General features: G+C 60.5%; 48 protein-coding genes and 1 pseudogene. 15 read left to right on the forward strand and 34 right to left on the reverse strand.

Annotation, left to right across the window (positions count from 1 at the left end; all coding sequences use genetic code 11):
- On the reverse strand, window positions 1-777 hold a 777-nt coding region (gene dapE, locus ACM62R_RS11675), incomplete at its 3' end, for a succinyl-diaminopimelate desuccinylase (RefSeq protein ID WP_415184231.1).
- A 247-nt stretch (window positions 778-1,024) separates the two neighbouring features.
- Between dapE and ACM62R_RS11680 the strand changes: the two genes are divergently transcribed.
- Window positions 1,025-2,698 (forward strand): acyl-CoA dehydrogenase family protein, encoded by a 1,674-nt coding sequence (locus ACM62R_RS11680; RefSeq protein ID WP_415184232.1) that lies wholly within the window; start codon window positions 1,025-1,027, stop codon window positions 2,696-2,698.
- A gap of 17 nt (window positions 2,699-2,715) precedes the next feature.
- Here ACM62R_RS11680 and recO read toward each other — a convergent pair whose 3' ends face one another.
- The 12 genes from recO to folK form a co-directional block, all read right to left on the reverse strand.
- On the reverse strand, window positions 2,716-3,441 hold the full coding sequence (gene recO / locus ACM62R_RS11685; RefSeq protein WP_415184233.1) for a DNA repair protein RecO: 726 nt from the start codon (window positions 3,439-3,441) through the stop codon (window positions 2,716-2,718).
- Window positions 3,442-3,531: 90 nt separating this feature from the next.
- The gene (locus ACM62R_RS11690) at window positions 3,532-4,308 is read right to left on the reverse strand and encodes a DUF1684 domain-containing protein (RefSeq protein WP_415184234.1); all 777 of its coding nucleotides are present in this window, start codon (window positions 4,306-4,308) and stop codon (window positions 3,532-3,534) included.
- A gap of 22 nt (window positions 4,309-4,330) precedes the next feature.
- Entirely contained in the window at window positions 4,331-4,666 is a 336-nt protein-coding gene (locus ACM62R_RS11695) for a DUF1491 family protein (protein ID WP_415184235.1), read from the reverse strand.
- 9 nt (window positions 4,667-4,675) lie between these two features.
- Window positions 4,676-5,587, reverse strand: coding sequence for a GTPase Era (gene era / locus ACM62R_RS11700; protein ID WP_415184236.1), 912 nt, complete (start codon window positions 5,585-5,587; stop codon window positions 4,676-4,678).
- Window positions 5,580-6,269: a ribonuclease III gene (rnc, locus tag ACM62R_RS11705; protein ID WP_415184237.1), complete on the reverse strand. Its 690-nt coding sequence runs from the start codon at window positions 6,267-6,269 to the stop codon at window positions 5,580-5,582. The genes era and rnc overlap by 8 nt, the downstream gene beginning before the upstream one ends.
- On the reverse strand, window positions 6,266-7,045 hold the full coding sequence (lepB, locus tag ACM62R_RS11710) for a signal peptidase I (RefSeq protein ID WP_415184238.1): 780 nt from the start codon (window positions 7,043-7,045) through the stop codon (window positions 6,266-6,268). Before lepB ends, rnc begins: the two co-directional genes overlap by 4 nt.
- A 56-nt stretch (window positions 7,046-7,101) precedes the next feature.
- Entirely contained in the window at window positions 7,102-7,503 is a 402-nt protein-coding gene (gene acpS, locus ACM62R_RS11715) for a holo-ACP synthase (RefSeq protein WP_415184239.1), read from the reverse strand.
- A gap of 73 nt (window positions 7,504-7,576) precedes the next feature.
- Entirely contained in the window at window positions 7,577-8,326 is a 750-nt protein-coding gene (locus ACM62R_RS11720; protein WP_415184240.1) for a pyridoxine 5'-phosphate synthase, read from the reverse strand.
- A gap of 147 nt (window positions 8,327-8,473) precedes the next feature.
- Window positions 8,474-9,115 carry a DUF2062 domain-containing protein gene (locus tag ACM62R_RS11725; protein WP_415184241.1) on the reverse strand — a complete coding sequence of 214 codons (642 nt, stop codon included), beginning with the start codon at window positions 9,113-9,115 and terminating at the stop codon, window positions 8,474-8,476.
- Window positions 9,116-9,197: 82 nt separating this feature from the next.
- Window positions 9,198-11,315 carry a RelA/SpoT family protein gene (locus ACM62R_RS11730; protein ID WP_415184242.1) on the reverse strand — a complete coding sequence of 706 codons (2,118 nt, stop codon included), beginning with the start codon at window positions 11,313-11,315 and terminating at the stop codon, window positions 9,198-9,200.
- A gap of 29 nt (window positions 11,316-11,344) precedes the next feature.
- Window positions 11,345-11,698: a DNA-directed RNA polymerase subunit omega gene (rpoZ, locus tag ACM62R_RS11735; RefSeq protein WP_415184275.1), complete on the reverse strand. Its 354-nt coding sequence runs from the start codon at window positions 11,696-11,698 to the stop codon at window positions 11,345-11,347.
- Between the two features lie 91 nt (window positions 11,699-11,789).
- Window positions 11,790-12,380, reverse strand: a complete 591-nt coding sequence (folK, locus tag ACM62R_RS11740) for a 2-amino-4-hydroxy-6-hydroxymethyldihydropteridine diphosphokinase (protein ID WP_415184243.1) — start codon at window positions 12,378-12,380, stop codon at window positions 11,790-11,792.
- A gap of 115 nt (window positions 12,381-12,495) precedes the next feature.
- Between folK and ACM62R_RS11745 the strand changes: the two genes are divergently transcribed.
- From ACM62R_RS11745 to ACM62R_RS11760, 4 genes are all read left to right on the forward strand, one after another.
- Window positions 12,496-13,068 carry an NYN domain-containing protein gene (locus ACM62R_RS11745; RefSeq protein WP_415184244.1) on the forward strand — a complete coding sequence of 191 codons (573 nt, stop codon included), beginning with the start codon at window positions 12,496-12,498 and terminating at the stop codon, window positions 13,066-13,068.
- A 148-nt stretch (window positions 13,069-13,216) separates the two neighbouring features.
- Entirely contained in the window at window positions 13,217-14,179 is a 963-nt protein-coding gene (gene ispH / locus ACM62R_RS11750) for a 4-hydroxy-3-methylbut-2-enyl diphosphate reductase (RefSeq protein ID WP_415184245.1), read from the forward strand.
- 213 nt (window positions 14,180-14,392) lie between these two features.
- The gene (gene rnhA / locus ACM62R_RS11755) at window positions 14,393-14,887 is read left to right on the forward strand and encodes a ribonuclease HI (RefSeq protein WP_415184246.1); all 495 of its coding nucleotides are present in this window, start codon (window positions 14,393-14,395) and stop codon (window positions 14,885-14,887) included.
- A 26-nt stretch (window positions 14,888-14,913) separates the two neighbouring features.
- Window positions 14,914-15,537: a trimeric intracellular cation channel family protein gene (locus ACM62R_RS11760; RefSeq protein WP_415184276.1), complete on the forward strand. Its 624-nt coding sequence runs from the start codon at window positions 14,914-14,916 to the stop codon at window positions 15,535-15,537.
- A gap of 64 nt (window positions 15,538-15,601) precedes the next feature.
- Here ACM62R_RS11760 and ACM62R_RS11765 read toward each other — a convergent pair whose 3' ends face one another.
- From ACM62R_RS11765 to def (ACM62R_RS11785), 5 genes are all read right to left on the reverse strand, one after another.
- Complete coding sequence (locus tag ACM62R_RS11765; RefSeq protein WP_415184247.1) at window positions 15,602-15,745, reverse strand: hypothetical protein; 144 nt, start codon at window positions 15,743-15,745, stop codon at window positions 15,602-15,604.
- Entirely contained in the window at window positions 15,745-15,984 is a 240-nt protein-coding gene (locus tag ACM62R_RS11770) for a GlsB/YeaQ/YmgE family stress response membrane protein (protein WP_415184248.1), read from the reverse strand. Before ACM62R_RS11770 ends, ACM62R_RS11765 begins: the two co-directional genes overlap by 1 nt.
- A 95-nt stretch (window positions 15,985-16,079) precedes the next feature.
- Window positions 16,080-16,976 (reverse strand): methionyl-tRNA formyltransferase, encoded by an 897-nt coding sequence (gene fmt, locus ACM62R_RS11775; protein ID WP_415184249.1) that lies wholly within the window; start codon window positions 16,974-16,976, stop codon window positions 16,080-16,082.
- A complete protein-coding gene (def, locus tag ACM62R_RS11780; protein ID WP_415184250.1) occupies window positions 16,973-17,473 on the reverse strand; it encodes a peptide deformylase in 501 nt (166 codons plus the stop codon). The genes fmt and def (ACM62R_RS11780) overlap by 4 nt, the downstream gene beginning before the upstream one ends.
- Window positions 17,470-18,027: a peptide deformylase gene (gene def / locus ACM62R_RS11785; RefSeq protein ID WP_415184251.1), complete on the reverse strand. Its 558-nt coding sequence runs from the start codon at window positions 18,025-18,027 to the stop codon at window positions 17,470-17,472. The genes def (ACM62R_RS11780) and def (ACM62R_RS11785) overlap by 4 nt, the downstream gene beginning before the upstream one ends.
- 186 nt (window positions 18,028-18,213) lie before the next feature.
- Between def (ACM62R_RS11785) and ACM62R_RS11790 the strand changes: the two genes are divergently transcribed.
- The gene (locus tag ACM62R_RS11790; RefSeq protein ID WP_415184252.1) at window positions 18,214-19,395 is read left to right on the forward strand and encodes a MalY/PatB family protein; all 1,182 of its coding nucleotides are present in this window, start codon (window positions 18,214-18,216) and stop codon (window positions 19,393-19,395) included.
- A 353-nt stretch (window positions 19,396-19,748) separates the two neighbouring features.
- Entirely contained in the window at window positions 19,749-20,909 is a 1,161-nt protein-coding gene (locus tag ACM62R_RS11795) for a lytic murein transglycosylase (RefSeq protein ID WP_415184253.1), read from the forward strand.
- Window positions 20,910-21,007: 98 nt separating this feature from the next.
- On the opposite strand, the gene ACM62R_RS11800 is transcribed toward ACM62R_RS11795, so the two are convergent.
- Both ACM62R_RS11800 and ACM62R_RS11805 read right to left on the reverse strand, forming a co-directional pair.
- The gene (locus tag ACM62R_RS11800; RefSeq protein ID WP_415184254.1) at window positions 21,008-22,303 is read right to left on the reverse strand and encodes an HlyD family type I secretion periplasmic adaptor subunit; all 1,296 of its coding nucleotides are present in this window, start codon (window positions 22,301-22,303) and stop codon (window positions 21,008-21,010) included.
- Window positions 22,300-24,036, reverse strand: a complete 1,737-nt coding sequence (locus tag ACM62R_RS11805; RefSeq protein ID WP_415184255.1) for a type I secretion system permease/ATPase — start codon at window positions 24,034-24,036, stop codon at window positions 22,300-22,302. The genes ACM62R_RS11800 and ACM62R_RS11805 overlap by 4 nt, the downstream gene beginning before the upstream one ends.
- 175 nt (window positions 24,037-24,211) lie before the next feature.
- On the opposite strand from ACM62R_RS11805, the gene ACM62R_RS11810 reads away from it, so the two are divergent.
- Window positions 24,212-24,991: a VacJ family lipoprotein gene (locus ACM62R_RS11810; protein ID WP_415184256.1), complete on the forward strand. Its 780-nt coding sequence runs from the start codon at window positions 24,212-24,214 to the stop codon at window positions 24,989-24,991.
- A complete protein-coding gene (locus tag ACM62R_RS11815) occupies window positions 24,969-25,586 on the forward strand; it encodes an MlaC/ttg2D family ABC transporter substrate-binding protein (protein ID WP_415184277.1) in 618 nt (205 codons plus the stop codon). Before ACM62R_RS11810 ends, ACM62R_RS11815 begins: the two co-directional genes overlap by 23 nt.
- 100 nt (window positions 25,587-25,686) lie before the next feature.
- Here the strand turns inward: ACM62R_RS11815 and ACM62R_RS11820 are convergent, their stop codons facing one another.
- Window positions 25,687-27,888, reverse strand: a complete 2,202-nt coding sequence (locus ACM62R_RS11820; protein WP_415184257.1) for a transglycosylase domain-containing protein — start codon at window positions 27,886-27,888, stop codon at window positions 25,687-25,689.
- Between the two features lie 272 nt (window positions 27,889-28,160).
- On the opposite strand from ACM62R_RS11820, the gene ACM62R_RS11825 reads away from it, so the two are divergent.
- On the forward strand, window positions 28,161-28,499 hold the full coding sequence (locus tag ACM62R_RS11825; protein ID WP_415184258.1) for a P-II family nitrogen regulator: 339 nt from the start codon (window positions 28,161-28,163) through the stop codon (window positions 28,497-28,499).
- A 26-nt stretch (window positions 28,500-28,525) separates the two neighbouring features.
- Window positions 28,526-29,863 (forward strand): ammonium transporter, encoded by a 1,338-nt coding sequence (locus ACM62R_RS11830; RefSeq protein ID WP_415184259.1) that lies wholly within the window; start codon window positions 28,526-28,528, stop codon window positions 29,861-29,863.
- A 49-nt stretch (window positions 29,864-29,912) separates the two neighbouring features.
- Here the strand turns inward: ACM62R_RS11830 and ACM62R_RS11835 are convergent, their stop codons facing one another.
- The 8 genes from ACM62R_RS11835 to ACM62R_RS11870 form a co-directional block, all read right to left on the reverse strand.
- The gene (locus tag ACM62R_RS11835) at window positions 29,913-31,442 is read right to left on the reverse strand and encodes a DHA2 family efflux MFS transporter permease subunit (protein WP_415184260.1); all 1,530 of its coding nucleotides are present in this window, start codon (window positions 31,440-31,442) and stop codon (window positions 29,913-29,915) included.
- The gene (locus ACM62R_RS11840) at window positions 31,442-32,509 is read right to left on the reverse strand and encodes an HlyD family efflux transporter periplasmic adaptor subunit (protein ID WP_415184261.1); all 1,068 of its coding nucleotides are present in this window, start codon (window positions 32,507-32,509) and stop codon (window positions 31,442-31,444) included. Before ACM62R_RS11840 ends, ACM62R_RS11835 begins: the two co-directional genes overlap by 1 nt.
- Complete coding sequence (locus ACM62R_RS11845; RefSeq protein ID WP_415184262.1) at window positions 32,499-32,975, reverse strand: MarR family winged helix-turn-helix transcriptional regulator; 477 nt, start codon at window positions 32,973-32,975, stop codon at window positions 32,499-32,501. The genes ACM62R_RS11840 and ACM62R_RS11845 overlap by 11 nt, the downstream gene beginning before the upstream one ends.
- Before the next feature lie 57 nt (window positions 32,976-33,032).
- Window positions 33,033-34,214, reverse strand: a complete 1,182-nt coding sequence (locus tag ACM62R_RS11850; RefSeq protein WP_415184263.1) for an aromatic amino acid transaminase — start codon at window positions 34,212-34,214, stop codon at window positions 33,033-33,035.
- Entirely contained in the window at window positions 34,214-35,065 is an 852-nt protein-coding gene (sseA, locus tag ACM62R_RS11855) for a 3-mercaptopyruvate sulfurtransferase (protein WP_415184264.1), read from the reverse strand. The genes ACM62R_RS11850 and sseA overlap by 1 nt, the downstream gene beginning before the upstream one ends.
- Before the next feature lie 247 nt (window positions 35,066-35,312).
- Window positions 35,313-36,053, reverse strand: a complete 741-nt coding sequence (locus tag ACM62R_RS11860) for a glycosyltransferase family 2 protein (RefSeq protein ID WP_415184265.1) — start codon at window positions 36,051-36,053, stop codon at window positions 35,313-35,315.
- Window positions 36,050-36,727, reverse strand: a complete 678-nt coding sequence (locus ACM62R_RS11865) for an ABC transporter ATP-binding protein (protein ID WP_415184266.1) — start codon at window positions 36,725-36,727, stop codon at window positions 36,050-36,052. Before ACM62R_RS11865 ends, ACM62R_RS11860 begins: the two co-directional genes overlap by 4 nt.
- Before the next feature lie 4 nt (window positions 36,728-36,731).
- On the reverse strand, window positions 36,732-37,889 hold the full coding sequence (locus ACM62R_RS11870) for a sugar transporter (RefSeq protein WP_415184267.1): 1,158 nt from the start codon (window positions 37,887-37,889) through the stop codon (window positions 36,732-36,734).
- 242 nt (window positions 37,890-38,131) lie between these two features.
- On the opposite strand from ACM62R_RS11870, the gene ACM62R_RS11875 reads away from it, so the two are divergent.
- Complete coding sequence (locus tag ACM62R_RS11875; protein ID WP_415184278.1) at window positions 38,132-38,860, forward strand: ABC transporter permease; 729 nt, start codon at window positions 38,132-38,134, stop codon at window positions 38,858-38,860.
- Window positions 38,861-39,002: 142 nt separating this feature from the next.
- Window positions 39,003-41,945, forward strand: coding sequence for an FG-GAP-like repeat-containing protein (locus ACM62R_RS11880; RefSeq protein ID WP_415184268.1), 2,943 nt, complete (start codon window positions 39,003-39,005; stop codon window positions 41,943-41,945).
- A 6-nt stretch (window positions 41,946-41,951) separates the two neighbouring features.
- Here the strand turns inward: ACM62R_RS11880 and rfbC are convergent, their stop codons facing one another.
- The 4 genes from rfbC to dapD form a co-directional block, all read right to left on the reverse strand.
- On the reverse strand, window positions 41,952-42,512 hold the full coding sequence (gene rfbC, locus ACM62R_RS11885; protein WP_415184269.1) for a dTDP-4-dehydrorhamnose 3,5-epimerase: 561 nt from the start codon (window positions 42,510-42,512) through the stop codon (window positions 41,952-41,954).
- Window positions 42,513-42,519: 7 nt separating this feature from the next.
- On the reverse strand, window positions 42,520-43,779 hold the full coding sequence (locus ACM62R_RS11890) for a lytic murein transglycosylase (RefSeq protein WP_415184270.1): 1,260 nt from the start codon (window positions 43,777-43,779) through the stop codon (window positions 42,520-42,522).
- 85 nt (window positions 43,780-43,864) lie between these two features.
- The gene (locus ACM62R_RS11895; RefSeq protein ID WP_415184271.1) at window positions 43,865-44,248 is read right to left on the reverse strand and encodes a hypothetical protein; all 384 of its coding nucleotides are present in this window, start codon (window positions 44,246-44,248) and stop codon (window positions 43,865-43,867) included.
- Window positions 44,241-45,068, reverse strand: a complete 828-nt coding sequence (gene dapD / locus ACM62R_RS11900; RefSeq protein ID WP_415184272.1) for a 2,3,4,5-tetrahydropyridine-2,6-dicarboxylate N-succinyltransferase — start codon at window positions 45,066-45,068, stop codon at window positions 44,241-44,243. The genes ACM62R_RS11895 and dapD overlap by 8 nt, the downstream gene beginning before the upstream one ends.
- Window positions 45,069-45,180: 112 nt before the next feature.
- Here dapD and ACM62R_RS11905 point away from each other — a divergent pair, with 112 nt between their 5' ends.
- Window positions 45,181-46,005: an LOG family protein gene (locus tag ACM62R_RS11905; RefSeq protein ID WP_415184273.1), complete on the forward strand. Its 825-nt coding sequence runs from the start codon at window positions 45,181-45,183 to the stop codon at window positions 46,003-46,005.
- Between the two features lie 143 nt (window positions 46,006-46,148).
- On the opposite strand, the gene rlmN is transcribed toward ACM62R_RS11905, so the two are convergent.
- On the reverse strand, window positions 46,149-47,351 hold the full coding sequence (rlmN, locus tag ACM62R_RS11910; protein ID WP_415184274.1) for a 23S rRNA (adenine(2503)-C(2))-methyltransferase RlmN: 1,203 nt from the start codon (window positions 47,349-47,351) through the stop codon (window positions 46,149-46,151).
- Between the two features lie 252 nt (window positions 47,352-47,603).
- On the opposite strand from rlmN, the pseudogene ACM62R_RS11915 reads away from it, so the two are divergent.
- Window positions 47,604-47,749 (forward strand): annotated as a pseudogene (locus ACM62R_RS11915) (IS3 family transposase); the annotation flags it as partial.

Below are 47,749 nucleotides of genomic sequence, written 5' to 3' on the forward strand. Positions count from 1 at the left end.
GACGGTGGCGGTGGCCCGCGCGGGGATCACGTTGTTGGCCGGGTTGCCGCAATCGGCCGTGGTGATTTGCAGCGTCGAGGCGTCGAAATGTTCGGTCCCGCCATCCAGCGGCATCGCGGTCAACACGGCCAACAGATCAACCAGCGCATGCAGCGGGTTTTTGGCACGGTGCGGGTAGGCCGAATGGCCCTGCACCCCGGTCGCGGTAATATAAGCCGTCATCGAGCCGCGCCGCCCGATCTTGATCATATCACCCAAGGTTTCAGGGCAGGTGGGTTCGCCCACAAGGCAAACTGACATGCGTTCGCCGCGCGCCGCCATATCATCCAATAGCGCAAGCGTGCCGTCCCGCCCCACACCCTCCTCATCGCCGGTAATGGCCACGATCAGCGCGCCATCGGGCGGCGTCTGGCGCACAAAATCCACCGCTGCGGCCACAAAGGCGGCAACCCCGGACTTCATGTCCGTGGCACCGCGCCCCCACAACACACCGTCAAGGATGTCACCGCCGAACGGGTCATGCGCCCAGGCGGCGGCATCGCCCACGGGCACGACGTCAGTATGACCGTTGAAACCAAAGCTGCGCGTGGCACCGCGCACACCCCAGCGGGCAAAGAGGTTGGGCACCCCGCCCCTATCAACGCGGTGGCAGGCAAAACCCGCGTCGGATAGAACCTGCTCTAACAGCACCAGCGCGCCCCCCTCGGTCGGGGTGACAGAGGGGCAACGGATCAGGTCAGCGGTAAGGGTAACGGGGTCAAGCGGGGCGAATGTCATGGCGGGCCTCTTGCGGTTCAGGCCACTCCTAACGGGCCACAAAAGCATCGGCAACCGCTGCGCAACCACCAACGCGGCAATCTGCCCCGGACACCGGCCGTGGAACACCGCTACCCCCCTTAAACCCAATGCGCGGGCGCATTGGCAGCGACAGATTCCATCGCCATCACCGGCCATGACGTATTTTAATTGCGCTGCAACTGCGAAATACCTAAACACGAAGAAGACAGTCAAGAAGGACCGACTCATGCCGCATGATGGGGGCGATATGCCAAAAACCGCTTTGATCGCAGATCTTTTGAACCTGACTGCGGCTGCATTGCCTGATGTCACTGCCTTAACGGACGCTGCCAGTGCAGCATTGGCCAAAGCCGTGACGGTCGAGGGAAAAATTTCCGCGCGGGCGCTTGAGGCCGATCAGTTCGCCGCTCATGCGCTTTCTTGGTTGGCGACCTATGCCCAAGCCCTAACGCAGCTTCGCGCCTGGGCCGGGCGGCTGGACGACGACGGCAAGCTGGGCGAAATGGAAAGCCTGATCCTACAGATCGGCTTTGGCGAATATCTGGCGCAGATTCAGGGCGGCATCCCGATGAGCCAGAATGAAACCGCCCGCCTTGCCGATCTGGGGCAGGTCTGGGCCCCCGGCCCCGCCGCCGCCACGCTGATCGCCCAAGGCAACACCCCCACCGCACGCGCCCGTCTGGTGGCGCTGATGCGCGACAACCATGGCCGCGCAACCTTTGGCGCCTCGGGGTTGGATGAAGATCTGGAAATGATCCGCGACCAGTTCCGCCGCTTTGCGGATGAGCAGGTCGTGCCCTTTGCGCATGACTGGCACCTGAAGGACGAATTGATCCCGATGGAGATTATTACCCAATTGGCCGAGCTTGGGGTCTTTGGTCTGACCATCCCGGAAGAATTTGGCGGGCTAGGGCTTAGCAAAGCCTCGATGGTGGTGGTGTCAGAGGAACTCTCGCGCGGCTATATCGGCGTCGGCTCGCTTGCCACAAGGTCCGAGATCGCGGCGGAGTTGATCCTTTGTGGCGGCACCGACGTGCAAAAGGCGACATGGCTGCCCGGCCTCGCCTCGGGTGAGATCTTGCCCACGGCGGTGTTCACCGAACCGAACACCGGATCGGATCTTGGGTCGCTGCGAACCCGTGCGGTGAAAACGGGCGACGAATGGGAAGTGACCGGCAACAAGACCTGGATCACCCACGCCGCGCGCACCCATATGATGACGCTGCTGGCCCGCACCGACCCGGCAACAACCGATTACCGGGGCCTGAGCATGTTTTTGGCCGCAAAAGCCCCCGGCACCGATGCGGCCCCCTTCCCCACGCCGGGCATGACCGGCGGCGAGATTGAAGTGCTGGGCTACCGCGGCATGAAGGAATACGAACTGGCCTTTGACGGCTTCAAGGTGAAGGGCGTAAACCTGTTGGGCGGGGTCGAAGGGCAGGGTTTCAAACAGCTCATGCAGACCTTCGAATCCGCGCGTATCCAGACCGCCGCGCGTGCGATCGGGGTGGCCCAGTCCGCAGTCGAAGTCGGCATGAAATACGCCGAAGACCGCAAGCAATTTGGCAAATCGCTGATCGAGTTTCCGCGCGTTGCAGGCAAATTGGCGATGATGGCCGTAGAAATCATGATCGCGCGGCAGCTGACCTATTTCAGCGCTTGGGAGAAAGACCACGGCCAGCGCTGCGACCTTGAAGCGGGCATGGCCAAGCTGCTGGGCGCGCGCGTTGCCTGGGCCTGTGCCGATAACGCGCTGCAAATTCATGGCGGTAACGGGTTCGCGCTGGAATATCAGATCAGCCGGATCCTGTGCGATGCCCGCATCCTGAACATCTTTGAAGGTGCGGCAGAAATTCAGGCGCAGGTGATTGCGCGCAGGCTGCTGGACGGGCGCGGCTGAAACCGGGGTTGGCGGGCCTACCCGGCCCGCGCCAAAGCCGCCACCAACCTTGCCCGCGCGGCGGGCAAGGGCCGCCGCCCCAAATCAGCAGCCAAGCGGTTTTCCAGAAAATGCCCGGTGGTTTCAAACCCCTGCATCAGTTCGCCCGTGCTGGCACCGCCTTGCCCCAACAGGCAAACGGGTAACGGCAGCAGCCGTGCGGCCCAGTCACCCGCACCCTCGCGGCTGACCGCGCGGCCAGATTTTGGGCTGACATAGATCAGATCATCGCGGCTTCCGTTCACCGCGCAAGAGGTCAGATCCAGCCCGTAGCCCAGTTCTTCCAGCAGCCCAAGTTCCCAGCGCAGATAGGCCAGCGGCCAACCCGGTTGCACCAGCGCCAAGCTGTCAAACAACGGTTCCGTATTACGGTAAAGCCGCGGATGCGCCTCGCGTTCGGGCAGGGCAAAGGCCAATAGCGCACAGACCGCGTTCAGCCCCAAAAGCGCCAACCGATCCCCCAGCACCCCGGCGCGCGACCGAAGCGGCTCGACGGTGAATGTGCCGATATGATCCTCCAGCCGGGCGTGCCAGCTTATGTCAACGAACGACCCCGGCTGAAGCACCGCCGCCACCTTGCGCGACGCCCCCCCCCGAACAACGCCCGCATGACGGCCATGGGCTGCGGCAAACACCTCGACGATGGCCGATGTTTCACCATGCGCGCGCACCGACAGAATCGTGCCCTCATCGCGCCACTCCATAGAGCCTCCGCTTTGCTCCGGTCGAAGTATTCCCGCCAACGGCCGCCGCATCCAGCCCCGAACGTGCAGCGAAGGGAATTTTCGCGCGCATCAGGGCTTCAATTCGCCTGCCTCCACGCGGAACGGCAGGATGTTTTCGCGCGGCGGCAGTGGGCAGATTGCCAGATCAGAAAAGGCGCAAGGCGGGTTGAAGGCGGTATTGAAGTCAAGCGTGATACCGCCGTCGGCAATATCGGTGCCGTATAGAAACCGCGACGCGCCATAGGTTTCATGCCCAGCGGTCTGATCGCGAAAAACAAACATCGGCTGACCTGCTTTGACATGCAGCGGCACCAGATCCACCGAAACCCCGGCATGGCTAAAACGCGCGAAATGGGTCTGCACCGTCGCATCATATGCGCCATTGACCATCTCAGCCTTACGCGTAACCGGTGCATCAAGCGCGCGCCATTCGGCCCGAAGGCACCATGCCGGGGCGGTCGGGAAATAGCGTAAATTGGGCACCGCACGATCTGGCGACAGGTCGCGGACGCGCAATGCGGGCCGGCCATCAACGCTGTGAATCTCTAGCAGCATTCCGGCGACGCGCAGACGCGGCGGGCGCTCCCCTTCGGGCAGAAGGGCCAGCGTTTCGCCCGCCTCTGTCAACAGGCTGGCGGCGTCGCCCGTAAGGGTCAGCTGACCCAGATGCGAGGGGCCGATGCTTAGGGCAATCTCATTATCGGCGGCACGCCCGACGGCCATTTGGCCCTGCCGCAGTTCGATCCGGTCGGTCAGGTTCAGCCAGCCGTCATCAGCCGCAAGTTCGGCCAAACGGGCCGCGCGATGATTGGCAAGGCGGGTTTCATAGGCAGGATCAAGGGGCATGTTGCACGGCCTTTGCTGTTGGTTAATCGGACAGGCCCGGCTCATCCAGAAGGGTGCGCCCATCGCGAGATTCAATTTCGATCACCCATAGGTCCGGATCATTGCGGCACTGGCGGGCGATGGTCGCGTCCACCTCGGGCTCGGGGCCGGACGTCAGTTGAACCCATACCCGGTCGCCTGTCATCAGATCAAAGCTGCGTTGCCATGCAACGGCATTGCCATCAAGCAAGGCGCATTTGACCAGCACCGCCCCTGCGCTCGCGTCCCCCCGCCGGGTGATATAGGCCGGAATATCAGCCAAACCCAACCGAGCAAGGTAGGCACGAACCCAGAAATCGGCGGTCAGCCTCGCGTCCACGCCGCGGCCTCAGTTGCCGTCTTTGAAATCAAGACCCATTTCAGAATAGCGCTCGGCCTCATTTTCCCAGTTCGGGCGGACCTTGACCTGCAAGAACAGATGCACCGGACGGCCCAGAAACTCGGCCAGTTCCTTGCGGGCGTCGATGCTGACCGATTTGATCGTCTCGCCACCGTGGCCCAGCACGATCCCCTTGTGGCCATCGCGGCCCACATAGATCAGTTGGTCGATCCGGGTCGAGCCATCGGGGCGATCTTCCCATTTCTCGGTTTCGACGGTCAGCTGATAGGGCAGTTCTTCGTGCAGGCGAAGGGTCAGCTTTTCTCGCGTGACCTCGGCTGCGATCACGCGCATCGGCAGATCTGCAATCTGATCTTCGGGGTAAAACCACGGGCCTTCGGGCAGCTCACCCGCCAGCCATTCACGCAGGTCATCCACGCCGTAACCCCGTTCAGCCGAAATCATGAAGGTGCGCACAAAGGGGTAAAGCGCGTTCATCTGTTCGGCCAGTGCCAGCAGGGTTTCAGCCTTGACCCGGTCAATCTTATTGATCGCCAGCGCAACTGGGTGGGCGCCCACACGTTCGTTCAGCGCCTCCAGAATGGCCTTCACACCTTCGGTTATGCCGCGATGCGCCTCGATCAGCAACACGACGACATCGGCATCCGACGCCCCCCCCCAGGCCGCGGCAACCATTGCGCGGTCCAACCGGCGGCGCGGTCGAAACAGGCCCGGCGTATCGACAAAGACGATCTGCGCCTGCCCTTCCATGCAGACGCCGCGAATCCGGGTCCGCGTGGTTTGCACCTTATGCGTGACGATCGAGACCTTGGCCCCCACCATCCTGTTGAGAAGCGTCGATTTTCCGGCATTCGGCTCACCGATGAGTGCGACGAATCCAGCGCGGGTCTGTTCAGTCATCGGAACTCTCCATCCGGGTCAATAGGGCCTTGGCAGCGGCCTGTTCGGCCTGCCGTTTCGCACCAGCCGAGGCCCGTTCTACCTGCCCCGTGGTCAGCCGCGCTTCAATCACGAATACCGGCGCATGGTCGGGTCCGTCGCGCGAAATTTCAACATAGGCAGGCGGCGGCAGACCGCGCGCCTGTGCCCATTCTTGTAAACTGGTCTTGGCATCGCGCGCGTCAACGGCAACGCCACCTACGCGGTCGCCCCAAAGGCGCACGATCAGATCGCGTGCCACATCAAAACCGGCATCAAGGTAAACGGCGGCAATCATTGCCTCCATCGCGTCACCCAGCAGGGCCTCTTTACGCCGCCCGCCTGTCATCATCTCTGACCGGCCCAGTTTCAGCACCTCACCCAGGCCGATCTGGCGGGCGACATCGGCACAGGTTTCCTTACGGACCAGCGCATTGAAGCGCGGGGCAAGTTGGCCTTCGCTTGCGCCCCGGTCTGCGGCCAAAAGTGCCTCAGCCATCACCAACCCCAACACCCGGTCGCCCAAAAACTCAAGGCGCTGGTTATCAGGCCGGGTCGCGGTTGAGATTGAGGCGTGGGTCAACGCGCGCGCCAGCAGCTCGGGCCTGGTAAAGCGATGCCCCAGACGGGTCATAAACCCCTGTATTTCAGCCGAGATTTTCACTCGATTGCCTTGAAAAAGCGGTCGGGCCGCCAAGTCCAAAAGAAAAACAACGACCGCCCCGCCGATGAAAACATTACCCTGTCGGCCCGGCCAATCAAGAACTGCGACGGCACAAAGCCCAGCCCCGACGGGGCCGCAAAACGGCTATCTTCGGAATTGTCGCGGTTGTCACCCATGAAGAAGTAATTGTCGGCAGGCACAGTGAAGACCGGCGTGTTATCCGCCACCCAAGTATCGGAAATATTGAGGATCGAGTGGGATTTGCCGTTGGGCAGCGTCTCGATCATGCGCTCTTTTTCGCAGATTCCGCCCTGACCAACCGGATCGTTTTCACAACGCGGCATCAGGCGCTGTGGCCCTTGCAGATCTTTCGGCTCTTTGAAGATGCCGCCATCAGTCAGCTGCACTGGCGCGCCGTTGATATTCAGAACGCCGTTTTTCATCTGCACTGTGTCGCCAGGCAAACCTATGACGCGCTTGATAAAGTCGACACCGCGGGTGGGGTGACGAAAGACCACAACGTCACCACGCTCGGGTTCGGATGCAAAAATGCGACCCGATATCGGGCAGGCCGAGAACGGGCAGGAATATGCCGAATAGCCATAGGCCATCTTGTTGACGAACAGGAAATCTCCGATCAGCAGCGTGTCTTTCATGCTGCCTGAGGGAATCCAGAAGGGCTGAAAGAACAGGGTGCGAAAAATACCCGCGATCACAAGGGCATAGACAATCGTCTTGACCGTTTCAATCGCGCCGTCTTTTGCCTTGCTGGCCATGGTTCGCCCATTCCTGTTGAAAATCTTGCCTTCCTTGCGACGCGCGGCGCCGCGTGTCAAGGAAGCGCGCGCGCCTCGATGACGACAAAGGCCTGCGCCCAAGGGTGATCGTCGGTTAGCGAAACATGCACGACGGCCTTGTAACCCTCTGGTGTCATTTCCTTTAATCTATCAGCAGCCCAACCCGTCAGATGCATCACCGGTTGCCCTGACGACAAATTCGTGACCGCCATATCGCGCCACGAAATCCCCATGCGAAGACCCGTTCCAAGCGCCTTTGAACAGGCTTCTTTTGCCGCCCAGCGTTTGGCGTAGGTGCCGGCAACATCAGTGCGCGATTCAGCCTTGGACTGCTCTATCGGGGTAAACACGCGGTTGCGAAACCTGTCCCCATGTCTTGCCAAAACGCCGCTGATCCGCTCGATATTCGTCAGATCCGAGCCAATCCCAAGGATCATTTCGTCCCCCCGGAAAAGAGGCTCTGGCCGGGTAGAACCGGGGGGCCGCTGGTGCAGTCGCGTGACACCATGGTCAGGCTCCGGCCCTTGCCTGCTCCATCAGGTGGCGCATCTGGGCAATGGCGGGCCCAAGCCCCATAAATACCGCTTCGCAAATCAGGAAATGGCCGATGTTCAGTTCCTGTATCTCTGGAATCGCTGCAATCGGCTTTACGGTATCAAACGTCAGCCCATGGCCGGCATGCACTTCCAACCCAAGACTTTTGGCCAGTTTCGCCCCGGCAACCAGCAACGCGAGTTCGGCGTCGCGCTCGGCCAGGTGCCCATCGGCATGCAAATCGCAATAATGCCCGGTGTGTAACTCCACCACCGCCGCGCCTATCCGGGCCGATGCGCGGATCTGTTCCGCGTCGTGGCCAATAAACATTGAAACCCGGCATCCAGCCTCGCGCAATGGCGCGATATAAGCGGCCAAACGGTCCTCATCCCCCGCAACATCCAGCCCACCCTCAGTGGTACGCTCGGCCCGCTTTTCAGGAACAAGGCAGACCGCGTGCGGCTTGTGGCGTAGCGCGATTGCCTGCATTTCAGACGTTGCGGCCATCTCAAAGTTCAACGGGCAGGTCAAACCCGCAATAAGTGTGTCAATATCCGCGTCAACGATATGCCGCCGATCCTCGCGCAGATGCGCGGTAATGCCGTCGGCCCCGGCCTGTTGCGCCAGGATAGCCGCACGCAACGGATCGGGGTATGCAGACCCACGCGCATTGCGCAAGGTTGCAACATGATCGACATTGACACCCAGTCTAAGAAGGTTGGCCATGATCAGCTCCTTGTCATTTGACCCGATTATGCGCGGCGGGTCCGCCGGATGGAAGAGTGACACAGGATGGTTTGCGGCATTTCAGCCAAAAAGAAAACGCGGCGCCTTCCTGATGAAAATGCGCTTAACCACAGGGATTGCGGGCCCTCAATCCTGCGGGTCCTGATTCTTGCGTTCGGCGCGTTCTTCCAGCTTGGCGTGCAGCTTGGCCTTTAGCTGACCCAGGCGTTCCGTGATCCGGCGGCGGCGACGCTTTTGATAGGCCACAATTATTGGCGCAGAAAGATAGTAGCTGATCAACCCGGCAATGACGCCGGGAATGAAGCCGCCCACAAGGTAGGGTAGAAATACCTCGTAAAAGAAGCGCGCCAGCCCCCCCCAATGCGCGGTAGCATCTGTAAACATCGCAAAGAAGTTATGTTGCAGGTCACCGCTGGCCGCGATGAATTTACGCATCAACCCTTCCTGATGCGCCGGGTCAAAGCGGGTGCCCAACATCCAGTGGCCCAGCTTCATCGAGCTATAGGCAATGATCGGGAATGTGATCGGGTTACCAAAGAACGTCGCCAGCAGCGCAGCAAGGACATTTCCCCGCACCAACAGCGCCGTGCCAGCCGCGGTCAAGAAATGGAACCCGAACAATGGCGTGAACGATACGAACACCCCCGCCCCGACGCCACGCGCAATCCTGTGCGGATCATCGGGCAGCCGCCGGACACGGTGTTTGACGTAGTGAAAGGCGCGCGTCCAGCCGCCGCGCGGCCAGACCGATTCGGTCAGCACTCGCATGATGGGGCGGCGGTCACGCCGTTTGAATACCACTTCAGCTACCTCATATACCTCGCACCGGATTTCCGGAGGCGAATTTGCCCTAGGGCTTGCGCGTCAGATCGCGGTACCGCTCCACTTGTGCTACACTGGTTTCAGCATCAAGCGCGGTCAGGATCGTATGCAGGTGTTCGGCGTCGCGCAATTCAACCTCAACAATCAACGAGTAAAAATCCGGTTTTCGATCGACGAACTGTAGATCCGAGATATTGGCCTTCTGCTGACCAATCAAGGTGCAGATATGGCCCAGAACGCCCGCATCGTTAGAGATAGTCACCTTCAGCGTGGCGCTATAAGCGGCAGCATGGCGGCCCGAGTGCCAGTGCAGATCGACCCAACGATTGGGCTGATCTTCAAATTCCGCCAGGATGGGGCAATCGGCGGCGTGGATGACCACACCTTGCCCACGATAAGTGATGCCGATGATCCGTTCGCCCGGCAAAGGCTGACAGCAACCCGCGCGACGGAAGGTCTGATCTGCGGCAAGGCCCAGCACGGCGCGGTGCGGCTCAACCAATTCCGCGGGGGCGGTGGCCAGTTCAGGATATAGGGCCTCAACTACATCGCGGGCTGACAGTTCGGCACTGCCCAGGCGCGCCAGTAGTTCAGTATAATCAGTCAATCCCAGCGTCTTGGCGGCGGTGCGCAGCGCCTTATCGGACACCTTGCGCCCGACATGTTCAAACGCGACGCGGGCCAGTTCCCCCCCCAGCTTCACAAAACGTGAACGGTCCTCTTCGCGCAGCGATTTGCGGATCGCCCCTTTGGCGCGCCCGGTCACCACAATATCCAGCCATGTGGCCTGCGGACGCTGGCCCGCTGCGGTAATCACTTCGACTGATTGGCCATTCTTCAGCCGCGTCCACAGCGGCACGCGGATACCGTCAACCTTGGCACCGACGCAGGAATTGCCGATCCGGGTGTGAATCGCATAGGCATAGTCGATCGGCGTGGCGCCTTTGGGCAGCTTTACGACATCGCCCTTGGGCGAGAAGCAAAACACCTGATCGGAATACATCTCCAGTTTGACGTTTTCCAGAAATTCGTCGTGATCGCCTTCCTCGAACCGTTCGGTCAGCGCGGTGATCCATTCCGCCGGATCAACGGCAAAGGGGTTTTCGGCGCGCACGCCCTCGCGGTAGGACCAGTGCGCGGCAACACCCGCTTCAGCGACCTCATGCATCTGGCGGGTGCGGATCTGCACCTCGACGCGTTTGCCGTCACGCCCCGACACCGTGGTATGAATCGAGCGGTAGCCGTTGGTTTTCGGCTGCGAGATGTAGTCTTTGAACCGCCCGGGAACCGCCCGCCAGCGATGATGGATAACACCCAGCACACGGTAACAATCAGCCTCGGTGCGGGTAATGATGCGAAACCCGTAAATGTCCGACAGGCGCGAAAAGGAAAGCTGCTTTTCCTCCATCTTGCGCCAGATCGAATAGGGGCGTTTGGCGCGGCCAAAAACGTCGGCCTCGATTCCGGCCTTTTCCAGCTCGGATCGGATATCGGCGGTGATCTTGGGGATGACGTCGCCGGTTTCCTTTTGCAAGATCACAAAGCGGCGGATGATCGAAGTTCGCGCCTCGGGGTTGAGAACCTTGAACGACAGATCCTCCAGTTCTTCGCGCATCCACTGCATCCCCATGCGACCAGCAAGGGGGGCGAAAATCTCCATCGTTTCGCGGGCCTTTTGCGCCTGTTTGTCGACCCGCATCGAACGGATGGTGCGCATATTGTGCAAACGGTCGGCCAGCTTGACCAGAATCACCCGCAGGTCCTTGGACATGGCCATGAACAGCTTGCGAAAATTTTCGGCCTGCTTGCTGGCCGAAGACCCCAGTTGAAGGTTGGTAAGTTTGGTCACGCCGTCGACCAATTCCGCCACATCATCGCCAAAAAGATCCGCAATCTCCGAATAGGTAGAGCGGGTATCTTCGATCGTATCGTGCAAAAGCGCGGTGACGATGGTTGCATCATCCAGCCGCTGTTCGGTCAGGATCGCGGCAACAGCGACGGGATGTGAAAAATACGGATCACCCGAGTGGCGAAGCTGCCCGTCATGCATCCGCATCCCATAATCATAGGCGCGACGGATCAGATCTGCATTGGTGCGCGGGTTGTAGTTGCGGACGAGCGCGATCAGGTCTTCGACGTCGATCATTCTCGCCCGCTTACCCTATCTTGGTGTCGTCAATCGCGGCCCTGAGCGTCCATCAGGGCGCGCAGCATGCGCTCTTCGGACATTTCGTCTTCGTTCGGGCGGTCAACCTCGCCGCCCATCAGGGCCGCCATGCTGTCTTCTTCCGGCTCGTCAACCTCGATCTGGGTCTGGTTGCTTTCGATCATGCGTTCGCGCAGATCGTCCGCCAATTGGGTTTCTTCTGCAATCTCGCGCAGCGACACAACAGGATTCTTGTCATTGTCGCGATCAACGGTGATCGGCGAACCTGCCTGAATCTCGCGCGCCCGATGGGCCGCAAGCATGACAAGTTCAAACCGGTTAGGAACCTTGTCAACGCAATCTTCAACCGTCACGCGGGCCATCGGCAACTCCAATCCGAATTGGGAGGTGTGGAGCGTCTTTTTAGGCGCTGCCATGACGCTTGACAAGCGCCCAATCCCCCCGATTACCCGGCTATATCGGCCTAATCGCCGCTTTTTCGGCATCCGGCAGGGCTGCAAGCATCTCGATCACGGTTTCGTCAGTGACCGGATGGCGCCAAGCGGGTAAAATATCCGCAAGGGGAATCAGCACGAAACCACGTTCCGCCATACGCGGATGCGGTAAAATCAGCCCGGCGGGCGCGCGGCGCAGTTGATCGGCGGGGGGCAGACTTTTCCAATAGGCGTATGTGTGCGCATCAGGCAAAACAGCCCCCCCCATCGCAATCAGATCAAGATCCAACCCGCGGGCTGCCCAGCGATCCTTTCGAATCCGGCCAAATTCCGCCTCAACCGCATGAAGCGCTGCCAGAACCCTATCGGGATAAAGCGCCATGCCCGCCGGTGGCGCGACTATCGCGCAGGCGTTCACATAAACAGGCCCCGCCCCCGCCGGAAAGGAAGGCGTGCGAAAGTAACGGCTAACCGCCTGCAGCCGAAAACCATGCGACACCAGAACACCCAAAGCCGCCGTCAGCGTTCTTGATGGATTTCCCGCGTGGCTGGGAATGTTTCCGCCTAATGCGAGCACAACTGTGTTACTGTCCTTTTGGATAGATACCATTTGACGCACCGTGTGATTATTTACCAAATATGCATGCAATGCAGTGCTTCCAATTTTCAAGTATCCACTTTGTACGGTGAAGAAAAGACAGCACGCATTCCAGAAAGGATCGTTAATGTTTTATAAAGACGAGCGGCTCGCATTGTTCATTGACGGGTCAAATCTTTACGCCGCAGCCAAGACGTTGGGTTTTGACATCGACTATAAACTGCTGCGCAAGGAATTTGAGCGCCGAGGCAAACTGATGCGCGCCTTCTATTACACCGCATTGCTGGAAAATGAGGAGTATTCGCCAATACGACCGCTGGTTGATTGGTTGAACTATAACGGCTTTGCAATGGTTACCAAACCGGCCAAGGAATATACCGATTCCATGGGGCGCCGGAAGGTGAAGGGCAATATGGATATCGAATTGGCCGTGAATGCGATGGAACTGGCCCCAAAGCTGGACCATATCGTACTTTTCTCGGGTGATGGCGATTTTCGGCCACTGGTGGAAAGCCTGCAACGGCAAGGCGTGCGCGTTTCCGTTGTCTCCACAATCCGCAGCCAGCCGCCGATGATTGCGGATGAACTGCGCCGTCAGGCCGATAATTTCATTGAGTTGGATGCCCTTCGTGATGTTATCGGTCGCCCGCCGCGTGAACCGCGCATGGACGACAGCGAAGCCGGTCAGACCGAGACCTGAGACACCAAAACCGGATATCAGGGGTGCTTCGGCACCCCTTTTTCGCGCGACATTTCCACCAGCGATGTCACAAAACGGCTTAGGGCTGGACCTGAGCCGGCATCGGGCTTACCTCTAAGCCTCTCGCGCGTGACAGAACGGACCAATCATGCCCAAACCGCCGCTGACCCTTTATCTGGCCGCCCCGCGTGGGTTTTGTGCAGGCGTGGACCGCGCCATCAAGATCGTCGAATTGGCGCTGAAGAAATGGGGGGCGCCCGTCTATGTCCGCCACGAAATCGTGCATAACAAGTTTGTCGTCGACAATTTGCGCGCGCAAGGCGCGGTTTTTGTCGAAGATCTGGACGAATGCCCGCCGGATCGACCGGTGATCTTTTCAGCCCATGGCGTGCCGAAATCCGTCCCTGCCGAGGCCGCGCGCCGCGATATGGTCTATGTCGATGCCACCTGCCCGCTCGTCTCCAAAGTCCATATCGAGGCGGAACGCCACCACGCCGCAGGCCTGCAAATGGTGATGATCGGCCATGCGGGCCACCCCGAAACGCTGGGCACCATGGGCCAGTTGCCTGAAGGCGAGGTACTGCTGGTTGAAACCGCCGAAGACGTGGCCCGACTGACCCCGCGCGACCCGCAGCGGTTGGCCTTTATTACCCAAACCACGCTGTCGGTTGACGATACCGCCGGAATCGTGGCCGCGCTTCAGGCGCGGTTTCCGGGCATCATCGGGCCGGCCAAGGAAGATATCTGCTACGCCACCACAAACCGTCAGGCCGCCGTCAAGGGGATTGCCCCGAAAATCGCGGCACTTTTGGTGATCGGGGCGCCCAACTCTTCCAACTCACGCCGCTTGGTCGAGGTCGGGCGGGCCGCCGGCTGCGCTTACGCCCAGCTTGTGCAGCGCGCCGACGACATCGACTGGCGCGCGCTTGAGGGTGTCACGGCGGTGGGTGTGACGGCCGGTGCCAGCGCCCCCGAAGTGCTGGTCGATGAGGTGATCGCCGCCTTTCGGGCACGCCATGACGTAACGCTTGAACTGGTGGAAAGCGCCCGCGAAGATATAGAATTCAAGGTGCCACGGGTGCTGCGCGAACCGATGCGAGAGCGGCAGTGATATGGCCTGAGCCCAACCCCGACAGGGGCGCATGTGACAAGAACCAATCGTGGGGGTAGTGCGGTGACCGGTGCCCCCGGATAACTGCCCCCCCGCGAGCCCCTGTGGCGTCATCCCTCGCGCAGGGGGCCGGACCACCTTCGAGCGGGTCCAGGGGGCGCTGCCCCCTCGGCCTTCGGCCTCACCCCCGGAATATTTGGACCAAAGAAAAGCATGGCAGAAATACAGGCATGGACTGACGGCGCATGTAGCGGGAACCCCGGGCCAGGGGGCTGGGGTGTGCTGATGCGCGCCTTCGAGGGCGGCGAGCTGCGCAAGGAGCGGGTTTTGAAAGGCGGAGAGGCCAACACCACAAACAACCGGATGGAGTTGATTGCCGCCATTTCGGCGCTTGAGGCGCTGACGCGGGATAGTGAAATCACCATCACCACTGACAGTGCCTATGTAAAGAACGGCGTGACAGCATGGATTTTTGGCTGGAAGAAAAATGGCTGGAAAACTGCGGACCGCAAGCCGGTAAAAAATGTGGACCTGTGGCAGCGTCTGGATGAGGCACAAATGTGCCACAAGGTCACTTGGAAATGGATCAAAGGCCATGCTGGCCATGCCGAGAATGAGCGTGCTGATGAGCTGGCACGCGAGGGAATGGCGCCGTTCAAACTGCAATCCGGCAAGGCCACGCAAGGCAACAGGGTGCGGGGGCAGTGATGCTGCCGGGGGCGCATCTGACTAACGTGACACTTGTAGCGGGGTTGGAATATGCCTCGGTTCTGGTTTTTGCACTGACCGGAGCGTTGGTTGCATCGCGCCAACAACTGGACCTTGTGGGCTTTGTTTTTGTTGCGGCGCTGACGGCGGTGGGGGGCGGCACGCTGCGTGATCTTTTGCTGGGGGCGGGCCCCGTCTTCTGGATCGCGCGCCCAGAGTTCATCATGATCGCCGCCGCAGCCGCGATTATGGTGTTCTTTACAGCACATCTGCTGGAAAGCCGTTACCGTGCGCTGTTATGGCTGGATGCCTGCGCCTTAGCTGTCGCTGTGCCAAGCGGCGTAGGCGTTGCGCTGGGGCACGGGCATGGGCCGATTGTGGTTCTGATCATGGGGATTTCTACCGGCACTTTCGGCGGCTTGATGCGCGATGTGGTCTGCAATGAAGTACCACTGCTTCTCAAACAGGGTGAACTTTACCTTACGGCTGCCTTTTGCGGCGCGGGGGCGGCGCTGATCGCGATGGCAGTAGGCTGGCCTGTTTCATCGGCCCTTTTGGTTTGTGCGGGGATCACATTTTGTCTGCGCGCGGGAAGCCTGGCTTTTGGCTGGCAGCTACCGGTCTATAAATCCCGCCCGCCCAAAGCCTGAGCGGGCGGCACTTTAGCAGGTCACCCCCCTGACAAAGGCATCCAACGTCCAAACAAACACCGCATCAAAGTTGCAGCGCCACTAGCGTGGCTGCGGCCAACACGGCCCAACCACCGGGCCGCGTGAGCAACCAGATTGCCAAAGCCAATCCCCAAAGCACCAGCCGCGACCCGGCCATGCCGGTAAAGGCGAGCAGCGTCGAAAACATCAGCGGCGTGGCCCGTATTGCCGCCAGAGCCAGATCAGCACCATCGCCCCCAGCACCGCCCCCACAAAGCCCGCCATCCAGCCGGTAATCATCAGCAAGATGCGCAGCACCAGCCCACCGATCAGCGCGCCCAGAACGCCGATACCAACGGTGGCCAGCAGGTCCGTCTCAAGGCGCATTATACGGGTGGCGATGAACCCTGCGGCGGCGCCGACGATCAATAAGGCGATGATGGGCATGATTGCCTCCTGTAGCTGCGGCGAATATGGGCGGGCTCGGCGCCAAAGTGAAGCCTTTGCGCAGGGGTCGGGCTACTCGCGCGCCGATGGGCCATTCAAGAGAGGACAGGCGGCAAGGTCAGGCCGTGTAGAAACTCTGTGGCCGTCATCGGGCGTTTGCCTTGGCGCTGCGCCTCAAGAACCTCGACCGCGCCGGTGCCGCAGGCGATGGTAAAGCCCGACAGCACCGCGCCGGGGGCACCACTGCCTGCGCTGATGCGTGAACGTAAAAGCTTGATCCTTTCACCCGAAATCTGGGTAAAGGCGCCGGGAAAGGGCGACAGGCCACGGATCTGGCGGTCCACGGCTTCGGCGGGCTGCGACCAATCAATCCGGGCCTCGGATTTGTCGATCTTGGCGGCGTAGGTCACGCCCGCCTCGGGTTGCGGCTTCGGGGTCAGATCCGGAAGACGGTCCAGCGCCGCAAGGATCAGGCGCGCGCCGATATGCGACAGGCGGTCATGCAGATCGGCGGTGGTGTCTTGGGCGCCGATTGGGGTGGCCTCGCGCAGCAAAACCGCGCCTGTGTCCAGCCCCGCATCCATCTGCATGATGCAGATGCCGGTTTCAGCGTCGCCCGCCATGATCGCCCGATGGATCGGCGCAGCCCCCCGCCAACGCGGCAAAAGCGAGGCGTGGATATTGAGACACCCCGCCCCCGGCGCATCCAGCACCGCCTGCGGCAGGATCAGGCCATAGGCGACCACCACCGCCACATCCGCGCCAAGGGCGGCAAAGCCGGCCTGTTCATCAGTGCCTTTCAGGCTGCATGGGTGGCGCACCGGCAGACCCAGCGCCTCGGCACGGGCCTGCACCGGGCTGGGGCGATCTTTCTTGCCGCGCCCGGCGGGACGGGGCGGCTGGCAATAGACGGCGACCACCTCATGCTCGGCGTGCAGCGCGCTTAGCACCGGCACGGAAAATTCGGGGGTTCCCATGAAGACGACCTTCATCCGCGCGCCCCCTTCAGCGATTTTGCCACCAGCATCTTGCGGCGCAAGGGCGACAGATGGTCAACGAAAAGCTTGCCGTTCAGATGGTCAATCTGATGCTGCACCGAGGTCGCCCAAAGCCCGACAAAGTCGCGTTCCGCCCACACTCCGGCGTCGTTCAAAAACCGCACCGTCACCGCGCGGGGCCGGTCCACAAAGGCCGAAACGCCGGGCAGATTGGGGCTGGCCTCTTCGTGTTTGCGGATCTGCACCGAGGCATGCAGCACCGACGGATTAGCCATCAGCACCGCTTGCCCGCGTTTGTCCGACGCATCGACCACCGCAAGGCGCAGCATGATCCCGATCTGCGGCGCGGCAAGGCCAACGCCCGGCATCGCCTCCATCGTGTCCACCATATCGTCCCAGATCATGCGGACAGTTTCGGTAACGACCTCGACTGGCTCTGCGGCCATGTGCAGGCGGCGATCGGCATAGGGCAGGAACGGGCGGACGGTCACAACCAGTCCTGCGTATGATCAGGCCGGGGCTGCCCTTCGCGGGCGCGCTCACGTTTAAGCTTTTGCATCTTGCGGGTGATCATCTGGCGTTTCAGCGGACCGATGTAATCAATGAACAGCTTGCCGTTGAGGTGGTCCAGTTCATGCTGCGCGCAGGTGGCCCAAAGCCCGTCGAACTGCTCCTCATGGGTCTGGCCATCCAGCCCCAGCCAACGCATCCGAACCTCGGCCGGGCGGGTGACATCGGCGTATTGTTCCGGGATCGAGAGGCAGCCTTCCTCATAGGTATTCAGCGCCTCGGAGGTCCAGGTGATTTCCGGGTTGATCATCACCATCGGGTCAGGCGCGGCGGCCTTGTCCTTGACGCAATCCATGACAAACAAGCGGCGCAAGATACCCACCTGCGGCGCGGCAAGCCCCACCCCTGGCGCATCATACATGGTGGCCAGCATGTCATCCGCCAGCCGACGAAGGTCATCATCAACCCCGGCTACAGGATCACAAAGCTTCTTGAGCCGCGGGTCAGGATGGATAAGAATTGAACGTATGGTCATGCTGAATGATTTAGGTGAAGCTTGCTCATGGTGCAATGGCATCGCCAAACGAGAATGAAATTCTGACGCAGCAAACATCAATGGAAAATAATTCTACCGATTATGCGTTCAATGGAACTGTTTGCCGATATACAAGGGCAAAACGGAACAAACCAACCCCACAACCCCGGACAGGAACCTGACCCGATGAGCAAAGCGCCGAACTTTGACGAAATCATCTGCCGGCTAGGCACCCATTCCTCAAAATGGGACTGCATGGAACGCCTTTATGGCGTTTCCGCCACTGAGGGCCTGCCGATGTGGGTCGCTGATATGGATTTTCGCCCGCCAATGGCAGTGCAGCGCGCGCTGGAAGAAATGACAGCGCACGGCATCTACGGCTATTTTGGGGATGATGCCGCCTATCTGGCCGCAATCCGCTGGTGGATGAAAACACGCCACGACTGGGCCGTGGAAAACGATTGGATCTTTACCACCCACGGGCTGGTCAACGGCACCGCGATGTGCGTCGACGCCTTTACCCGGCCGGGGGATCGGATCGTGCTGATGACGCCGGTTTACCACGCCTTCGCGCGGGTGATCAAAGCCGCCGGGCGCGAGGTTGTCGAATGTAAACTGGCGCAGCGGGGCGGCCGGTACGAAATGGATTTTGACGCCTGGGACGCACAGATGACCGGCGCCGAGACAATGCTGATCCTGTGTTCACCTCATAACCCCGGTGGCCGCGTCTGGACCGTAGAGGAGCTGCGCGCCGTGGCCGCGTTCTGCAAGCGCCACGATCTGATCCTTGTATCGGACGAAATTCACCACGATCTGGTGATGCCGGGCCACAAACACACGGTCATGGCACGCGCCGCAGATATCACTGATCGGCTGGTAATGTTGACCGCAGCCACCAAGACCTTCAATATCGCGGGCTGCCATTCGGGCAATGTGATCATCCCCGATGCGGGCCTGCGGGCACGGTTTGCACAGCGGATGGGCGCGCTGGGAATTTCAGTCAATTCGTTCGGCATGGCAATGGCAACGGCGGCCTATTCGCCCGAAGGGGCGGAATGGCTGGATCATCTGGTTACTTATCTTGACGGCAACCGAAAGATCTTTGACGCCGGGATCAATGCAATTCCGGGTCTGAAATCCATGCCGCTTGAGGCGACCTATCTGGCTTGGGTTGATTTTTCCGATACCGGGATGACGAAAGAAGAATTTACCACGCGGGTTGAAAAGATTGCAAAAATCGCCGCCAATCATGGCCTCAGCTTTGGTGCGGGTGGCGAAACCTATCTACGCTTCAACCTTGCCACGCCGCGCGCACATATCAACGAGGCCGTAGCACGGATGCAAAAGACATTTGCAGATTTACAATAGGGCGCCGCGCGGCCAGAATGGGGAGGCGTTCTTTCCGGCCGCGCGACAAGGCTCAAGCGTAGGGCAAATAACCCACGCCCACATTTTTATAACGCAACGACAAAGCGGCCGATAATCCCGCACCGGGGTTTCGCGCTTGACAATGCGTACACTTTGCCCCTCGCTAATTCAGAGGCAGAAAACCCATATCTATCCCCCAGACACTGACCGTCGGCCTAGCGATAAGGTCATAAAATCGGGTCGGGCTTTTTAGCAGATCAGGTAGCGCCCGAGGAAATGCCACAAACACGCACGGCCGTATTGCCGCAAGTGCATTCGCCCGCTAGGCTTTACCCCGCAACCTGGAGGAACCCATGCGCCTTGCGGCCCTTGCCTTTGCCCTTTTTCCATTTACTGCCCACGCTGAATGCGGCGGAAACTTTTCGACATTCATTAAAGGACTTAAGGCCGACGCCATCGCACGGGGCCACACCCCGACACAGGTAGATGCATTCTTCAAAGGCGCCGAGCAGGACCCACGGGTGCTGAAAGCTGACCGCGCCCAAGGGGTTTTCCGCAAGACCTTTGCCGATTTTGCCAAAGCACTCATATCACAAAACCGGCTCAGCAATGGCGCCGCCAACGCCAAGAAATACAAAGACACTTTTAACCGAATCCAACGTGAGTACGGCATTTCGCGCGGGGTCTTGCTCGCGTTCTGGGCCCTGGAAACCGATTTTGGCGCCGTGCAGGGCGATTTCAACACCAGAAACGCGTTGGTGACGCTGGCGCATGATTGCCGCCGCCCCGATCTGTTTCGCCCACAGGTAATGGCTGCAGTCGCACTCTACGCACGCGGTGATTTTGATCCCGCCCGCACACAGGGTGCCTGGGCAGGCGAAATCGGGCAGGTGCAGATGCTACCCCTTGATATCTTGCGCAACGGCGTGGACGGCGACGGCGATGGTCATATCCGGCTGAAAACCTCATCAGTGGATGCGCTGATGTCGGGGGCAAAGATGTTGTCGGCACTGGGTTGGCGCCAGGACGAGCCCTGGCTGCAAGAAATCAGAATTCCCGACACTCTTGATTGGACCAAAACCGGGCTCGACACTCAGCTTTCCACCGCCGACTGGGCGCGGCAAGGGATCAGCGCCCGCAATGGCAGCCTGGCCATAGGGCTGAAAGGCTCGGTCCTGCTACCAATGGGGCGCAAAGGACCGGCGTTTATGGTCTATCCAAATTTTCGGGTGCTGTTTGAATGGAACAAAAGCTTTGTCTATGTCACGACTGCCGCCTATTTCGCCGCAAGACTTGAAGGCGCGCCTCCTTTTGCGCGGGGCAAACCAGACCCGGCGCTATCTGAACGCGACATGAAAACACTCCAAAAGAAGCTGGTGGCACGCGGCCATGATGTCGGCAAAATTGATGGAATTCTGGGTGCCAATACCCGTGCTGCGGTACAAACAGAACAGAGCAGGTTAGGTTTACCAGCAGATGCATGGCCGACCGCAGCGCTACTCACAAAGCTGTAACGCCTCCGGCGGGAGTATTTGGTCCAAAAAAAAGCCGGAATTTTCGTTGGCAAAAATACTCCCGCCGGAGGCTCCCCAGCATCGTCGCATGACTATGATCAACTTTCGCGGAAAGCCCGGTTGAAGTAATCAGCCAGGGGTTTGAGCAGGTAGGCAAGCGGGCTGCGTTCACCGGTACGGATGAAAACTTCGACCGGCATGCCGGGGATCAGTACCAGACCGCCCAGCTTGTCAATTTCGCCGGGGTTCAGCACGACTTCAGCGCGGTAGTAGTGGGCGCGCGTCGCCTCATCTACTAGCGCGTCGGCCGAAACGCGGCTGACCTGGCCAAATACCTCGGGTGTGGTGCGGCTGGCAAAGGCAGAAAAGCGTAACGTAACGGGTTGACCGACCGATACCTCATCCACGTTGATTGTCTGGATCTGCGCGCCGATCACCAATGGCCGATCCTGCGGCACAAGATACATCACCGGTTCCGCCGCGCGCACAACCGAACGCGGGGTGGTCACCACCATTGCATGAACAATGCCGGCGACCGGGGCACGCAGGTCCAGTCGCTCGATCTGGCCCGATAGGGCACGGCGTCTCTCGGCCAGTTCCAACTCGCGGTAGCCGATGTCGCGCAGTTGGGTTTCCGCCTCTTCGCGCCGCGCTGATGACAGGCGCAGGCTTTCAAGGTCGATCTCGGTCAGTTTGCCCTCGGCTTGGGCGCGGGCGGCGGTCAGTTCTCCCACCTGACCGGCTAGCGAGGCCGCCTCGCGTTCGAGTGCCAGCACCCGGCTGGCTTGCGCCAGGCCCTTTTCAAACAGGCCGCGCTGGTCGGTCAGTTCGCGCTGAATCAGCGATTCTTGTGTCGACAATGCCGCGAGTTGAGCGTTGATGCCGACAATCTGGCTTTGTGTCTGATCATGACGCTTAGCCAGTTGCTCCAGCGTGGCGGTTTGAGTTTCTGCCCGTGCAACGAAAAGCCGATACTGGCCATCAATCAACTCGGCAATATCGGGGTTGCGGGCAGCTTTGGTCAGGACGGGCGAAAATGAGATCTGGGGTGCATCCACACGCTCGGCTTCGAGTCGGCCGCGCCGGGCAAGAAGTTCAAAAAACTGTCCCTCGACGATAGAAAGTTCAGATCGCAACAGTTCTCCGTCAAGCCGGATCAGCGGGTCGCCAGCCGCCACCAAATCGCCGTCATGGACGAGAATTTCGGCCACCACACCACCATCAGGGTGCTGCACCACTTGCCGGTTCTGCTCCACCTCGACCTGCCCCGAGGCCACCACCGCCCCGGCGATCGAGCTAAAGCCGGCCCAAATCCCAAATCCGCCCACCAGCACCGCGATTGCCAGAAATCCCGCGATGACAGGGCCTGCGGCAGACCATTTCTGCGCGCTCATACCACACCTCCAGGCCCGGCGCTTCGGGCGATGTCGCCTGCATTCTGGACCATCGACTTTAACACCTCATCGCGCGGACCAAAGGCGCGGCGCACCCCCCCGTCCAGCACCATAAGCGTATCACATTCGGCAATTGCCGCGGGGCGGTGCGCCATGATCAGAACGCCGCCACCCGCCGCCTTCACCGCGCGAATTGCGGTATTGAGTGCGAGGCTGCCTTCGTTATCAAGGTTGGCGTTGGGTTCATCAAGAACCAACAAAACCGGGTCGCCATATAGCGCGCGAGCCAGCCCGACACGTTGGATCTGGCCGCCTGAAAGCCGCCCGCCCGCCTGTGAAACGCGGGTATCGTAGCCCTCTGGCAGATCAAGGATCATCTGATGTGCTGCGGCGCGTTTTGCGGCCTCTACAACCATTCCGGCGTCGGGCTCGGCCGACAGCCGGGCGATATTTTCCGCTATGGTGCCGTCAAACAACGTTACACGCTGCGGCAGATAGCCAACGAGCGCGCCGAGCACATCAGGATCGTATTGGTCCAAGGTCGCGCCATCCAGCCGCAACTGCCCCCCCGCCGGGCGCCAGACGCCGCAGAGCGCCCTTGCCAATGTTGACTTTCCCGCACCCGAAGGGCCAATCACGCCCATCGCCTCGCCGGGGGTGAGGGTGAAAGACACCATCCGCAGGCTGGCCGCGTGTTGCCCTGGCGGCACAACGGTCAACTGATTGGCCTCGACCAGTGCCTTGGGGCGGGGCAAGGCGGTGCGGGCTGCCTCTTGTGGTGTGGTTGACAGCAACACCGCCAGCCGCGCCCACCCCTGACCCGCCCGGCCAACCATGGGCCAGCCCGCAATCGCCTGTTCAACCGGCGCCAGCGCCCGGCCCATCAGGATTGACGCCGCGATCATCGCGCCCGAGGTCAGTTCACCGCGCAACACAAGCCACGCCCCCAATGCCAGCATCGCAGATTGCAAAAACAGCCGAAACGTCTTGGTGAAAACCGAAAACGCGCTACCAAGATCGGTTGCGCTGACCATCTGCGATAGCGCACGGCCCCGCGCCATTTGCCAGCGCGCAAAGCTGGTGCCGCGCATTCCAAGCGCCTGGATCAGCTCTGCCTCATCTCGCAGCTGGTCTGACATCCGATCCGCCATCAGCCCCGCCCCTGAGGCGCGTTGCAACGGCGTGCGGGTCAGCGACTGGTTCAGGATCGTAACGATCACCAGAACCACACCGCCCAGCACCGCGAGCCACCCAAGCCAGGCGTGGAAAAAGAACACCGCCGCCATGAACATCGGCGCCCAGGGCAGATCAAACAGTGCCATCAACACCGGCGAAGCCAGCATCTTTTGCAACGCTTCAAGATCGCGCAGCCCCGCCATCGCCACCGGATCATTGGGAAACAGCGCGGTGCGCCGAATCACTGCGCCAAAAACCCGCGATTCAAGGCGCGTTTGAAACCGCGCACCCACCCGGGCCATGACCCGGTTTCGCACCAGATCCAGGATACCCATCATCAAAAACAAAAACACCACCAGCGCAAACAGTGCTGTCAGTGTCTCAACCGAGCGGCTACCCAGAACCCGGTCATAGATTTGCAGCATGAACAACGGCCCGGTCAGCATCAGAACATTCACAAAGGCCGAAAACAACGCAACCGACATATAAAGCCGGCGGCTATCGGCACGCGCGGCGCGAAGCTCTGCCAAACCCTTGGCGGTTTCGGGGTGTTTCATGCCGCGCTTCCTTTGTTTCGGGCCCGTGTTGCTGGCTCGATTAAACCATTAACACGGTCTTGCCTTGTCACCTCGACCATCGGCACCTATTCCTTTAACAAGGTTTTGACCCGATACGGGGCCAATTCCATCAGTGTTGCCACGACCAGTAGCATAACAAAAGTTAGGAATTCCCTTGTTGCGTATCTTGTGGTCCCGGTTTTTACCCCGCCGCCAAAGGCACACCGCACTGGCAGGCTGCGCCTTGCTGGTCCTTGCCGCCTGCGCATCGGCGCCGGCGCCTGTCGGGGTCTCTGACCCCTATGAGGCGCAAAACCGGCAGGTCCACGACTTCAACGTTGCCCTCGACAAGGCCCTGTTCATGGGGTCCGGCACCGAAGGCGCCACAACAGGGGTGCCCGAGCCGGTGCTCAGGACGGTTTCGAATTTCGGGGGCAACCTGGGGCTGCCGGGTAAGGTCGTGAACTCTATCCTGCAAGGGCGCCCCGAACCCGCAGTCAAAAACACGTTTCGGTTCTTGATCAACAGCACGCTGGGTGTGGCGGGGATATTCGATCCTGCGGGATCATCATTTTCGTTGCCGGAAACCTATACCGATTTTGGCGAGACGCTGCATGTCTGGGGCGTTGGCGAGGGTGCGTATCTGGAGCTGCCGGTTTTGGGCCCCTCAACCGAGCGCGATCTTGTCGGGACGGTGGTGGATATCGTGATTGATCCCCTGCGAATAATCCTGCCCGAACCTGAAACCTACTACGCCACCGGCGCCAGACTGGCGTCAAAAGTCAGTGACCGACTGCGTTTTGGGGATACTATCGATTCCATTTTGCACGAAAGCGCCGATAGTTATGCGCAGTCGCGCCTGCTTTACCTGCAAAATCGCCGGTATCAGTTGGGAACGCAATCAGTAACGGATGCCGATGCTTATGACCCGTATGAGGACCCTTATGGCCAATAACCCCACAAGACGCAGCGTTATTGCGCAGGCAGGTGCCGTGATGGCCGTGGCCATCATGCCACAAACCGCCCTCGCTCTATCAGACACAGAGGCACGCGCGCTGATCAACGCTGCCCTGGGCGAGGTGAATGCCGCCATCGCCTCAGGCAAGCAGGGGCCTGCCCTCTATGCTGCATTCGATCAGATTTTTGTGCGCTACGCCGACGTCAACGTCATCGCCCAAAGCGCCTTGGGCGTGGCGGCGCGTCGCGCGACCCCGGCACAGATGAAGGCCTATGTGACGGCGTTTCGGGGCTACATGTCGCGCAAATACGGCCGCCGTTTCCGTGAATTCAAGGGTTCGCGTTTTGAGATCACCGGTGCGCGGCCGGTCAAATCTTTTTACGAGGTCAAATCAATCGCCTATATGCCGGGCGAGGCCCCTTTCGAAGTGCTGTGGCATGTGTCCGACAAATCCGGCAAGAAAAGGTTCTTCAACCTTATCATCGAGGGTGTAAACATGCTGGCCACCGAACGGACCGAGATCGGGGCGATGCTCGACCGCCGCAAAGGCGATATCGACGCGCTGATTGCGGACCTCAAGGCGGCTGGTTGACGCCGTCTTTCTGACCTTCACGCAACTACCCCCTGCCAGGCGCCCTTGCCAGCCAAGGCCACCTCCGGCGGGGGTATTTGAACCAGAAAGAAACGCAGCCTCAATTCCCCAGCAGCGTTCCGAGGACTTCTTCCAGAATCCTTTCGGCAAGGTCTTTTTCGGTCTGCGGCGCGACCTGGGGCTGGGGCGGCGCGCTGGTGGTCGTCTGGGCCGGATAGGTCGGGGCAGCGGTAGTGCGCCACTCGGAAGGATCGGCCTTGGGCAAGGGAAGCGGTGCCAACCCGTCTTCGACGCGGGTCATGACAGCTTGCCAGATTTCGGCAGGAAGCCCACCGCCGGTAACACCCGTCAGCGGCGTGTTGTCGTCATACCCCAACCAGACACCGGTCACATAATCGGCCGTGAACCCGATGAACCAGGCGTCCCGCGCGGCCTGCGTGGTGCCGCTTTTACCCGCCACTTCACGGCCCGGAAGGCGGGCGCGGGTGCCGGTGCCATGGTCGATCACCTGCATCATCATATAGGTCAGTTCACGCGCGGCACGCTCTGAAATAACCCTTTCTCCGATACCGCCAATTTGATCGATCAACGGTTGGTCATCGCCTTTCAGGCGCAAATCAATCAACCCGTAGGGCTGCACCGAAGAACCGCCGTTCAGGATACCCGCAAAGGCACCGGTCATCTCAAGCAGTGTCGATTCCGAAACCCCCAGCGCCACCGCCGGCCCTTTGGCCAGATCCGAGGCAAAGCCGAAATCGGTGGCAACACGGCGCACCGCATCCCGCCCGACAGCCTCGGAAACGCGCACAGTGGCGGTGTTCAGGGAATGGGCAAGCGCCTCGGTCAGGGTCACCAGACCCTTGTAATTCCTACTATAGTTTTGCGGCGACCACGGCCCTGACCCCTTGACGTTGATTGTCAGCGGCGCATCCTCGACCAACGTGTCGGGGGTATAGCCCAGATCCAGCGCCGCCGCATAAACGAAGGGTTTGAACGTGGACCCCGTCTGGCGCCGCGCCTGCGTGGCCCGGTTGAATGCGCCTGACACCTTGGACTGACGCCCGCCAACCATGGCGCGCACCGCACCATCGGCGGACATCACCACCACCGCCGCCTCTGCCTTGGAACCTTCCTTGACCTTGGTGGCGAACACATCGGCCAATGCGGTTTCAGCCGCGCGTTGCAGGCGCTGGTCCAGCGTTGTGTGGATGATCACATCTTCGGTCGTCTCGGTGGTCAGAAAATCGGGGCCGCTGTCCATCACCCAATCGGCAAAATAACCACCTGCGCGGGCCTGCGCCGCCTGACTCAGCTGGGCGGGGTGGGCCTTTGCCTCGGCGTGCTGGGCGGCGGTAAGGAAACCCTGTTCGCGCATCAACGCCAGCACCATGCTCGCCCGGTCCTGACTGCGCTTCAGGTTGGAGGTGGGCGCATAGCGCGACGGGGCCTTCAAAAGACCGGCCAGCATCGCCGCCTCGGCCGGGTTCACATTGGCCGCCGATTTGCCGAAATAGCGCTGCGAGGCCGCCTCGAACCCGCGCGCGCCTGCCCCCATATAGGCGCGGTTCAGATAGATCGTCAGGATTTCGTTCTTGGAATACTTGAACTCCATCGCCAGCGCGAAGGGAATTTCCTTGATCTTGCGTTTGACCCCGCCAGAGCGGCAGTCATCCTCATAGGCGGCTTCGGTTTTCCACTGTTTGGGGTCGTAGGGCACGCCAAGGCACAGCAATTTCGCCACCTGTTGGGTGATGGTGGAGCCGCCATTGCCCTCCAGCGGGCCACGCCCTTCGGAAAGGTTGATCCGCACCGCCGAGGCAATACCGCGGGGGCTGACGCCAAAATGGCTGAAAAAGCGGCGATCCTCAGTGGCGACCACGGCATCCTTGAGGAAGGGCGAGACGTTTTCCGCGGTGATCTGCCCGCCGAAAGTTTCGCCGCGCCACGCATAAACCTTGCCGTCGCGGTCCAAAAGCGTGACCGAGCCACGCTGACGTGCATCAAGCAGGGTCGAAACCTCGGGCATCTGCGAATAAAAGTAGAAGGTGGCAAGACCTAGGATCAACGCCGTCACAGCACCCACCCGCCAGCCGATCCCCCAGATCACGCGCCACACCATCCGCAGCAACCCCAGCAGCGTGCCGACAATCAGCCCATGCCGACGCTGCGGGCGTGACGGCTTGCGCCGCTTGCGCGCCGCAGGTTTTGCCTTGGCTTTCGGCGCTGCCGCCGCTGCCTTGTATCGCTTGTCCGCCACCAACGGCCCTTGCCGCCCGCCCGAACGCCCGCCTGTCTGCGCCATGTGCTGACCCGACCCGATTGCCTGTTGTTTTGCCGCGCACCCTACACGCGCAACGCCGCCTTGTGGAGACGCTTTGAAACACGATTTGGTTTAGATAGCGCCTAAATTTTAAGCATACGCCTAAATATATGGATACGATGTGCGGCAACGCGCAAAAATCACCCATCTAACCCTGTTAGTATTCTTGTGCTGCACCTGCGAAGGGCGCCCCATTTCCACATGCGCCGCCCACGACGGGCGGAGGGGGGTCACCCCCAGGAAAGGAACATGAGGTGAAACTTATCATTGCAACAATCAAACCGTTCAAGCTGGACGAGGTCCGCGAGGCGCTGACGGCCATCGGTGTGCGCGGAATGATGGTGACCGAGATCAAGGGTTTCGGGGCACAGTCCGGCCACACCGAAATCTATCGTGGCGCCGAATATGCCGTGAACTTCGTCCCCAAGGTCAAGTTGGAGATCGTGGTCGCGGATGCGCTGGCCGATGAGGCCGTCGACACAATCCACACCGCGGCCAGGACCGGCAAAATCGGCGACGGCAAGATTTTCGTGTTGGACGTGGCGCAGGCGGTCCGCGTGCGCACCGGCGAAACGCAGGACGACGCGCTGTGAAGCAACCAGATCAGGGGACAAGACAGATGAACACCTTCAACCAACGCGCCGGGCTGGCAGCGCTTCTGGCCATCGCCTCTTTGCCCGCCTTCGCGCAGGACGCCACCACCGAAGCCATGGCCGCGACGGTCAACAAGGGCGATGTGGCATGGATGATGACCGCAACCTTGCTGGTGCTGTTCATGATCATTCCGGGGCTGGCGTTATTTTACGGCGGCCTCGTGCGCAGCAAGAACATGCTCTCGGTGCTGATGCAAACGACGACAATCACCGCGATGGTGATGGTGATCTGGGTGCTCTATGGCTATTCCTTCGCCTTCGGCGGCGGAACATCACCGTTCTGGGGTGGGCTTGGAAAACTGTTCCTCGCGGGTGTAACCGCCGAGTCGACAGCCGCCACCTTTTCGGATGGGGTAGCACTGCCGGAATATGTGTTCATCGCGTTCCAGATGACCTTTGCGGCAATCACGCCAGCGCTGTTCATCGGTGCCTTTGCCGAACGGATGAAATTCTCGGCGGTTCTGCTGTTTACGGTGCTGTGGGTGACGGTCATCTATTTTCCCATCGCGCATATGGTGTGGGATGGCGCGGGGCTGATCTTCAACATGGGCGCGATCGACTTTGCGGGTGGCACTGTGGTGCACATAAACGCGGGCATTGCGGCGCTGATGGCCGCGCTGGTGATCGGGCCGCGCATCGGGCTGGGCAAGGATATGATGGCGCCGCATTCGATGACGCTGACCATGGTCGGGGCGGCGATGCTGTGGGTGGGCTGGTTCGGGTTCAACGCGGGTTCCAACCTTGAGGCGACGGTAGGCGCCACCTTGGCGATGATCAACACACTGGTAGCGACTGCCGCCGCCATTCTCAGCTGGAACGTGGTCGAGACGCTGGCCCGCGGCAGGGCCTCAGGGCTGGGGGCTGCCTCGGGGATGGTCGCGGGGCTGGTAGCGATCACGCCGGCGTGCGGCACGACCGGCCCTGTGGGGGCAATCATGTTGGGGCTGGTCGTTTCACCGATCTGTTTCTTGTTCGTGACGCGGATCAAATCGATGTTTGGCTATGACGACAGCCTTGATGTCTTTGGCGTTCACGGCATTGGCGGCATTGTCGGTGCGATCTGCACCGGCATCTTGTGCGCGCCGTTCCTGGGTGGCACCGGCTATGTGGTCGAGGCGGGCACCATGGGCGCGCAGGTTATGGCGCAGATCAAGGCGGTCATCATCACCCTGCTATGGAGCGGGGTCGGGTCGCTGATCCTGCTTTACCTGACCAAGGCGATCGCCGGCCTGCGTGTTTCACCCGAGGATGAGCGTCAGGGCCTTGACCTGACAGCGCATGGCGAAAAGGCGTATCACGCCTGATCCCGGCCCTGCAGGGCGCGGCGGTCAGGGATGCCCCTTCGCCGCCGCGTCAATCCAGATGCGCAACCGGCGCGGTTGTCGCCAACCCCGGTTTGCGCAGCAAAAGCGCCAACGGGATCGCGGCCAACGTTACCAGCATCATCGCCTTGAAGTCGTTGATATAGGCAATCATCAGCGCCTGAATATTTACCATTCCGTCAAGCTGCAGCAACAATGACGTCGACCCCGCTGATCCCGGCGGCAGTAGCGCGGTCAGGTTCGGGTTGAACGGGTTGATAAAGGTCGACAACTCCGCATGATTGATTTGCACGCTGCGCGTCAACAGCAGGGAAACCAGCGAAATACCGATAGAAGATCCGATATTGCGCACAAGGCTGAACAGACTGGTGCCATCTGCGCGGTAGCGAACATCCAGGGTTGCAAAAGCCACCGTTGTCAACGGCACAAACACAAAGCCCAACCCAAACCCCTGCACCAACCCCGAGGTAACGATGATCGTTCCGTCCATCTGCGGGGTAAAACCGGTCATCATCCACAGGCTGATCGCGGTCAGCAAAAGCCCCGTCACCACCAGCTTGCGCGGGTCAACCACCTGAACCAGCTTTCCTGCCGCGATCATCGTTATCATCGTACCCACGCCACGCGGGGCCATCACCATCCCGGTCGTCGTGGCCGGATACCCATATATCACCGAAAGCATTGGCGGCAGCAGGGCCAGGCTGGCCAGCAAAATAATGCCGACCACAAAGATGAACACGAGGCCGGTCACAAAATTGCGGTCGGCAAACATCTGCGGATCCAGAAAAGGCTTTGGGCTGTTAATGATATGCACCACGAAAACCCAAAATCCGGTGGCAGCCAGCGTGGCCTCGACCCAGATTTCGGCGCTGGCGAACCAGTCTACCTCGGCGCCGCGATCCAGCATCAACTGCAACGCGCCCACGCCCAGCGCCAGCATCCCAAAACCGAAAAAGTCAAACTTGCGAACCCGTCGCACCATGTTCGGCAGATAGGCCGAGCAGCCCATGAACGCGATCACGCCAACCGGCAGGTTGATAAAAAACACCCAACGCCAGTTAAAGCTTTCGGTCAGCCAGCCCCCCAGCGTCGGGCCGATGATCGGACCAACCATGATCCCCGCGCCCCACAACGCCATAGCCGATCCATGACGTTCGCGTGGGTTGATATCCAGCAAGAACGTTTGCGACAACGGCACGATAGCGGCACCAAAAACGCCCTGCGCCATCCGAAACAGCACCATCGACTCAAGGCTCCAGGCGATGCCGCACAGCATGGAGGTTGCAACAAAACCCGCGACCGAAATCAGGAACACTTCCTTGCGGCCAAAACGATCTGACAGCCACCCCGACAACGGCGTGACAATCGCGGCCGCCACGATATACGACGTCAGCACCCAGTTGATCGTATCTTGCGCAGCCCCCAGATCGGCGCGCATCGACGGCAACGCCACATTGGCGATGGTCGTATCCAACACCTGCATGATTGTGGCCAGCATCACCGCAAGGGTAATCAGCCCCCTATTCGGGACGGTGGTCGCGTCAGGCGTTGAAACACTCATCAGATGTCGCCCGTTCCGGCATAGGCCAGCAATCCATCAAGATGGCTGGCCTGCCCGGTATCAACCTTGACCGTGACCGACAGACCGGAACGCAGATCACGCGCAGCGTCGGCTTCATCCAACCGCAGCCGCACCGGCACGCGCTGCGTAACCTTGACCCAGTTTCCAGTCGCGTTTTGCGCAGGCAACAGCGAAAACTCGGCCCCGGTACCCGCCCCGATCGCCTCTACCGTTGCAGAGAAACTACGGCCCGGCAGCAGGTCAAATTCAACCTCGGCGCGTTGACCGGGGGCGATGGCGGCAATCTGGGTTTCCTTGAAATTCGCGTCGATCCAGGTATCACCAGTTTCCACCAGCGAAAACAGCGCAGCGCCCGCACCGACAAATTGGCCCGGCTTGAATGACGCGGCCTGATAGATAACCCCATCGGCCGGGGCAAGAACGGTTGTCAGCGACAGATTGTAGGCCGCCTTGTCGCGTGCGACCAGCGCGGCCAACACCGAAGGGTGACTATCGGTTTCGCCCTCTGGCACCCCCCCCATGGCCGTCCGTGCCGCCACAACGGACAGGCGCGCGGCCGAAAGCGCCTCATCCGCCTTGGCGGACGCGTGGCGCGCCTTGTCCAGTGCCGCCGAGGTAGCAGCCCCGCGCCCGGTCAACGACTCTTGGCGCATCAGTTCGGATGCCTGAAAGTCAGCCTCATCGGCAGCGATCTTTTCTTGCGCGAGCGCAACGTTATAAGCGGCGCGCAACTGGTCCACCCCCAACCGCGCCTGCGCCAAGGCGGCATCCGCCTGCGCCAAGGCCAGATTGTAAGGCTCTGGATCGACCTGAAACAATACATCGCCCGCTTTCACCGTCTGAGATTCGGCAATGGCAACGCTGACCACCCGCCCCGAAATATCGGACGCGACCGAGATCCGGGCCTGATGCAGCGCGGCATTTTCGGTTTCCTCATAGCGCCCGCTTGCAAGCCATAACGCCAGCCCCCCGACAACCAGCAGCAACGGCAACGAGGCCATCAACAGACGGCGAGGACGTTTAGGGGCGGGGGTTTCAGTGGTCATCCAGGGCCTCATTTTTGGCAGGCGAGCATAGGATTTCATCCGGCTCGGAAAGGTTACAGACGATGGCGCGCAGCGCGCGCATCAGGGTTTCGCGGGTTTCAGCGGGCAGCCCGGTCAACGCCTGCGCATAGACCACATCAGCAACGCTGCGGGCTTCTTCATAAGTTTTCAATGACTTGGACGTTGGCACCACAATGCGGGCGCGGCGGTCTGAGGGGTCAGCCTTGCGCGTGACCCAGCCGCCTTCAACCATCCGATCAACCAGCCTTGAGACTGAGATCGGCTCAATTTCCAGCCGCTCGGCCAACCGTGCCTGGCTGGCATTGCCTGCGCGCAGAATGTGAACCAGCGCGCGCCACTGGGCCGACGTCAGCCCCAGATCGGCGGCGCGCGCCTCAAACCGGCGGCGAATAAGCCGCGCGGCATCATGTAGCAAAAAGCCCAGAGAATCGGTTCCATGTGTCATGGAACCGAAATATGATAAGCATGCTTATCTTTTCAAGAGAAATCTGAACCCATCTGTTCAAACTCCTGCATCAATGACCGCCTGCGCCAGTATCGGCACCGTCTCTGCGTTCAGGCCGGCGATATTCAGACGGCTGTCACCCACCATGTAAATACCATTCTTGATGCGCATTTGCTCGACCTGTTCAGGCGTTGCCCCCAGCCGTGAAAACATGCCGCGGTGCTGCGCGATAAAATCGAACCTGTCAGAATTGGACAATCGCTTCAGTTCTGCCGCCAGTTGCTCACGCAGGCCCAGCATACCCTGCCGGACAGCCTCCAGCTCTGTCTGCCATTCGGTGCGCAAGGCCGGATCGGTCAGGATCATCGTCACCAGACGCGCGCCATGATCAGGTGCAAACGAATAGGTCTGACGGTTCAGATAGGCCAGGGTTCCCTGGGTAAGGGCACGGTCGGCAGGGTCACTCAGCACCATCAAAATTCCGGTGCGTTCGCGGTAAATGCCAAAGTTCTTTGAACACGACGCCGCCACCAGCACCTCGGGCAGGCGCTCTGCGATCAGTCGGGTGCCTGCGGCGTCTTCGTCCAACCCGTCACCAAAGCCTTGATAGGCAAGGTCAATCATCGGGATAGCGCCTTTGGCCTCCAACAGGTCAGCGACCGCAGACCATTGGGCCAGCGTCAGATTGGCGCCGGTAGGATTGTGACAGCAGCCATGCAACAGCACCACATCGCCCGGCTTTACCCCATCCAGATCTGCCATCATCGCGGTAAAATCCACGGCGCGGGCGGCACTGTCAAAATAGCGGTATAGTTTATGGTCTTGCTTCAGGAAGGATAAGATAGACAAGTGGTTCGGCCATGTCGGGTTCGACACCCAGATGGTAAAACCGGGGTTGGCAATGCGCGCCAGCTCAAACGCCTGACGGCACGCACCTGTGCCACCTACGGTCGCGAGGGCCGAAAGCCGATCTTTGGGGTAATTCGCGCCAAACACCATTTCGGCCATGGCGGCATGAAAGGCGGGCTCGCCCGCCAATGCGGTATAGCTTTTGCTGGTCTCGGCTTCCCAAAGCTGTTTTTCGGCGGCCTTGACCGCACGCATCACCGGGGTCAACCCGGTTGCGTCTTTGTAAACGCCTACCCCAAGGTCAATCTTGTTTTGCCGAGGGTCGGCCCTGAATTGGCCCATCAGCGCCAGAATCTTGTCTTCGGCCTGCGGTTTGAGATTACTCAGCATCATGCTTCTCCGGTTACGACCTTGAGGTCATTGTACATACCCCATTCGGCCCAAGCGCCATCATAAACGGCGTGATTTCGGTGGCCCAACCGTTCCAGCGCCAGCGCCAGCATTGCGGCATTTACGCCCGACCCACAGGTGGTAATTGCGGGTTTGGCAAGGTCCACACCTGCGGCGGTGAAAACGGTGCGTAGATCTTCGGGGGTTTTCATCGTGCCATCAGCGGTCAAAAGATCGGTGTAGGGCACGTTCTTCGATCCAGGGATATGGCCCGGGCGCAGGCCCGGGCGCGGCTCAGGGTCACGACCGATAAAGCGACCATGGGCGCGGGCATCAATGATTTCATGATCGGCAAGCTTTGAGGCATGGGCAACCTGCGTAACATCCTTCACCAGATGTGCCTGCCGCTGCACGGTGATGTGGCGGTCGCGCGCAAGCGGCGGCAGATCTTCGGTCGGGCGCCCCTCTGCCAGCCATTTGGGCAGGCCTCCATCCAGCACGGCAATATCCATCTTGCCCATCAGGCGAAACGTCCACCAGACGCGGGGGGCCGAAAAGATGCCGGCCTGATCATAGACCACGACCTGATGCCCGTCGCCCACGCCCATTGCCCGCATCCGGCTGATGAATTTTTCCACAGGTGGCGCCATGTGCGGCAAAAGCGACCGATTGTCAGAGATTTCGTTGATATCGAAAAACCGCGCGCCGGGGATATGCGCGGCGTTATAGCCTGCAAGCGCATCGCGCCCCATCTGCGGCAAAAACCACGACCCATCCAGGATCCGAAGATCCGGGTCTTTCAGATGCGCCTCCAGCCAATCGGTAGAAACCAAGGTTCTTGGGTCATCCATGGCCATGCGCCTCCTTCATGTCACTTCGTTTTCTTAGCCGGGTCATGGGGGCAAGGGCAAGGCCGGATCAGAACGCCCCACCCAAAAGAGCCCACGATTACACTGACCCGTGATCATTCCACATTCATCGCTACGAACGGCTGGCCGAAGTGGCGTCAACAGTCATCCAGTTTTGCCGCAAAGCCGGATTTGAAAGGCTCGGGTTCAGACGCCTTACACGCAGACAGCGTTTCTGCCCCCCGCGCGTTTACGCCCTAAGCCTTGCCCTTTTCCAGTTCTTCAGCCGAAACGCCGCATAGATAACCGGTCCGGCGCGGCCAAACACCCGCGCAAAGACCGCACGGCGTGCGCGCATCGCCTCTGGGTCGGACCAGCGCATACCAGAGCTATGCACCGAATGGGTGGCCAGCGTCACCGGAAAGAAACGGCAGCGGCACCCGGCCTGAAGCAGATCGCAGATAAAGATATACTCATCGCCCAGAAAATTGGGCATCCCCGCCCCAAAGCCTTCGTCAAACCGCATCCCCAATGCCCGAACGGGGGCCAGACGCAGCATCATCTCATAGGTTGCGGCCTTTGCGCTGTTGAACCGCGTCAGCCGGGCGGGCCTGCGTGAATAGGCCTTGCGCAGACGCCCGTCCGGGCCCTGGGTCTGGCCAAGCGCCAGCACCAGCCCCGGGTCTCGGGTGAATTCGGCCAACATACGGTCCAGGGCGCCCGCGTCAAAAACAACATCATCATCGGCAAACAGCAGGAACTGCCCTCGCGCATGATCCAGCGCCGCGTTTCGCGACTGCGCCACACCCCGCCCCTGCAGCGTGATGGGACAAACATCGGGTCGCTGGGGCGCCATCATGGCCGCGTCATCCTCGGCCGCCTGTATCAGCACCAGAATTTCGACCCCACCCCGCGGCGGCGGAAGGCGGATCGTTCCGGCCCGTGCGCCCAGGGTGGAATAGGCAATGGTCAAAAGGGGCGCGCCCGTCACGAGGCGGCCTGCGGTGCGGGCTCGCTCATGTTGCGCTCATGCACGGCCACCGCCTCTTCGATGTCGTCGTAAAGGGTCAGATGCCCATTCTCCAGCACCGCGCCAACGCTGCACAATCGCCGGATCATCCGCATCGAATGGGTCACGACAATCGCACCGCTGGTCTTCATCCGCTCTTGAAACACCGCCTCGCTTTTGCGTTTGAACGCGGCATCACCGACGCTTGTCACCTCATCCACCAGATAGGTGTCAAAGCCGACCCCCATTGAGACGCCAAACGCCAACCGCGACCGCATCCCCGACGAATAGGTCCGAAACGGCAGGTCAAAATGCCCCCCCAGATCAGCGAAATCACGAACGTAATCCAGCAGATAGGCCACCTCGACCCCGTAGATTCGGGCCACGAAGCGGGTGTTCTGCGCCCCGGTCAGGTCATTGTGAAAGCTGCCCGCAAACCCCACCGGCCAAGAGATGGTCCCGTCCGAGGTGACCCGCCCCGAGGTTGGGTCCATCGTCCCCGCAATCATCCGCAGAAGGCTGGATTTGCCCGCCCCATTGCGCCCCAGCAACCCGACCGAAACCCTGCCCGGAAAGACCGCGGTGATATCATCGGCAACAACCTTGCGCTTACCGTTGACGACGTAGGCTTTTGACAGGTTCTGAAGCCGTATCATGCTATTAGCGCCGGTCCCGGATACTGAAATAGATCAATGCCCCAGCCGACCAAAAGATCGTCAGGAAAAAGCCGACAATCGCCAGCAGCTTCAGGCGTTCGGGATATTGGGCCTTTTCCGCCAGCGTCGGGCGGATATGCGCAGCCAGATAGCGCGATTGCCGCCGCCCATCCGCCAAAGCCAGATCATAGGCCGCCTGCGCCGTGCGGTAGCCCTCTTCCGAGAACAACAGATCAGCGGACAGCCGTTCATATCTGGCAATCAACGAGGCGTAATCCTCGCCGCCCGGCACGCCACCATCTTCGCCAAATTTCGCACGTTCGCTGGCGATCCGGTCGCGGATCACATCAATCCGCCGCTGGCCCTGCACCACCCGCGTGTCATCGGGTCGTAGCCCGGTCGGCAGCATATCAAGGTCAATCAGCGACTCGGCAAGCTGGGCCTGAAGCGAATTCAGCACCCCCATCTGCCCTTGCAGATCCGTCGTCGGGTCGACCATCTGATTGGTCAGGCGAAACGTGGTCAGGCTTTGGCGCACATCTTTCAGCCGGGTCACCGCGGCGTCCAGCTCTTCCTTGGCGTAGCGGGTCGCGTCTTTGCGCGCCACTGCCGACAGATCGTTGATCATCCGGCTGCATTCGTCGAAAACCGCCTGCGCGATGCGTCTTGCATCGTCACGATCAAACGCCAGAATCCGCAGCGTCATCAGGCCGGTGTGGTTGTCATAGGCGATCTGGATTTTCCGAAGCAGATGCCGGTGCAGATCCTCAATCGTGCCTGCGGGGTTGTAGGCAAATACCGGGTCATCGGGCCAGTTTTTTGCGAACAGCGCCCGCAAATCAATCCGTTCGTCAATTTTTTCAGTCAATTCCTGACTTTTCAGAAATTCGTAAAGTATATCGGTGTCAGATACCGCTGACCCTGACAACAGTGGAATCCCGCCCAACAGATCCAGCGAAGATTTATATTCCTCTTTGCGCACCGAAAACGCCACCGTCGAGGCGTATTGGTCAACCGCGAATACCCAAAGATAGCTGGCGGCCAGTGCCATCGGCAAAATCACGACCAGAACAAAACTGGCCCAGACACCTGACTTTCGCAAAGCCCCCCGCGATGTCCGCGCGGGCTGACCCAACACACGCTCAGATGGAATACCTACCATAACGCCCCCCGCAACGCCGCCAGACTTCCACGCCGGGTGCGGGCGGCTGCACACAGATAGGTTGAAGTGTCTGTCAAAGCGCCCCTGCCTGATCGTTAGCTTGTTTACCGCCCCAATTCATTACATAACAGGGGCTTTCGTTGCCAGTCATAACTTTCGAAGGCCCAAACCACATGCAATCTGATGCGCCTGCCAGCAGACCCAACCGGCACTTTCGCATGCCGCGCACCGTTTCTGCGCTGATGTTGCGGGAAATGTCTACAACTTATGGACGATCACCGGGCGGATACGCCTGGGCCATTCTCGAGCCAGCGGGCGCAGTGGCAATGCTGACGCTGATGTTTTCGCTGGCGATGCACCGCCCCTCGATCGGCACCAGCTTTGCCCTGTTCTACGCCACCGGATATCTGCCCTTTACCCTGTTCAACGATATGTCGAGCAAGATCGCGGGCGTGATCAGCTTTTCGCGCCCGCTGCTGACCTATCCGGCGGTCACCTATATTGATGCGCTGATCGCACGGTTTTTACTGACGCTACTGACGCATATGGTTGTTGGCGTGGTGATCTTTGGCGCGATCCTGCTGGTATTTCAAACGGGTGCGGCACTCGATGTGCTGGCGGTTGTGCGCGCCTACCTGCTGACCGCCGTGCTGGGGCTGGGTGTCGGGCTGATGAACTGCTATCTGATGACATCCTTTCCCGCCTGGGGCCGCATCTGGTGGGTGCTGACGCGGCCGCTGTTTCTGGTTTCGGGGATATTCTTTACCTATGACGACCTGCCCGCCATGGCCCAGGACGTGCTGTGGTATAATCCGCTGTTGCACGGCGTCGGCTTCATGCGGTCGGGGTTCTATCTTACCTACAGCGGTGACTATCTTGACGCGCTTTATGTTGGCATGGTTGCCGCCCTTCTGGCAATTACCGGCCTGTTGCTGGTGCGGATGAACTACCGCGCGTTTTTACAGCCATAGCGTCACGCCGGCGCACCTGATGGGTAGAATTGTCCGCAATCTTCTTATTCCCGCCTTGTTGTATTGAGCAACAATTAACACCCCGCTTCTAGCGTTGGTCCTGCACGGGGGTGCAAGGACTTTTGGGGGGTTGGGGATGCCGGTGTTTTGGCACAGGGCCACGCATTTTGCGGGGTTTGAAAGCTATGTTTGTGCGCTGACGGATCTGGAAATATCGGTGCAGGGTGGCAACGTGCTGCTTTACGGCGCGACCGGCACCGGGGGCGGGTTTTCGGCCTTTCGCCTGATCGAAAACGGTGCCGCAACCTTCATTGCGGGCAAAACAATCAACGCGGACCTTGGCCATCTGGCCCCGCCGCAGGTTGAGGTCATCGCGACCGATTCCGGGTATTTCGGCCTGTCGCTGGGAATGAACATCAGCGGCATCAACGCGTTCAAACTGGACGCAACAGGGGGGTTCGGTGGCCGCCAAAGCATTGATCTGGCCTCGGCACCGCTAACCGAAATGCTGGCCGCAACCCAGGCTGAGATTGCCGGGCGATCATTCCTTTACGTCGCCAAGGCGGGCCAGTTGGCCCCGGCAGTATTCGAGACAGGGCTTGCCACCGGCCCCAGCCTGATCAGCGGTGCAAGCGATACCTCGGCCGGCGGGTTTGGTGCCCTTGCCACCGTTCAGATCGGCAATCAGCATGTGCTGATCGGTGTGAATGGCGCGACCGGAATGGTGCGCAGCTACCGCATTGCCGCGAACGGCACTTTGCAAACCGCCGATACGCTGACGACTGAATCCGGGATTGGCTTTCAAACCCCCACCAATGTCGTCAGCGCGGTGCTGAACGGCCAAAGCTATGCGATTGTGGGGGCATCGGGCAGCTCGTCCCTGACGGTGCTGCGGATTGGCGCAGATGGCACGATGACCGCCACCGACCATATCGTCGACAGTCTTGAGACACGGTTTCAAGGCGTGACCGCCCTGCGCAGTTTCAGCGTTGAGGGGCGCGTCTATGTTCTGGCCGGGGGCGGTGATGACGGGCTAAGCCTGTTCACCCTTCTGCCCACGGGTCAGTTGATTCACCTGACCACGCTGGCCGATAGCGCCGCGATGACGCTGGCCGATGTGTCGGCCCTGGCCGTCTGGGTGCAAAATGATGGCAAGGCGCAGGTCTTTGTCGGCAGCGCCAGCGAAACTGGCATCACGCAGTTGCTCCTTGATCTGGGGCCGTCAGGGCTGACGCAAATGGCCGGCGGTGGCACGGCGGCGCTGACCGGTGGCAGTGGCAGTGACATGCTGGTTGCGGCAGATACCGACATCGACCTGAAGGGGCTGGCGGGCGACGATATTTTGGTTGCGGGCGCTGGGGCGGCCCGGCTCTGGGGCGGTGCGGGTGCCGATACATTCGTTTTGGGGGCCAACGGCAAGACCAATCAGATCATGGATTTCCAACCCGGGCTTGACCTGATCGACCTGACCCTTATGCCCCTTCTACGGTCTGCCGCGCAGCTGGAAATCAGACCCACAATGACCGGGGCCACGATCAGTTATCTTGGCACTACGGTAGTGTTGCATAGCGCCGCAGGCACCTCGATAAATCTCATGCAGGTGATGCAGGCGGTTCGGCTACCCTTCGCGCGCTATGACCCCACCCTGGACTACGAGCGTCTTTTTGGCATCGCGTTTGACGAAAATACAGGCACTGTCAAACACGGCACCTCTGCGGGTGATATTTTTCATGGGGGCGCAGGTATCGACCGGTTGGAGGGCAACGGCGGCAATGACATCCTGTCTGGTGGCGGCAATGATGACATGCTTGTTGGCGGCATCGGCAATGACATTCTGACCGGCGGCACGCTTGGTTATCTGGCGCCGGTGCAGACGGTCGCCAACTTTGGCGTCAATGCCGGGGGCTGGGTATCGCAGGACGAGACACCAAGGCTACTGGCCGAGGGGGTGAACATCGCCGCGATCATCGGATTTGGCAATCGCGGCACCTACCTGTCCGCCGCCACGGCCGACGGCAGCTTTACCAAAGCCACCTTTGCGGTCGACAACTTTGGCCGCGCACAGGGCTGGGTTTCGTATGATGAGTTCCCCCGCCTTGTGGGCGATTTCAACGGTGACGGGCTGGATGATATTGTCGGCTTTGGTAAAAGGGGGGCCTATATCGCCTATGCCGATGACAGCGGTGGCTTTGGCCCGGCCAAAATAGCGGTGCAGAATCTGGGGGCGCAGCAGGGCTGGGTATCTTTCGACAGATACCCCCGCATCATTGGCGACATAAACGGCGATGGGCTGGATGATCTGATCGGTTTTGGCCACCGGGGCACCTATGTGGCGCTGGCCAAGCCCGGCGGCGGATTTGGAGACACCTTCAGGATCGTCGCCAATTTCAGCGTCACCGATGGGTGGGGCTCAAACGACCGGTATTTTCGCACCAGCGGTGATCTGAACGGTGATGGCTTTGCCGATATTATTGGATTTGGCCGCAAGGGCACCTATGTCGCCCTGTCAGACGGCGCCGGAGGTCTGGGCCCCGCGCAACTGCTGCTGGACGATTTTGGCACCAATCAGGGCTGGACCTCAAACAACAACCAGCAGCGCATGGTTGTGGATCTGAACGGCGACGGGCTGGACGACATCATCGGCTTTGACGCTGGCACCACCTCGGTCGCGTTGTCGCTGGGGGGCGGGCGGTTCCATCCGCTGCAAACCTTCGCTGCCGAGGGCCGCGACGGATGGGCCGGTCACGGGTGGGAGCCGCGTTTTCTGGCTGACATGAACGGTGACGGTATCATGGATATCGTCACCTTCACCAAAACCGGCGTCACCGTGGCGCTTGGCCTGCCCGATGCCGACATCTTCATTTTCGACGATGGTTTCGGCCGTGACCGGATCACCGATTTCGATGCCGCCAACCCGGATGAGCGGATCGACTTTTCCGCCCATTCCGCGCTGGACAGCTATGCCAAGGTTCTGGCCGCAATGACGCAGGTTGGCGACGATGTGATCATCACCGCCGGGGCAGACGTGCTGACGCTGGAAAACGTCTGGCTGGGCGCGATGGGTGCAGATGATTTCATCTTCTGACGCCGCTCAGGCGGGGGCAGCCCAGACAAACGGGCTTTCAAACGCGGCAAAGGGCTGCGCCGCCGCGTCCTTTTCGGACAGGATCGGCACGGCCGCGCCCCAGTCGATGCCCAGACTGTCCCAGCGCACCGCGCCATCGCAGTCGGGGGCATAATGGTCGGTGCATTTGTAAATAATCTCGGTATCCGGCTCACGGGTGACGAAGCCGTGCAAACACCCCGCCGGAATCCATAGCTGGCGGCCGTTTTCAAACGACAGTTCTTCGCCATGCCATTGGCCATAAGTCGGGCTGCCCCGGCGCACATCCACCGCCACATCCCATAACCGCCCACGCCCGCAGCGCACCAGCTTGCCCTGCGCATGTGGCGGCGCCTGAAAGTGCAGCCCGCGCAACGTTCCGACGGCGCCCGACATCGAATGATTGTCCTGCACGAATTCGGGCAGATCCAGCCCCGCGTCACGCAGCGTCCTGCGGTTCCAGCTTTCGCTGAAAAAGCCGCGCGCATCGCCAAAGCGGCGCGGTGTCAGTTGCCACACGCCGGGCAACCCGGTCTGAATAATTTCCATCAAACCCTCAGCGCAGTTTTACCAGTACATCCATCGTCGCGTAGCCGTCAGGGGTCATCCCGTTGGCACGCTGCCACGCCTCGATCGCGGCAATGGTATTGGGGCCAATCTTGCCGTCGGTGCCTTGGGTGTCAAACCCCTTGGCGGACAGCCGTTCCTGCAGCTCCTGCCGCTCGGCGGCCTTCAGCGCCCGGTCATCACGCGGCCAGCTTGCGCGGATCGGCCCGCGGCCCCGCAACCGGTCCGAAAGATGCCCGACGCCAATCACATAGGCATCGGCATTGTTGTAGCGCGAGATGGCGGTGAAATTGCCAAAGATCATGAACGCCGCGCCCTTCGACCCGGCAGGCAGCAGGATCGAGGCCGCGCCATGGTTCGGCACCCGCGCGCCGTTCATATCGCGCACCCCCAGCGCCGCCCAATCGGCAGGTGATTTCTTGGTCCGCTTGCCCGCCAGCCCATAGTTGAACCCCTGCGGAAGCTGCACCTCGACCCCCCAGGGCTGACCCTTCACCCAGCCCGACCGCGCCAGATAGGCGGCAGTCGAGGCCAGCGCGTCCGCCGGGTTATCCGACCAGATGTCGCGTTTGCCATCGCCGGTAAAGTCCACCGCAAACGCCAGATACGAGGTCGGGATGAACTGCGTGTGCCCCATCGCCCCGGCCCATGACCCGGTCAGATGTTCGGGGTCGGTATCGCCGGCCTGAATGATCTTCAGCGCCGCGATAAGCTGTTCGGCAAAGAAACTGCCGCGTCGCCCGTCATAGGCCAGCGTCGACAGCGCCGGAATAAGCTGCGTGGTGCCGCGGTGGCTGCCATAGCTGCTTTCCAGCCCCCAGACCGCGACCACCACTTCTTTCTCAACGCCATACTGCGCCTCGATCCGGGACAGAACAGCGCCATGCTGCGCCAACGCCGCACGGCCATTCGCAATCCGCGTCTCCGAGGCGGCACTGTCCAGATATTCCCAGATCGTCTTGGTAAATTCCGATTGGTTGCGGTCGCGGCGGATCACATCGGGGTTATACTGAACGCCCCGCATCGCGCGGTTCCATGTCGCCGCCGAAATCCCGTTTGACAGCGCGCGCGGGCGAAACCCCTCGACCCAGCTTTCAAAGCCGCGCTGCACCTCGGGCGAGGCCCTCTCCACCGGCTGTGTCACCTGAACGTCGCCCCCCCTTGGCCCCTGCTCGGCGGATCCCGAACAGGCCGTCAGCCCCGAAAAAGCCACCGCCGAAAGCGCGATTGTCCTGAAAGTCTGTCTCATGCCCGCCCGCCTTTATCTGCGTTTTGCAGGCAGTGTAGCAAGCACCACGGCGAACGCCAATCATGATCGGCCCGCCAAAGCGCCGCTATTGCACCGTCGGTCGATCTTCGCCGAAAAAGGGCGTCATCTGCGCCACGATGACCGAGTTTTCGGCCAGTGCGCGCGCCATCAGTGCGCGCTCATCCTCATCAATCTCATGGCCTTGGGCCAAACGTTCCTCCAACGTGCCATAGCCGGTCACGTCCAGGGGCGCCAAATCGGCCTGTTTCAGGATCAGCACAGTTTCGCGCACCGCCTCCCCCTCATCGACGCCGCTGGCGTAAATCACCAGCCCCGCCCCCGTCGCGCCCTTCGGCAGCCCGTCCCCGGCTTTGCGCCCAACCTCAACCAACAGGGTGTATACCTGCTGCGGGCGCTTGGCCTTTTCCGGTTTTGCCGCACTTTCTGGCGTGCTGCCCCCCTCAGTCACGCAGCAACTCATTGATTGAGGTCTTGCTGCGCGTCTGCGCATCCACGCGTTTGACAATCACCGCGCAATAAAGGCTGACACCGTTCTTGCTGGGCAAGGACCCGGCCACCACCACCGACCCTGCGGGCACCTCGCCATAGCTGACTGTGCCGGTTTCCCGGTCGACGATCTTGGTGGACTTGCCGATGAAAACGCCCATCCCCAGGACCGAGCCTTCGCGGATAATGCAGCCTTCAACCACCTCGGACCGCGCGCCGATAAAGCAGTTGTCCTCAATAATCGTCGGGCCTGCCTGCATCGGCTCCAACACGCCGCCAATGCCGACCCCGCCCGACAGATGCACATTCTTGCCGATCTGTGCGCAAGATCCCACCGTGACCCAGGTATCAACCATCGTGCCCTCATCGACATAGGCACCCAGATTGACAAAGCTGGGCATCAAAATCGCACCCTTGCCGATGTAAGCTGATTTCCGCACAATGCAGTTCGGCACCGCGCGAAAGCCGCCAGCGCGCCAGTCTGCCTCGGTCCAGCCGTAAAACTTGCTATCAACCTTGTCCCACCAGCCGCTGCCCTGCGGCCCGCCCGACTGCATTTCCATATCCTTAAGCCGGAACCCCAGCAAAACCGCCTTCTTGGCCCATTGGTTCACATGCCACTCACCACCCGCCTGCCGCTCTGCCACCCGCAAAACGCCCTTGTCCAACGCTTCGAGCGTAGCCTCCACAGCCTCGCGCACCTCGCCCTTGGTGGCGGGGGTAATGGTGTCGCGCGCCTCCCAGGCGGATTCGATTGCGGTCTCCAAAGCGGCGTTGGTCATGTTTCCCTCGTCTATTCTGGCGCGTTTCATATGGCATTGATGCAGATCAGCCTATAGTTGGAACCAAAGGGCCACGCAATGCGCCAGCACCACCCGGCGCGGAAGGACGCAGATGAACGAAGAAACCCGCCGTCACCCGTTTCGCGACAGCCATCAGGACGCGCGCGCCGCTGACCGTATCCCCGATACGCCGCAAACCCGCGCGCCTGCCTACCGTTTGGCTTTCACCGACACAGATTTTCTGGTGCGCGAAGAACTGCGCCCGGTTCGGTTACAGCTTGAACTACTCAAACCGCAGATGATTCTGGATGAACGCGGGATCAATTCAACCGTGGTGATGTTCGGCGGCGCCCGCATCCCCGAGCCATCGCAAAAACACACCGCCAAAACCCCGAAACTGGCTGAACTGTCGCGTTTCTACGATGAGGCACGAAAGTTCGCGCAACTGATGACCGAACGCAGCATGGCCAACTATGGCCGCGAAAACGTGATCTGCACCGGCGGCGGCCCCGGCGTGATGGAGGCCGGAAACCGTGGCGCCGATGATGCTGGCGGCCAGTCCATCGGGCTCAATATCGTGCTGCCGCATGAACAGGCGCCGAACCAGTATGTGACGCCAGACCTGACCTTCAACTTCCACTATTTCGCCATCCGGAAAATGCACTTCCTGATGCGCGCCAAGGCGATATGCATTTTTCCCGGCGGCTTTGGCACGCTGGATGAGATGTTCGAAACGCTGACCCTGATTCAGACCAAACGGATGAAACCGATCCCCTTCATCCTTTTTGGCCGCGAATTCTGGGAAACAGTCATCAACTGGCAGGCCCTCGCCGAAGCCGGAACCATCTCGTCCGAGGATCTGGATCTGATCAGCTTTGTCGAAACCGCTGACGAGGCGGTTCAAATCATCGAAAATTGGAAAAACAGCTGCGACTGATCACCGGCAGCGCCGACCCATACCGGGCATGAGTATTTGTTCCAAAAAAAAGCCTGATCAGACCCTATGGTTATGGCTTTTTTTTGGCCCAAATACTCATGATCCCGATGGCGCAACCAAACTGGCGGGCGTGGAGGGGGCGGTTACAGCCCAGTCTCGCCTTCGGGCCGGGTTTTTGACTTTCGCGCCCGCTCGGTCGCGGATTTCAGCTGACCGCAAGCGGCCATGATATCTTCGCCGCGCGGGGTACGGATCGGGGTCGCATAGCCCGCGTTATAAAGGATATCGGCAAAGGCATGGATCCGGTTCCCGCTTGAACGCTTGTAGGGCGCGCCGGGCCATTCGTTGAACGGGATCAGGTTGATCTTGGCGGGAATTCCCCGGATCAATTCGATCAGCCGGTAGGCGTCCTCCTTGGTGTCGTTCACCCCCTGCAGCATCACATATTCAAACGTGATCCGTTCCGAGTTCGACAGGTTGGGATAGGTGCGCAGTGCCGCAAGCAGTGTTGCAATGTTCCATTTCTTGTTGATCGGCACCAGTTTATCGCGCACCTCATCAGTGGTCGCGTGAAAGCTGACCGCCAGCAGGCAGCCGATTTCCTCGGCGGTGCGGGCGATTTCAGGTACCACACCGCTGGTCGACAGCGTAATCCGGCGGCGGCCCAGCGCGATCCCTTCATTGTCCATGACAATCTTCATCGCGTCGCGCACGTTGTCGAAATTGTAAAGCGGCTCGCCCATGCCCATCAGGACGATATTGCTGACCAGCCGGGTCTCATCCTTGGGGGCGCCCTGCACCGGCCATTCACCCAGATCATCGCGCGCCAGCATCACCTGGCCCACAATTTCGCCCGCCGTCAGGTTGCGCACCAGTTTTTGCGTGCCGGTATGGCAGAACGAACAGGTCAGCGTGCACCCCACCTGAGAGCTGATGCACAGCGTCCCGCGCCCCTCTTCGGGGATATAGACCACCTCAACCTCATGGCCGCCCGCAATCCTTACCAGATATTTGCGCGTGCCATCCCTTGACACCTGCTTTGTCACCACCTCGGGTAGGGCAATTTCAAACTTTTCTGCCAGTAATGCGCGAAAATCCTTGGCCAGATTGGTCATCTGTCCGAAATCACGCACCCCCCAGTGATAGACCCATTGCCAGACTTGTCCCACGCGCATCTTGGCCTGTTTCTCAGGCGTGCCGGCGTCAATCAGCGCGGCGCGCAGCTGATCGCGCGTCAGGCCGATGATATTGATCCGCCCATCGCCGCCCTCGGGCATTTTGCGGGGCAGGGTCAGCACGTCTTGCGTGATCGGGGCGGTTGCTTGCGGTATATCGGTGGGGGTCATGGCAGCCTCGGGCTTCGAATAGGCGTTTCATATATGGGATTCGCGGCATCAAAGACAGGGGCAATTGAAAAGACCCCGGGATGAACCATTGTCTCTGACGCGGCGGCACGAAGTCACCGGTAATTTTTTCCTATCGAAACGCATTTCGGACCGCGAGCGCTGCCAAGCGGGTTGTCGAATGTGAAATGCCCCTTTGGGGACCGCGTAATTCTCCCCGAAAGTGGGGGGCTGCATAAGTAGAATTTTCTGACCAAAATAGCCAAGAATGCGGTGGCGCGACGAGGGGTCAGCATTGCCCTCGCTTGCCAGGCTTTTGGGGTCAGCGAGACCTGTTATCGCTATAGCCTGACGTTGCGGGCCGAGAACGAAGAGATCGCCAATCTGCTGGTCGGGCTGAC

This window comes from Phaeovulum sp., assembly GCF_047638075.1.
GTDB lineage: Bacteria > Pseudomonadota > Alphaproteobacteria > Rhodobacterales > Rhodobacteraceae > UBA6197.

Coding starts and splice junctions, on each gene's coding strand:
- ACM62R_RS11830 (WP_415184259.1), top strand. CDS start 28,526: ATGAACACCTTCAACCAACGCGCCGGGCTGGCAGCGCTTCTGGCCATC.
- ACM62R_RS11850 (WP_415184263.1), bottom strand. CDS start 34,214: ATGCTGAGTAATCTCAAACCGCAGGCCGAAGACAAGATTCTGGCGCTG.
- ACM62R_RS11870 (WP_415184267.1), bottom strand. CDS start 37,889: ATGGTAGGTATTCCATCTGAGCGTGTGTTGGGTCAGCCCGCGCGGACA.
- ACM62R_RS11905 (WP_415184273.1), top strand. CDS start 45,181: ATGAACGAAGAAACCCGCCGTCACCCGTTTCGCGACAGCCATCAGGAC.
- ACM62R_RS11805 (WP_415184255.1), bottom strand. CDS start 24,036: ATGAAACACCCCGAAACCGCCAAGGGTTTGGCAGAGCTTCGCGCCGCG.
- folK (WP_415184243.1), bottom strand. CDS start 12,380: ATGGTATCTATCCAAAAGGACAGTAACACAGTTGTGCTCGCATTAGGC.
- ispH (WP_415184245.1), top strand. CDS start 13,217: ATGCCCAAACCGCCGCTGACCCTTTATCTGGCCGCCCCGCGTGGGTTT.
- sseA (WP_415184264.1), bottom strand. CDS start 35,065: ATGGATGACCCAAGAACCTTGGTTTCTACCGATTGGCTGGAGGCGCAT.
- ACM62R_RS11745 (WP_415184244.1), top strand. CDS start 12,496: ATGTTTTATAAAGACGAGCGGCTCGCATTGTTCATTGACGGGTCAAAT.
- lepB (WP_415184238.1), bottom strand. CDS start 7,045: ATGGCCAGCAAGGCAAAAGACGGCGCGATTGAAACGGTCAAGACGATT.
- ACM62R_RS11820 (WP_415184257.1), bottom strand. CDS start 27,888: ATGGCGCAGACAGGCGGGCGTTCGGGCGGGCGGCAAGGGCCGTTGGTG.
- ACM62R_RS11865 (WP_415184266.1), bottom strand. CDS start 36,727: ATGATACGGCTTCAGAACCTGTCAAAAGCCTACGTCGTCAACGGTAAG.
- ACM62R_RS11795 (WP_415184253.1), top strand. CDS start 19,749: ATGCGCCTTGCGGCCCTTGCCTTTGCCCTTTTTCCATTTACTGCCCAC.
- rlmN (WP_415184274.1), bottom strand. CDS start 47,351: ATGACCCCCACCGATATACCGCAAGCAACCGCCCCGATCACGCAAGAC.
- ACM62R_RS11815 (WP_415184277.1), top strand. CDS start 24,969: ATGAGGACCCTTATGGCCAATAACCCCACAAGACGCAGCGTTATTGCG.
- rnhA (WP_415184246.1), top strand. CDS start 14,393: ATGGCAGAAATACAGGCATGGACTGACGGCGCATGTAGCGGGAACCCC.
- ACM62R_RS11770 (WP_415184248.1), bottom strand. CDS start 15,984: ATGCCCATCATCGCCTTATTGATCGTCGGCGCCGCCGCAGGGTTCATC.
- def (WP_415184251.1), bottom strand. CDS start 18,027: ATGACCATACGTTCAATTCTTATCCATCCTGACCCGCGGCTCAAGAAG.
- ACM62R_RS11845 (WP_415184262.1), bottom strand. CDS start 32,975: ATGACACATGGAACCGATTCTCTGGGCTTTTTGCTACATGATGCCGCG.
- ACM62R_RS11680 (WP_415184232.1), top strand. CDS start 1,025: ATGCCGCATGATGGGGGCGATATGCCAAAAACCGCTTTGATCGCAGAT.
- ACM62R_RS11730 (WP_415184242.1), bottom strand. CDS start 11,315: ATGATCGACGTCGAAGACCTGATCGCGCTCGTCCGCAACTACAACCCG.
- rpoZ (WP_415184275.1), bottom strand. CDS start 11,698: ATGGCCCGCGTGACGGTTGAAGATTGCGTTGACAAGGTTCCTAACCGG.
- rfbC (WP_415184269.1), bottom strand. CDS start 42,512: ATGGAAATTATTCAGACCGGGTTGCCCGGCGTGTGGCAACTGACACCG.
- ACM62R_RS11800 (WP_415184254.1), bottom strand. CDS start 22,303: ATGAGCGCGCAGAAATGGTCTGCCGCAGGCCCTGTCATCGCGGGATTT.
- ACM62R_RS11875 (WP_415184278.1), top strand. CDS start 38,132: ATGTTGCGGGAAATGTCTACAACTTATGGACGATCACCGGGCGGATAC.
- ACM62R_RS11790 (WP_415184252.1), top strand. CDS start 18,214: ATGAGCAAAGCGCCGAACTTTGACGAAATCATCTGCCGGCTAGGCACC.
- acpS (WP_415184239.1), bottom strand. CDS start 7,503: ATGATCCTTGGGATTGGCTCGGATCTGACGAATATCGAGCGGATCAGC.
- dapD (WP_415184272.1), bottom strand. CDS start 45,068: ATGACCAACGCCGCTTTGGAGACCGCAATCGAATCCGCCTGGGAGGCG.
- ACM62R_RS11690 (WP_415184234.1), bottom strand. CDS start 4,308: ATGCCCCTTGATCCTGCCTATGAAACCCGCCTTGCCAATCATCGCGCG.
- era (WP_415184236.1), bottom strand. CDS start 5,587: ATGACTGAACAGACCCGCGCTGGATTCGTCGCACTCATCGGTGAGCCG.
- ACM62R_RS11765 (WP_415184247.1), bottom strand. CDS start 15,745: ATGTTTTCGACGCTGCTCGCCTTTACCGGCATGGCCGGGTCGCGGCTG.
- ACM62R_RS11890 (WP_415184270.1), bottom strand. CDS start 43,779: ATGAGACAGACTTTCAGGACAATCGCGCTTTCGGCGGTGGCTTTTTCG.
- recO (WP_415184233.1), bottom strand. CDS start 3,441: ATGGAGTGGCGCGATGAGGGCACGATTCTGTCGGTGCGCGCGCATGGT.
- ACM62R_RS11720 (WP_415184240.1), bottom strand. CDS start 8,326: ATGGCCAACCTTCTTAGACTGGGTGTCAATGTCGATCATGTTGCAACC.
- ACM62R_RS11835 (WP_415184260.1), bottom strand. CDS start 31,442: ATGAGTGTTTCAACGCCTGACGCGACCACCGTCCCGAATAGGGGGCTG.
- fmt (WP_415184249.1), bottom strand. CDS start 16,976: ATGAAGGTCGTCTTCATGGGAACCCCCGAATTTTCCGTGCCGGTGCTA.
- ACM62R_RS11725 (WP_415184241.1), bottom strand. CDS start 9,115: ATGCGAGTGCTGACCGAATCGGTCTGGCCGCGCGGCGGCTGGACGCGC.
- ACM62R_RS11840 (WP_415184261.1), bottom strand. CDS start 32,509: ATGACCACTGAAACCCCCGCCCCTAAACGTCCTCGCCGTCTGTTGATG.